The organism is Rhodococcus sp. 2H158 (genome assembly GCF_053764755.1).
On the sequence record NZ_JBSNCE010000018.1, the window covers coordinates 1 to 57,068 of the forward strand.

At 70.7% G+C, this 57,068-nt stretch carries 51 protein-coding genes, 3 tRNA genes and 1 pseudogene (1 of these 55 running past the window's edge); 20 read left to right on the forward strand and 35 right to left on the reverse strand.

What is annotated here, in order from left to right; genetic code table 11:
- Window positions 1-131: 131 nt before the first annotated feature.
- Together tig and ACWPOB_RS18175 are read right to left on the reverse strand one after the other, a co-directional pair.
- Entirely contained in the window at window positions 132-1,508 is a 1,377-nt protein-coding gene (gene tig, locus ACWPOB_RS18170) for a trigger factor (protein WP_455401685.1), read from the reverse strand.
- Window positions 1,509-1,587: 79 nt separating this feature from the next.
- Window positions 1,588-1,664 (reverse strand) — tRNA-Pro (locus tag ACWPOB_RS18175).
- A 138-nt stretch (window positions 1,665-1,802) separates the two neighbouring features.
- On the opposite strand from ACWPOB_RS18175, the gene ACWPOB_RS18180 reads away from it, so the two are divergent.
- Window positions 1,803-1,876 (forward strand) — tRNA-Gly (locus ACWPOB_RS18180).
- 8 nt (window positions 1,877-1,884) lie between these two features.
- Here ACWPOB_RS18180 and ACWPOB_RS18185 read toward each other — a convergent pair.
- From ACWPOB_RS18185 to ACWPOB_RS18205, 5 genes are all read right to left on the reverse strand, one after another.
- Window positions 1,885-2,253, reverse strand: a complete 369-nt coding sequence (locus ACWPOB_RS18185; RefSeq protein ID WP_455401686.1) for a carboxymuconolactone decarboxylase family protein — start codon at window positions 2,251-2,253, stop codon at window positions 1,885-1,887.
- A 60-nt stretch (window positions 2,254-2,313) separates the two neighbouring features.
- The gene (locus ACWPOB_RS18190; RefSeq protein ID WP_455401687.1) at window positions 2,314-3,705 is read right to left on the reverse strand and encodes a wax ester/triacylglycerol synthase family O-acyltransferase; all 1,392 of its coding nucleotides are present in this window, start codon (window positions 3,703-3,705) and stop codon (window positions 2,314-2,316) included.
- A gap of 169 nt (window positions 3,706-3,874) precedes the next feature.
- Window positions 3,875-4,042, reverse strand: coding sequence for a hypothetical protein (locus ACWPOB_RS18195; RefSeq protein WP_455401688.1), 168 nt, complete (start codon window positions 4,040-4,042; stop codon window positions 3,875-3,877).
- Window positions 4,043-4,080: 38 nt separating this feature from the next.
- On the reverse strand, window positions 4,081-4,455 hold the full coding sequence (gene trxA / locus ACWPOB_RS18200; protein WP_455401689.1) for a thioredoxin: 375 nt from the start codon (window positions 4,453-4,455) through the stop codon (window positions 4,081-4,083).
- Between the two features lie 32 nt (window positions 4,456-4,487).
- Window positions 4,488-5,867: an MBL fold metallo-hydrolase gene (locus ACWPOB_RS18205; protein ID WP_455401690.1), complete on the reverse strand. Its 1,380-nt coding sequence runs from the start codon at window positions 5,865-5,867 to the stop codon at window positions 4,488-4,490.
- Window positions 5,868-6,127: 260 nt separating this feature from the next.
- Here ACWPOB_RS18205 and ACWPOB_RS18210 point away from each other — a divergent pair, with 260 nt between their 5' ends.
- The 4 genes from ACWPOB_RS18210 (at window position 6,128) to ACWPOB_RS18225 (ending at window position 9,975) form a co-directional block, all read left to right on the forward strand.
- Complete coding sequence (locus ACWPOB_RS18210; protein ID WP_165042649.1) at window positions 6,128-6,727, forward strand: rhodanese-like domain-containing protein; 600 nt, start codon at window positions 6,128-6,130, stop codon at window positions 6,725-6,727.
- A 2-nt stretch (window positions 6,728-6,729) separates the two neighbouring features.
- Complete coding sequence (locus ACWPOB_RS18215; RefSeq protein WP_455401691.1) at window positions 6,730-7,608, forward strand: sulfite exporter TauE/SafE family protein; 879 nt, start codon at window positions 6,730-6,732, stop codon at window positions 7,606-7,608.
- A gap of 166 nt (window positions 7,609-7,774) precedes the next feature.
- Window positions 7,775-9,148 (forward strand): wax ester/triacylglycerol synthase domain-containing protein, encoded by a 1,374-nt coding sequence (locus ACWPOB_RS18220; RefSeq protein WP_455401692.1) that lies wholly within the window; start codon window positions 7,775-7,777, stop codon window positions 9,146-9,148.
- Window positions 9,149-9,198: 50 nt separating this feature from the next.
- A complete protein-coding gene (locus ACWPOB_RS18225) occupies window positions 9,199-9,975 on the forward strand; it encodes a hypothetical protein (protein ID WP_100056220.1) in 777 nt (258 codons plus the stop codon).
- Here the strand turns inward: ACWPOB_RS18225 and ACWPOB_RS18230 are convergent.
- The 3 genes from ACWPOB_RS18230 to ACWPOB_RS18240 form a co-directional block, all read right to left on the reverse strand.
- Window positions 9,972-10,769, reverse strand: coding sequence for an Fpg/Nei family DNA glycosylase (locus tag ACWPOB_RS18230; RefSeq protein ID WP_455401693.1), 798 nt, complete (start codon window positions 10,767-10,769; stop codon window positions 9,972-9,974). The two genes, ACWPOB_RS18225 and ACWPOB_RS18230, sit on opposite strands and share 4 nt — an antisense overlap.
- 20 nt (window positions 10,770-10,789) lie before the next feature.
- Window positions 10,790-11,269: a ribose-5-phosphate isomerase gene (locus ACWPOB_RS18235; RefSeq protein ID WP_455401694.1), complete on the reverse strand. Its 480-nt coding sequence runs from the start codon at window positions 11,267-11,269 to the stop codon at window positions 10,790-10,792.
- 84 nt (window positions 11,270-11,353) lie between these two features.
- Window positions 11,354-11,974, reverse strand: a complete 621-nt coding sequence (locus tag ACWPOB_RS18240) for a mycothiol-dependent nitroreductase Rv2466c family protein (RefSeq protein ID WP_455401695.1) — start codon at window positions 11,972-11,974, stop codon at window positions 11,354-11,356.
- 139 nt (window positions 11,975-12,113) lie between these two features.
- Here ACWPOB_RS18240 and ACWPOB_RS18245 point away from each other — a divergent pair, with 139 nt between their 5' ends.
- Both ACWPOB_RS18245 and pepN read left to right on the forward strand, forming a co-directional pair.
- Complete coding sequence (locus ACWPOB_RS18245) at window positions 12,114-13,358, forward strand: NAD(P)/FAD-dependent oxidoreductase (protein WP_455401696.1); 1,245 nt, start codon at window positions 12,114-12,116, stop codon at window positions 13,356-13,358.
- Between the two features lie 62 nt (window positions 13,359-13,420).
- Window positions 13,421-16,003 carry an aminopeptidase N gene (gene pepN, locus ACWPOB_RS18250; protein WP_455401697.1) on the forward strand — a complete coding sequence of 861 codons (2,583 nt, stop codon included), beginning with the start codon at window positions 13,421-13,423 and terminating at the stop codon, window positions 16,001-16,003.
- An 83-nt stretch (window positions 16,004-16,086) separates the two neighbouring features.
- Here pepN and ACWPOB_RS18255 read toward each other — a convergent pair whose 3' ends face one another.
- The 3 genes from ACWPOB_RS18255 to ACWPOB_RS18265 all read right to left on the reverse strand — a co-directional run bounded on the left by ACWPOB_RS18255 (window position 16,087) and on the right by ACWPOB_RS18265 (window position 17,501).
- Entirely contained in the window at window positions 16,087-16,563 is a 477-nt protein-coding gene (locus ACWPOB_RS18255; RefSeq protein WP_455401698.1) for a DUF5130 family protein, read from the reverse strand.
- Window positions 16,550-16,813 carry an aa3-type cytochrome oxidase subunit CtaJ gene (ctaJ, locus tag ACWPOB_RS18260; RefSeq protein WP_100057707.1) on the reverse strand — a complete coding sequence of 88 codons (264 nt, stop codon included), beginning with the start codon at window positions 16,811-16,813 and terminating at the stop codon, window positions 16,550-16,552. Before ctaJ ends, ACWPOB_RS18255 begins: the two co-directional genes overlap by 14 nt.
- Window positions 16,814-16,877: 64 nt before the next feature.
- The gene (locus tag ACWPOB_RS18265) at window positions 16,878-17,501 is read right to left on the reverse strand and encodes an HNH endonuclease (RefSeq protein ID WP_006930548.1); all 624 of its coding nucleotides are present in this window, start codon (window positions 17,499-17,501) and stop codon (window positions 16,878-16,880) included.
- Between the two features lie 174 nt (window positions 17,502-17,675).
- On the opposite strand from ACWPOB_RS18265, the gene ACWPOB_RS18270 reads away from it, so the two are divergent.
- From ACWPOB_RS18270 to ACWPOB_RS18280, 3 genes are read left to right on the forward strand one after another with little or no spacing between them, the layout of a single operon-like run.
- The gene (locus ACWPOB_RS18270; RefSeq protein WP_100057706.1) at window positions 17,676-18,068 is read left to right on the forward strand and encodes a globin; all 393 of its coding nucleotides are present in this window, start codon (window positions 17,676-17,678) and stop codon (window positions 18,066-18,068) included.
- A gap of 54 nt (window positions 18,069-18,122) precedes the next feature.
- Complete coding sequence (locus ACWPOB_RS18275; RefSeq protein ID WP_455401699.1) at window positions 18,123-19,712, forward strand: glycoside hydrolase family 13 protein; 1,590 nt, start codon at window positions 18,123-18,125, stop codon at window positions 19,710-19,712.
- On the forward strand, window positions 19,700-20,623 hold the full coding sequence (locus tag ACWPOB_RS18280) for a DMT family transporter (protein WP_455401700.1): 924 nt from the start codon (window positions 19,700-19,702) through the stop codon (window positions 20,621-20,623). Before ACWPOB_RS18275 ends, ACWPOB_RS18280 begins: the two co-directional genes overlap by 13 nt.
- Here ACWPOB_RS18280 and ACWPOB_RS18285 read toward each other — a convergent pair.
- The 9 genes from ACWPOB_RS18285 to ACWPOB_RS18325 all read right to left on the reverse strand — a co-directional run bounded on the left by ACWPOB_RS18285 (window position 20,610) and on the right by ACWPOB_RS18325 (window position 33,078).
- Entirely contained in the window at window positions 20,610-21,314 is a 705-nt protein-coding gene (locus ACWPOB_RS18285; protein WP_455401701.1) for a hypothetical protein, read from the reverse strand. The two genes, ACWPOB_RS18280 and ACWPOB_RS18285, sit on opposite strands and share 14 nt — an antisense overlap.
- A complete protein-coding gene (locus ACWPOB_RS18290) occupies window positions 21,307-21,741 on the reverse strand; it encodes an acyl-CoA thioesterase (protein ID WP_100057396.1) in 435 nt (144 codons plus the stop codon). The genes ACWPOB_RS18285 and ACWPOB_RS18290 overlap by 8 nt, the downstream gene beginning before the upstream one ends.
- A gap of 51 nt (window positions 21,742-21,792) precedes the next feature.
- Entirely contained in the window at window positions 21,793-26,616 is a 4,824-nt protein-coding gene (locus ACWPOB_RS18295) for an NAD-glutamate dehydrogenase (protein ID WP_455401702.1), read from the reverse strand.
- A gap of 109 nt (window positions 26,617-26,725) precedes the next feature.
- Complete coding sequence (locus tag ACWPOB_RS18300; protein WP_455401703.1) at window positions 26,726-27,142, reverse strand: acyl-CoA thioesterase; 417 nt, start codon at window positions 27,140-27,142, stop codon at window positions 26,726-26,728.
- Window positions 27,135-28,808 carry an energy-dependent translational throttle protein EttA gene (gene ettA / locus ACWPOB_RS18305; protein ID WP_455401704.1) on the reverse strand — a complete coding sequence of 558 codons (1,674 nt, stop codon included), beginning with the start codon at window positions 28,806-28,808 and terminating at the stop codon, window positions 27,135-27,137. Before ettA ends, ACWPOB_RS18300 begins: the two co-directional genes overlap by 8 nt.
- 81 nt (window positions 28,809-28,889) lie before the next feature.
- Window positions 28,890-30,017 carry an alpha/beta hydrolase gene (locus ACWPOB_RS18310; RefSeq protein WP_455401752.1) on the reverse strand — a complete coding sequence of 376 codons (1,128 nt, stop codon included), beginning with the start codon at window positions 30,015-30,017 and terminating at the stop codon, window positions 28,890-28,892.
- Window positions 30,018-30,095: 78 nt separating this feature from the next.
- A complete protein-coding gene (locus ACWPOB_RS18315; RefSeq protein WP_455401705.1) occupies window positions 30,096-31,217 on the reverse strand; it encodes a lipase family protein in 1,122 nt (373 codons plus the stop codon).
- Window positions 31,218-31,347: 130 nt separating this feature from the next.
- Window positions 31,348-32,238, reverse strand: a complete 891-nt coding sequence (locus tag ACWPOB_RS18320; protein ID WP_455401706.1) for an SRPBCC family protein — start codon at window positions 32,236-32,238, stop codon at window positions 31,348-31,350.
- A 201-nt stretch (window positions 32,239-32,439) separates the two neighbouring features.
- Window positions 32,440-33,078: a ScbR family autoregulator-binding transcription factor gene (locus tag ACWPOB_RS18325; protein ID WP_455401707.1), complete on the reverse strand. Its 639-nt coding sequence runs from the start codon at window positions 33,076-33,078 to the stop codon at window positions 32,440-32,442.
- A 220-nt stretch (window positions 33,079-33,298) separates the two neighbouring features.
- Between ACWPOB_RS18325 and ACWPOB_RS18330 the strand changes: the two genes are divergently transcribed.
- Window positions 33,299-33,511: a hypothetical protein gene (locus ACWPOB_RS18330; RefSeq protein ID WP_455401708.1), complete on the forward strand. Its 213-nt coding sequence runs from the start codon at window positions 33,299-33,301 to the stop codon at window positions 33,509-33,511.
- A 157-nt stretch (window positions 33,512-33,668) separates the two neighbouring features.
- Here the strand turns inward: ACWPOB_RS18330 and ACWPOB_RS18335 are convergent, their stop codons facing one another.
- Window positions 33,669-33,920, reverse strand: a complete 252-nt coding sequence (locus ACWPOB_RS18335; protein ID WP_455401709.1) for an LGFP repeat-containing protein — start codon at window positions 33,918-33,920, stop codon at window positions 33,669-33,671.
- 462 nt (window positions 33,921-34,382) lie between these two features.
- Here ACWPOB_RS18335 and ACWPOB_RS18340 point away from each other — a divergent pair, with 462 nt between their 5' ends.
- Window positions 34,383-34,565 (forward strand): hypothetical protein, encoded by a 183-nt coding sequence (locus tag ACWPOB_RS18340; protein WP_044475834.1) that lies wholly within the window; start codon window positions 34,383-34,385, stop codon window positions 34,563-34,565.
- A 1,338-nt stretch (window positions 34,566-35,903) separates the two neighbouring features.
- Window positions 35,904-36,065: pseudogene (locus ACWPOB_RS18345) on the forward strand (recombinase family protein); the annotation flags it as partial.
- Window positions 36,066-36,216: 151 nt separating this feature from the next.
- On the opposite strand, the gene ACWPOB_RS18350 reads toward ACWPOB_RS18345, so the two are convergent.
- Window positions 36,217-37,344, reverse strand: coding sequence for an alpha/beta hydrolase family protein (locus tag ACWPOB_RS18350; RefSeq protein ID WP_455401710.1), 1,128 nt, complete (start codon window positions 37,342-37,344; stop codon window positions 36,217-36,219).
- Window positions 37,345-37,442: 98 nt separating this feature from the next.
- Between ACWPOB_RS18350 and ACWPOB_RS18355 the strand changes: the two genes are divergently transcribed.
- Entirely contained in the window at window positions 37,443-38,276 is an 834-nt protein-coding gene (locus tag ACWPOB_RS18355; protein ID WP_455401711.1) for a tryptophan-rich sensory protein, read from the forward strand.
- Here ACWPOB_RS18355 and ACWPOB_RS18360 read toward each other — a convergent pair.
- From ACWPOB_RS18360 to ACWPOB_RS18390, 7 genes are read right to left on the reverse strand one after another with little or no spacing between them, the layout of a single operon-like run.
- Window positions 38,273-40,306, reverse strand: a complete 2,034-nt coding sequence (locus ACWPOB_RS18360; protein ID WP_455401712.1) for a cytochrome c oxidase assembly protein — start codon at window positions 40,304-40,306, stop codon at window positions 38,273-38,275. The two genes, ACWPOB_RS18355 and ACWPOB_RS18360, sit on opposite strands and share 4 nt — an antisense overlap.
- 31 nt (window positions 40,307-40,337) lie before the next feature.
- The gene (locus tag ACWPOB_RS18365; protein WP_455401713.1) at window positions 40,338-41,558 is read right to left on the reverse strand and encodes a vWA domain-containing protein; all 1,221 of its coding nucleotides are present in this window, start codon (window positions 41,556-41,558) and stop codon (window positions 40,338-40,340) included.
- Complete coding sequence (locus ACWPOB_RS18370; protein WP_006946617.1) at window positions 41,555-42,424, reverse strand: AAA family ATPase; 870 nt, start codon at window positions 42,422-42,424, stop codon at window positions 41,555-41,557. Before ACWPOB_RS18370 ends, ACWPOB_RS18365 begins: the two co-directional genes overlap by 4 nt.
- 25 nt (window positions 42,425-42,449) lie before the next feature.
- A complete protein-coding gene (locus ACWPOB_RS18375) occupies window positions 42,450-43,337 on the reverse strand; it encodes an XdhC family protein (protein WP_455401714.1) in 888 nt (295 codons plus the stop codon).
- A 28-nt stretch (window positions 43,338-43,365) separates the two neighbouring features.
- Window positions 43,366-45,762 (reverse strand): aerobic carbon-monoxide dehydrogenase large subunit, encoded by a 2,397-nt coding sequence (locus tag ACWPOB_RS18380; protein ID WP_043798973.1) that lies wholly within the window; start codon window positions 45,760-45,762, stop codon window positions 43,366-43,368.
- Complete coding sequence (locus ACWPOB_RS18385) at window positions 45,759-46,238, reverse strand: (2Fe-2S)-binding protein (RefSeq protein ID WP_455401715.1); 480 nt, start codon at window positions 46,236-46,238, stop codon at window positions 45,759-45,761. Before ACWPOB_RS18385 ends, ACWPOB_RS18380 begins: the two co-directional genes overlap by 4 nt.
- Before the next feature lie 4 nt (window positions 46,239-46,242).
- Window positions 46,243-47,124 (reverse strand): FAD binding domain-containing protein, encoded by an 882-nt coding sequence (locus ACWPOB_RS18390; RefSeq protein ID WP_455401716.1) that lies wholly within the window; start codon window positions 47,122-47,124, stop codon window positions 46,243-46,245.
- Window positions 47,125-47,294: 170 nt separating this feature from the next.
- On the opposite strand from ACWPOB_RS18390, the gene ACWPOB_RS18395 reads away from it, so the two are divergent.
- Window positions 47,295-47,368, forward strand: a tRNA-Arg gene (locus tag ACWPOB_RS18395).
- 151 nt (window positions 47,369-47,519) lie between these two features.
- Here the strand turns inward: ACWPOB_RS18395 and ACWPOB_RS18400 are convergent.
- A complete protein-coding gene (locus ACWPOB_RS18400; RefSeq protein WP_455401717.1) occupies window positions 47,520-48,389 on the reverse strand; it encodes an SDR family NAD(P)-dependent oxidoreductase in 870 nt (289 codons plus the stop codon).
- Window positions 48,386-48,916 carry an NUDIX domain-containing protein gene (locus ACWPOB_RS18405; protein WP_455401718.1) on the reverse strand — a complete coding sequence of 177 codons (531 nt, stop codon included), beginning with the start codon at window positions 48,914-48,916 and terminating at the stop codon, window positions 48,386-48,388. The genes ACWPOB_RS18400 and ACWPOB_RS18405 overlap by 4 nt, the downstream gene beginning before the upstream one ends.
- A 104-nt stretch (window positions 48,917-49,020) precedes the next feature.
- Between ACWPOB_RS18405 and ACWPOB_RS18410 the strand changes: the two genes are divergently transcribed.
- From ACWPOB_RS18410 to ACWPOB_RS18430, 5 genes are all read left to right on the forward strand, one after another.
- Entirely contained in the window at window positions 49,021-49,188 is a 168-nt protein-coding gene (locus ACWPOB_RS18410; RefSeq protein WP_165037137.1) for a hypothetical protein, read from the forward strand.
- A 152-nt stretch (window positions 49,189-49,340) separates the two neighbouring features.
- A complete protein-coding gene (locus ACWPOB_RS18415; RefSeq protein ID WP_100056907.1) occupies window positions 49,341-49,613 on the forward strand; it encodes a hypothetical protein in 273 nt (90 codons plus the stop codon).
- Between the two features lie 399 nt (window positions 49,614-50,012).
- The gene (otsB, locus tag ACWPOB_RS18420) at window positions 50,013-53,264 is read left to right on the forward strand and encodes a trehalose-phosphatase (protein WP_455401719.1); all 3,252 of its coding nucleotides are present in this window, start codon (window positions 50,013-50,015) and stop codon (window positions 53,262-53,264) included.
- Window positions 53,265-53,428: 164 nt separating this feature from the next.
- Window positions 53,429-53,947 (forward strand): hypothetical protein, encoded by a 519-nt coding sequence (locus tag ACWPOB_RS18425; RefSeq protein WP_455401720.1) that lies wholly within the window; start codon window positions 53,429-53,431, stop codon window positions 53,945-53,947.
- Window positions 53,934-54,518 (forward strand): hypothetical protein, encoded by a 585-nt coding sequence (locus tag ACWPOB_RS18430; RefSeq protein WP_100056905.1) that lies wholly within the window; start codon window positions 53,934-53,936, stop codon window positions 54,516-54,518. Before ACWPOB_RS18425 ends, ACWPOB_RS18430 begins: the two co-directional genes overlap by 14 nt.
- A 72-nt stretch (window positions 54,519-54,590) precedes the next feature.
- Here ACWPOB_RS18430 and ACWPOB_RS18435 read toward each other — a convergent pair whose 3' ends face one another.
- Both ACWPOB_RS18435 and ACWPOB_RS18440 read right to left on the reverse strand, forming a co-directional pair.
- Window positions 54,591-56,933 (reverse strand): heavy metal translocating P-type ATPase, encoded by a 2,343-nt coding sequence (locus ACWPOB_RS18435; protein ID WP_455401721.1) that lies wholly within the window; start codon window positions 56,931-56,933, stop codon window positions 54,591-54,593.
- Window positions 56,934-57,053: 120 nt separating this feature from the next.
- A protein-coding gene (locus ACWPOB_RS18440) for an FAD-binding oxidoreductase (protein ID WP_455401722.1) crosses the window boundary here: on the reverse strand, window positions 57,054-57,068 show its final stretch. 1,377 nt of this gene lie beyond the right edge of the window; 15 of the gene's 1,392 nt are visible here — the last part of the coding sequence; the start codon falls outside the window, past its right edge; it ends in the stop codon at window positions 57,054-57,056.

A 57,068-nucleotide genomic window follows, 5' to 3' on the forward strand; every position in this document is an offset into this window, starting at 1 on the left:
GGGGGGCAGCCGGGGGTCCCCGGCCCCCCCCCACTTCGCTCAAAGCGGAAATTTCCGCTCTGCGTTCCCTGCGGAGAACCGTTGCGACGTCGCACATGCAATCGCGCGGCGCGGCAACGGGTCTCGCCCTACTACTCGGATTCGCCCTCGCCGGCCGGAGCCTCGGCGTCCTCGGACTCGGCGTCGCTCTTCGTGCCGAACAGCTCGGAGGTGTCGATCGTGGCGCCACTGGTGTCGGTGACGGTGGCCCGGTCCACGACGTTGCCGAGGGCCTTGCCGCGACGGACGTCCGCGTAGACGGCGCCGAGCTGGTTCGCCTGGCCGATCTGCTGGATGAACTGCTCCGGCGGGATGCCGTAGCGCTGCGCCTGGAAGAAGATGCGCTCGGTGAGCTCCTCCTGCTCGACGGTGGTGCCCTCGGCCTCGGCGATCGCGTCGAGCAGCAGCTGCACCTTCACGGCGCGCTCGGCCGACTCGCGGGTGTCGTTGTCGAACTCCTCGCGGCTCGAGCCCTGCTCCTCGAGGAGCTGGTTGAGCTTGGTCTCGTCGTGGTCGAGCGCGTGGATGGCATCGTGCAGGGCGCCGTCGATCTCGGCCTGGACGACGGCCTCGGGCAGCGGCACCTCGACGGCCTCGAGCAGCGCGTCGAGAACCTTGTCGCGGATCTGACCGGCCTGCTCGACCTTCTTGACGCGGGAGACCCGCTCGCGCAGGTCGGCCGTGAGTTCCTCGAGCGTGTCGAACTCGCTCGCGAGCTGCGCGAATTCGTCGTCCTCGGCGGGCAGCTCGCGCTCCTTGACGCTGTTCACCGTAACGGTGACCACGGCCTCCTCGCCGGCGTGCTCACCGGCGACGAGCGTGGTGGTGAACTCCTTCGACTCCCCCGCGGACAGGCCCACGAGCGCCTCGTCGAGGCCGTCGATGAGCTGGCCCGAACCGACCTCGTGGGACAGACCGGTGGTGGAGGCCTCGGGGACCTCCTCGCCGCCGACGGTGGCGGACAGGTCGATGGACACGAAGTCGCCGTCCTGCACGGGCCGCTCGACACCGGTGAGGGTGCCGAAGCGCTGACGCAGCGACAGCAGCTGCTCCTCGACCGCCTCGTCGGTGACCTCGACGGGATCGACGGTGACCGCGATGGTGGAGAAGTCGGGGAGGGTGATCTCCGGCCGGACGTCGACCTCGGCGGTGAAGACGAGCTCGACGTTGTCCTCGAGCTTGGTGATGTCGACCTCGGGCTGGCCGATGACCTTGACCTCGTTGGCGGTCACGGCCTCGCTGTAGCGGGCCGGGATGGCGTCGTTGACGACCTGCTCGAGCACGGCGCCACGTCCGACGCGGGCCTCGAGCAGCTTGCGCGGGGCCTTGCCGGGCCGGAAGCCGGGAAGGCGGATCTGGCTGGCGAGGGCCTTGAACGCGCGGTCGAAATCAGGCTGGAGCTCCTCGAAGGGCACCTCAACGTTGATACGGACTCGCGTCGGGCTGAGCTGCTCGACGGTGCTCTTCACGGACATGCTCCTTCTGTCGTGCTCGTTGGTCGTTCGATCAAGCTGTCACCGGGTGCTCGGTCCTCCACCCGGTTCTTCCTGGTCGGGATGACAGGATTTGAACCTGCGACCCTCCGCTCCCAAAGCGGATGCGCTACCAAGCTGCGCCACATCCCGTCAACACCGGCACCCGGAACCTTCCGGGGACCCGAGGGAGAATCCTACGGCCCCCCGATTATGAAATCCAAAGCGAGGTTCGGTACAGTCTGTTCCTGCACGCGGCAGACCCGGCGATCCCGGGTCCATCGCATGCATGGGGATGTAGCTCAATGGTAGAGCCCCAGTCTTCCAAACTGGCTACGCGGGTTCGATTCCCGTCATCCCCTCCACCGGACCGTCACCGGTCCCGCTGTTCCTCGGCGTCGGCGAATTCGCAGAACGCGGTGTAGGCCCGCGACCCGTAGATCGTCGCCGGGCCGCCCTGCATCAGGAATGCGACCCCGATCGCCTCGGCGGCCTCCTGCCTGCTCGCCCCGGCCCGGACGGCGCTGCGCGCATGGGAGGCGATGCAGCCGTCGCATTCGTCGACGACGCCGATCGCGAGCGCGATCAGTTCCTTGGTCTTGGTATCCAGGGCCCCGGGGGCAAAGGCGGCCTTGCTGAGAGCATTGAAACCCTGATACACCTCGGGAATCGCCGCGCGCAGCGCCCGGTGCTGCGGATTCAATGCGTTCAGGACTTCCTGGTAGTGCCCGTGCTCGCTCATGAGCCGACGGTAGACATCCACACCCGGCACGGACACCGAATCGGCGGATTCACGTCGCCGTCACACAGCGTGCGAGAGGCGGAGCAGCCCGCCGATCTCCTCGGTGAAGGCGCGGACGAGATTCTCGGGATCGGGCACCCGCTCCGCGTCCGCCTTGAACCCCACCCGGACCTTGCCGCTGTAGCTGAAGATCGAGACGCCGAGGGTCTGCTCGCCGGCGCCCGGCACCCAGGCGAGCACACCGCGGATCTTCGTCCCCGCCATGTACCGGTCGCTCGTGGGACCGGGAACATTGGTGGTGACCCCGATCGCCTTGCCGGAGAAGAAGTCCACGAAGAACCGTTCCAGCTCCGGACCGGTCCGTCCGATCGCCTTGATCAGACCGAACGTGAGCGTCACCTCGGGAGAGTGCTTGATGACCTCCATCCGCCGGTGGGTCTCGACGATGCGTTCGAGCGGGGTCTCCAGTGCCGACGGGTACTTGAAGAGCACGAGAGCGAACTGATTCCCGAGTTCCTTCGGCAGGGGCTTGTCGAGGGGGCGAACGTTGACAGGCACCATCGTGGGCACGTCCTGCGGCTCGCCGCCGTGCTCGCGGATGTACGTCGCGAGCGCCCCGGCGACGGCTCCCATGAGCACGTCGTTGACGGTGGTGCCGGTCCGGTGACCGATGTGCTTGATGTCGTCGAGCGGAAAGGGCTCGCACCACACCGCCCGTTTGGCCGTTCCCGGTTCGCCACTGAGCGGAGTGTGCGGTTTGGGGCCGAGCACGAGCTTGTTCGCGATCTCGCCGGTGCGTTCGGCCTGGGTGAAGGCGTCGCCGAGGACATGCGGATCGAGCAGCTTGGGCAGGTCGAGCAGCATGTGGGCGGCGCCGGACGCCGCACTGGCGGTGTTCGACACCGCGGCCCCCGCGAATCTGGCTGCCCCCTCGAGAAGACCGGCATGGTGCTCGGGCACGGCGGTCCGGGCGTCGTCGAGGTCGCTGTCCGGGGTCTCCCCCGTCATCGAGAGCATCACCTGGTTGAGGGCGATGCCGTCACCAATGCAGTGGTGGAGCCGGGTGTAGACCACGGCTCCGTGCCGGTACCCGTCGATGAGGTGCATCTCCCACAACGGGCGGCGACGATCGAACGGCACCGGCATCCGCTGCTCGATGTACTGCTGCAGCGTCGCGTCGTCGCTGCGGGGCAGGGTCGTCCGGATCAGGTGGTCGTCGAGGTCGAACTCCGGGTCGTCCTCCCAATGCGGCGACCCGACGTACGTGCGCGGTTGCACCGGCCGCTGCCGGAACGACGGGTAGGTGTCGACGAACCGGCGCTGCACGAGGGACACCACGCGCGACCAGTCGACGGAGCCCTCGAAGAACATCAGCGAGTCGATGATCATGAGATTCTCGGGTCGGTCCATGTTGAGCCAGATGGTGTCCACCGGCCCCATCGCTCTGTTCACCGTGGCCGTCCCTTCTCGAGTGGGCGTTTACGAGTTTTTCACCGGTCGGCCGACCGCGGAAGGGTAATTGGCCCTCGGCCTGCTACGCGAACACCCCGCCCTGCTCGAGCAGGGCGGGGTGTTGCCGCGGTGGAGAGTGCGGTGGAGGCGCAGTCTCCTCGAGGTGCGGTCAGCGGCGGAAGAGCGCGCCGAGGGTGTGCGCCTGCGCACCCGCGGTGTCCTGGCCGCAGGTGCAGCGGTCGGGGGCGGGCACGGAGCGCATGACGGCGTCGACGTGCTGGCCGCAGCCGCCCCAGCCGGTCTTTCCGCAGTTCGGGCAGGTGACGGGGTAACACATAGGGGGTCCTCCTCGGGACGGGTAACGGGGATAGCGGGTCAGGCGCCGGCGGCGGCCTTGTGTTCGGCGACCTGGGCGTGGACCTCGGCCATGTTCAGGGCCTTGATCTGCCCGATGAGGTCTTCGAGGGCGGCCGCGGGCAGGGCGCCGGGCTGGGCGTAGACCAGCACGCCCTCGCGGAACGCCATGATCGTGGGGATCGAGCGGATGTCGGCCATGGCGGCGAGCTGCTGCTCGGCCTCGGTGTCGACCTTGGCGTGCACGACGTCCGGGTGCGCGGCCGAGGACTTGTCGAACACGGGGGCGAACGCCCGGCACGGACCGCACCACGAGGCCCAGAAGTCGACCAGGACGATGTCGTTGTCGGCGATCGTGGACTCGAAGTCCGCGAGGGTGAGATTCGTCGTTGTCATCGGGGGTTCCTTTCGTTCTTCTCGGGCGCCGGTCAGGCGGGGACGTGGGCCTCGGCCCAGGCGTTGTAGCCGCCGAGCAGGTCCGAGACGTTGTCGAAGCCCTGCGCCCGCAGCAGCGACGCGGCCACACTCGAGCGCCACCCGCCGGCGCAGTGCACCACGATCGGCTTGCCGGTCGGCACCTGCCCGAGCCGGGTCCGCAGCTGCGCCAACGGGATCGGCACCGCCCCCGGAATCACCCCGAACTCGCGTTCACCGGGATTGCGGATGTCGACCAGCGTCACCGCCTCGGCGGCCAGCAACTCGTCGAGCTGCGCGACGGTGGTACGCACCGCCGGCTGCACCAGATCGGCCAGCTCGGCCGGGAAGCGCCCGTCGTGGTCGACGGTGAGGTAACCGGCCGCGTTGTCCGACCCGATCCGGGCCAGCCGCACCGCCGCGTCCTGCTCCTCCCCCGGATAGGTGATCAACACGATCTGCTCCCCCACCTCGGCGACCATCCCGCCGGTCTCGGCGAACCGGCCGTCGAACCCGACGTTGACCGAGCCGCGCAGATGCCCGGCCGCGAAGTCGTCCACGCTGCGCGCATCGAGCACCCGGGTCCCGGCGGCCAGCTCGGCCCGCACCCGCGCCGGGCTCAGCTCCGGGATGGTGCGCCCCTGGTCGAGCAGCGGATGGATGCTCTTGTTCAACCCGGCATCGACCGAGAAGTAGGCCGGGGCGGCCGGCTGCCCCTCGGTGACCAACGCCACGAACGCCTCCTCGCTCATCGGCTGCACCGACGGGTTGCTCACCCGCTGCTCCCCGATCGTGGAGGTCAGCTCCGTCGACAGGTTCTTCCCGCACGAGGAGCCGGCGCCGTGCGCGGGCAGCACCGTGACCGCATCGGGCAGGGTCAGCAGCTTCTCGTGCACCGTGCGGTACATCGCCCGCGCCAGATCCTCGGTCGACGAATCGCCCAGGTTGACCAGGTCCGGGCGACCCACATCGCCGATGAACAACGAGTCCCCGGTCAGCACCGCGGCCGGGGTCGCCCCCGGATGCTCACGCACCAGCACCGAGATCGACTCCCAGGTGTGCCCCGGGGTGGCCAGGATCTCGAGGTCCACCTCGCCGAGCGAGAGATGCTCGCCGTCGCGCAACCGGCGGATCGGGTAGTCCGCCTCGGCGGCCTCCCCGAACCCGATCCACGCCCCGGTCGCCTCGAGCAGCTCGAGATGCCCGGAGACGAAGTCCGCGTGGAAATGGGTGTTGATCACACCCTCGATGCGCAGCCCGTGCCTGCGCGCGTCGTCGAGGTACTCGGTGACATCGCGGCGCGGATCGACCACCACCGCCCGGCCGGTGCTCTCGTCACCGATCAGGTACGACGCGTGCGACAGGCACTCGATGTAGTACTGCTCGAGAATCATTCGGTTCTCCCTCTCCTCGGTCGCGAAGACCGGTGGCGATCTGCGTTGACCCATCCTGACACATACCCCCCTGGGTATGTCAAGTACCCCCTGGGGTATGCAGGCGAAGCGCGCCGCGCCGTCGCCACGACCCCGCCGCCGCGCCTTGCACATACCCCCTCCCGTATGCTTATCATTGCTGCGGACATACCCCCCGGGGTTTATGCACGAAGACCGATCGCACACCCCCGCGATCACGACCACCGATCCGAAAGGCCCCCATGACCGAGCCGAGTCCCGCCACCCTCGATCCCACCGCCCTGCGCGAGCTCCTCGACTCCGGCAAGAACGTCCGCGTCGTGGACGTCCGCACGCCCGGCGAGTTCGAGTCCGTGCACATTCCCGGCGCCTACAACGTCCCCCTGGACCTGCTGCGCGAGCACCGCGACGAGTTCCTCGCCCACCTCGACGAGAACGTCGTCCTCGTGTGCCGGTCGGGCCAGCGCGCCACCCAGGCCGAGGAGACACTCCGCACCGCCGGGCTGTTCAATGTGCACATCCTCGAGGGCGGCATGATGGGCTGGGAAGCCAAGGGCTTCTCCGTCAACCGCGGCACCGAGCGCTGGGACCTCGAACGCCAGGTCCGCCTCGTCGCCGGCTCCATCGTGCTGACCTCCGTCCTCGGCAGCATCGCGGTACCCAAGCTCAAGTGGCTCGCCGCCGGCGTCGGCGGCGGTCTCAGCTTCGCCGCGCTCTCCAACACCTGCGCGATGGGCATGGTGCTCTCCAAGCTGCCCTACAACCGCGGCGCCTCGTGTGATCCGCAGACCATCGTCGCCCAGCTGGTCGATTCGAAGACCGCTACGGCCGAAAGGAACTGATCATGATCGCGCTGACCGTTGCGCTGGCGGTCCTCGTCGGCGTCACCCTCGGATTGCTCGGCGGCGGAGGTTCGATCCTCACCGTCCCGCTGCTGGCGTACGTCGCGGGCATGGATGCCAAGGAAGCCATCGCCACCTCGCTGCTCGTCGTCGGCGTCACCAGCGCGGTCGGCGCGATCTCCCACGCGCGGGCAGGCCGCGTCCAGTGGCGCACCGGCATCCTGTTCGGCCTGGCCGGCATGGCCGGTGCCTACGCCGGCGGCCTGCTCTCGCGCTTCATCCCCGGCAGCATCCTGCTGCTCGCCTTCGCCGCGATGATGATCGCCACCGCCATCGCCATGCTCCGCGGCCGCAAGAACAAGACCACGGGCCCGGACGGCACCCACTCCATGCCGGTCGGCAAGATCCTGCTCGACGGCGTGGTCGTCGGCCTGGTCACCGGCCTCGTCGGCGCCGGGGGCGGCTTCCTGGTCGTGCCGGCCCTGGCCCTGCTCGGCGGCCTGCCCATGCCCATCGCCGTCGGCACCTCGCTGATCGTGATCGCCATGAAGTCGTTCGCCGGCCTCGGCGGCTACCTGTCCACGGTGCAGATCGACTGGCGCCTGGCGGCAATGGTCACCGGCGCCGCCGTCGTCGGCAGCCTCATCGGCGGCCGCCTGACCTCCATGGTCGACCCGGACGCGCTGCGCAAGGGCTTCGGCTGGTTCGTCCTGATCATGTCCTCGGTCATCCTCGCCCAGGAGATCCACCCCCTCGTCGGCATCACCGCGGCGGCACTCACCCTCCTCGCCGCCGGCACCACCTACGCCTGCAGCCGCAGCGACCGCTGCCCCCTGCAGCGGCTCGGACGACGGACGGAAGCCGCCACCTCGGCCGCCTGACGGTCTCACAACCCGGACGAAAGTCACTATCGGTACCACGGCCCGGCGCCTAGAGTTCGGAGTATCCGCTCCGGATTCCCGCGCCGGGCCGTGATGCCGTCCCGGTTCGAGGTGCGGCCGGAGCGAAACCCGACTGTTCCGGCGGCCCGTGTGAGAAGTTACCGAGATGAGCAACGCATCCGACCGCCACATGCAGCAGACGGACTACCTCACCTGGAGCATGGAGAAGGATCCCGCGCTGCGCTCGACGATCGTGGCCGTCGTCCTGCTCGACGCCTCACCCGACTGGGACCGTCTGTGCGAGATGATGGACCGCGGCACCCGGGAGGTGCCCAGCTTCCGGCATCGCGTGGTCGAGGTGCCGTTCGGTCTCGCGCCGCCGCGATGGGTTGCGGATGCGAACTTCGACCTGTCCTGGCACATGCGCCGGGTCTCCCTTCCCGGACCGGCGAATTTCGACGACGTCCTCGAGTTCGCCCGGACCACGGCCATGGCCGCGTTCGACAAGGACCGGCCGCTGTGGGAGATGACGGTGGTCGACGGACTCGCCGGCGGTCAGGCCGCGCTGCTGATCAAAGTGCACCACGCCCTCACCGACGGAATCGGCGGTATGCAGATCACCGCGCGGCTGGTCGACTTCGACCGCGACGGCACGCCCCGCGAGCCGGCCCCGGAACCGCCCGCCCCGGAATCACCGGACAGCCTGGACCTGGCCGCCGAGGCGATCGGCTGGGACTGGTCCCAGCTCCGCGGACTCGCCGGACGCGGGCTGGCCTCGATCTGGCCGACCACCCGGGCGGTGGTCACCAACCCGATCGGCTCCGCCCGCAACGCCGCGGGGGTTGCGGCGTCCGTCGCCCGCTACCTGCGCCCGATCCTGCGGCTCGAATCCCCGGTCATGACGGAACGCACCCTCAGCCGCCGGCTCCACGTGATCGACGTCCCGCTCGACCAGCTGCGCGACGCCGCCCACCGCGGCGGCGCCACCCTCAACAGCGCCTTCCTGACCGCCGTCCTCGTCGGCCTGGCCGAATACCACCACCGCCACGGATCCGACGTCGACGAACTGCGGGTCACGATGCCGCTGAGCATCCGCACCGACCAGGACACCCTAGGCGGCAACCGGATCAACCTCGCGCGTTTCCCGCTTCCCGTGCGCTCCGACGACCCCCTCACGCTCATGCAGGAGGTGAACAGGATCGTCGAAGGCTGGCGCCACGAGCCGGCGGTGCCGATGGCGCAGACCCTCGCCACCCCCCTCAATCTGCTCCCCCCGGCCGTCGTCGGCGAGATGCTCAAGCACGTCGACTTCCTCGCCTCCAACGTGCCGGGTTCCCCGGTGGCGCTGTACGTGGCCGGCGCGAAGGTGGAACGGTACTACGCCTTCGGTCCCACCCTGGGCTCGGCGTTCAACGTCACTCTGATGTCGTATCTGCACACGTGCTGCGTCGGGTTCACCCTCGACACGGGGGCGGTCCCCGACCTCGAGGTGTTCGACGACTGCATGCGCGACGGATTCCACGCCGTCCTCGAAGCCTGACCCGCCGGTAGGCTGGACGGTGACCGTCCAGTCCGCCGGAAGGGACCGCCGTGGAACTCCTGCTGATCGTCGCCGTCCTCGTCGCCGTCGTGTTCCTGGTGTCCGCGGCGCAGCGGAAGAAGTCGGGGCGCGGCGCCCACGAACTCGACGACGCGAAGGCCGACGCCCGGCAGGTCATCGAGCGGCTCGGCGGGCAGATCTACAACCTCACCGGCAGCGACACCGCCTCCAAGCAGGCCCTCGCCGATGCGTCCGAGCGCTACAACGCCGCCGGGTCACAGATCGAGCAGGCCCGCACACCGGTGCAGGCACGGCTGGCCAAGCAGACCGCTCTCGAGGGCCTCTACTACATCCGGGCCGCCCGCCTCGCGATGGGCATGGACCCCGGTCCCGATATCCCCACGCTCGAGGGCCAGCAGACGGCCGGCCGCGTGACCGAGAACCGCGAGATCGACTTCGAGGGACGCACGGTGGCGGCCTCACCGGCCCCGTCGTCGCGCACCCCGAACTACTTCCCGGGCGGGCGCGTCGCGGGCCGGCCCGTGCCGGCGGGCTGGTACTCGGAGCCGTGGTGGAAGCCCGCCCTCGTCGCCGGGGCGTGGGGCGTCGGATCGATGCTGCTGTTCTCGGCGATGTTCTCCGGCATGGCCGGGGTGCCGTACGACGCGCAGGCCTTCGAGCAGGGCTTCGACTCCGGATACGACCAGGGTCTCGAGGCCGGCCAGGACGGCGGGGACTACGGCGACGCCGGCGGGGATTACGGTGGCGGCGATTACGGCGGGAGCGATTTCGGGGCCGGCGGGGACTTCGGCGGCTTCGACTTCTAGCCCACCTGGCAGGCGGGGCACCAGAACAGGTTGCGGCCCTGCATGATCGAGTGCAGCACCGGCGTGGTGCACAACCGGCACGGCTCACCCGCACGCCGGTAAACGTACGTCCGGGGACGGCCTTTGGCGTAGGCCGGTGCGCCGTGGTCGTGTTCGCGCCGCACGACGTGGATCGCGCCGCGTCGCACCCCCGTCCGCATCAGAACGACGAGATCGTCCCAGACGGCGTCGAACTCGGCTCTGGTGAGATCACGGCCGGGGCGCTGCGGATGGATGCCGTGCCGGAACAGGACCTCCGCGCGGTAGATGTTGCCCACCCCCGAGATCACGGACTGGTCCATGAGCAACGAGCCGATGGCGCTGCGGGACTTGCTGATTCGCGCCCACGCCCGTTCGGGCTCGGCGTCCCGTCGCAGCGGGTCGGGGCCGATCCGCGCGGCGATCGCCTCCACCTCGCCCGGGGTGAGGACCTCACATGCGGTCGGACCGCGCAGGTCGGTGCCGTACTCGGCGCCGACCATGCGCATCCGTACCTGACCGACCGGATCCGGCAGCGGAACCGGCGCCTCGGTGAACGAGCCGTACAGACCCAGGTGCACGTGCACCGTCAGGCCGTTGTCGTAGTGGTGCCACAGGTGCTTGCCCAGCGCCTCGGCGCGGAGCAGCACCCGGCCGTCGACGAGCGCCGCGTCGTCGGCGAAGCGGCCCTGCGGGCTCGACACCCGCACCGACGCACCCACGAAACGTCGCTGGTGCAGCCGGGCGAGCCGGTGCAGGGCTGGTCCCTCCGGCACGGTCGATCAGGCTCCGTTCGTCAGGACGGCGCGCCGGGAACTTCCGGGGCCACGCCGGACTTCTCGTACTCGCTCAGGATGTCGATGCGCCGCTGGTGCCGTTCCTCCCCCGACCACGGGGTGTCGACGAACGCGTCGACGATGGCGAGGGCCTCCTCGAGGCTGTGCATGCGCCCGCCGATGCCGATGAGCTGCGCGTTGTTGTGCTCACGGGCCAGCTTGGCGGTCTCCACGCTCCAGGCGAGGGCGCAGCGGGCGCCCGGCACCTTGTTCGCGGCGATCTGCTCGCCGTTGCCGCTGCCGCCGAGGACGATGCCGAGGCTACCCTGGTCGGCGACGACGCGGCGGGCGGCCTCGATGCAGAACGCCGGGTAGTCGTCGAGGGCGTCGTACTCGTACGCGCCGCAGTCGACGGCCTCGTGGCCGTTGGCGGTGAGATGTTCGAGGATCTGGTTCTTACGTTCGAAGCCGGCGTGGTCGGCACCCAGGTAAACGCGCATGCGTCAGATAGTAGGCAGCGCTGCTGCCGGTGCGTCCTTTGGGCGGCAGCAACCGCCCAAAGGACGCACCGGCGCCGCAGGCGCCTACTCGAAGCTCGGGTCCTCGGTGCGCGTGCGCTTGAGTTCGAAGAAGTGCGGATAGGACGCCATGGCCACCACCCCGTCCCAGATCCGGCCGGCGTCCTCGCCGCGCGGGATCCGTGAAAGCACCGGACCGAAGAACGCCACGCCGTTGACGTGGATGGTCGGCGTGCCGACGTCCGGGCCGACCGCGTCCATGCCGGCGGCGTGGCTGGCGCGCAGCGCCTCGTCGTAGGCGTCGCTGTCAGCGGCCTGCGCCAGGTGCGGATCCAGGCCCAGGTCCGCGAGGGACTTGGCGATCACCGCCGGGAAGTCCTTGTTGCCCTCGTTGTGGATCTGGGTGCCCATCGCCGTGTACAGCGGCTCGAGGATCTCGTCGCCGTACTTCTGCGCCGCGGCGATCGCCACCCGTACCGGACCCCACGCCCGCGTCATCAGTTCGCGGTAGACCTCGGGCAGGTCGTCCTTGCCCTCGTTGAGCACCGCCAGGCTCATGACGTGGAACTTCGCCTCGATGTCGCGGACCTGCGCCACCTCCAGAATCCAGCGCGAGGTGATCCAGCACCACGGGCACAACGGGTCGAACCAGAAGTCGGCGGTGTCCTTGGAAGTCGGGTCGCTCACGGGGTCTCCTCGCTGCAGGAATTCGGACTACGGTCCGATTCAACGTCGGCCATCGCCGAATTCTTCCCGAACCGCCGGTTCCCGCGCCGTCGCCGACGTACCGTCGAAAGACCGGTGCCGCACGGAACGGGGATGCGCGATGTCCAACGAGAAACTCTTCGTCATCGTCGGCGGCGGGCTCGCCGGGGCCAAGACGGCCGAGCAGTTGCGCGCCCGCGACTTCCCCGGCCGGATCCTCCTCCTGGGCGAGGAGGAACACCTCCCCTACGAGCGACCACCGCTGTCGAAGGACTACTTCGCCGGCAAGAAGCAGCTTTCGGAGTTCACCGTGCAGCACGGTGACTGGTACCGCGACCACCGCGTCGAGGTCGAACTCGGCGTCACCGTCACCGCGCTCGATCCGGCCGCCCACACGGTCACGCTGCCCGACGGTTCCACCGTGCGCTACGACAAGCTCGCCCTCGCGACCGGCTCGCGCTCGCGGCGCATCCCGCTGCCGGGCGTCGACGCCGCGGGCGTGCACATGTTGCGCACCGTCGAGCAGTCCGACGCGCTGCTTGCCGCCGTCCGCCGCGACGCGGGGCCGGCGGCGCACCTGGCGATCGTCGGTGCCGGCTGGATCGGTCTCGAGATCGCCGCCGGGGCGCGCGGGCACGGCGCGGACGTCACCGTCGTCGAGGCCGCCCCCCAGCCCCTGTCCGCCGCGCTCGGTGAGCAGATGGGAGCCGTCTTCGCGAAGCTGCACCGCGATCACGGCGTGGACCTGCGCACCTCGACGACGGTGTCGGAGATCCTCACCGCCGAGGACCGCGCGAGCGGGCTTCGGCTCGGCGACGGCACCGAGATCCGGGCCGACGCGGTCCTCCTCGCGGTGGGCGCACAGCCCAACGTCGAACTGGCCCGCGACGCGGGACTGGCGATGGAGGACGGCGGAGTGCTGGTCGATGCGTCCCTGGCCACCAGCGATCCGGACATCGTGGCGGTCGGTGACATCGCCGCCGCCGAGCATCCGCTGCTCCGGACCCGGATCCGGGTCGAGCACTGGGCCAACGCGCTCCACCAGCCCGACGTCGCGGCCGCCACTATGCTGGGCCGGCCCGCCTCCTACGACCGTCTGCCGTACTTCTTCACCGACCAGTACGACCTCGGCATGGAGTACGTCGGGCACGCACCCGGCGACGCGCGGGTGATCACGCGCGGCGACGTCGACTCCCGGCAGTTCCTCGCGTTCTGGCTCGACGCGGCCGGGCGGGTCTGCGCCGCGATGAACGTCAACATCTGGGACGCGGGCGACGACATCCGCGCGCTGATCTCCTCCGGCGAATCCGTCGACCCCCACCGGCTCTCCGATCCGGAGGTGCCGCTCGCGGAGGTCGCCGGGTGAACCGGTCCCTCACATGATGGGATGGCAGGCGAGTCGCATCCCGTCGTGAGAAGGAGTTTTCCGTGGCACCACCGAATCTGACCCGCGAGCAGGCGGCCGAGCGGTCCGCGGTCCTGACCGTCGACAACTACCGCATCGAACTCGACCTGACCGACGGCGCGGGCGCTCCGGGAACCACCACGTTCCGTTCGACCACCACCGTCACGTTCGACGCCACGGAGGGTGCGTCGACCTTCGTCGACCTGATCGCGCAGACCGTGCACTCGGCCACCCTCAACGGCAAGCCCGTCGACATCTCCGGATACACCGAGGAGAGCGGGATCGCGCTGAGCGGACTGGCCGCGCGCAACGAACTGACCGTCGAGGCGGACTGCCTCTACACCAACACCGGCGAGGGCCTGCACCGGTTCGTCGATCCCACCGACGGCGCGGTCTACCTGTACTCGCAGTTCGAGACGGCCGACGCCAAGCGGATGTTCGCGTGCTTCGACCAGCCGGACCTGAAAGCCACGTTCGACATCTCGGTGAGCGCGCCCGCCGACTGGAAGGTGATCTCCAATGCCGCGACGGTGAACACCGTCGCCGCCGACCCCGGACGGCACGTCTTCCGCACCACGCCCCGGATGAGCACCTACCTCGTGGCGCTGATCGCCGGACCGTACACCGAGTGGACCGACACCTACACCGACGCGCACGGCACCATCCCGCTCGGCATCTACTGCCGTGCCTCCCTGGCCGAGTTCATGGACGCCGAGCGGCTGTTCACCGAGACCAAGCAGGGCTTCGGGTTCTACCACGAGAACTTCGGCATGCCGTACGCGTTCGGGAAGTACGACCAGCTGTTCGTTCCCGAGTTCAACGCCGGCGCGATGGAGAACGCCGGCGCGGTGACATTCCTCGAGGACTACGTGTTCCGCTCGAAGGTCACCCGCTACTCGTACGAGCGTCGCGCCGAGACGGTGCTGCACGAGATGGCACACATGTGGTTCGGCGACCTGGTGACCATGCGCTGGTGGGACGACCTGTGGCTCAACGAGTCGTTCGCGACCTTCGCCTCGGTGCTGTGCCAGTCGCGTGCCACCGAGTACACCAACGCGTGGACCACGTTCGCGAACGTCGAGAAGTCGTGGGCCTACCGCCAGGATCAGCTCCCCTCGACCCATCCGATCGCCGCGGACATCCCCGACCTCGCGGCGGTAGAGGTCAACTTCGACGGCATCACCTACGCCAAGGGCGCGTCCGTGCTCAAGCAGCTCGTCGCCTACGTCGGCGAGGAACCGTTCCTCGCCGGCCTGCGGGACTACTTCCGTGAGCACGCGTTCGCCAATGCCACGTTCGACGATCTGCTGGCGGCCCTCGAGAAGTCGTCGGGCCGGGACCTGTCGGGGTGGGGCGCGCAGTGGCTCAAGACCACCGGCCTGAACATCCTGCGCCCCGATTTCGACGTCGACGACGACGGGCGGTTCACCCGCTTCGCGGTGATCCAGGAGGGCTCCGACCCCGGCGCCGGGGAACGCCGGGTGCACCGGCTCGCGATCGGGGTGTACGACGACGACGGTTCGGGCAAGCTGCTCCGCACGCACCGCGTCGAGATCGATCTCGACGCCACCGAGCGCACCGAGGTGCCGGAGCTCGTCGGCGTCGGCCGCGGCAAGCTGGTGCTCGTCAACGACGACGACCTTACGTACTGCTCCGTGCGGCTCGATCCCCAGTCGCTCGAGGTGCTGATGGACCGGATCGGCGACATCGCCGAGCCGCTGCCGCGCACCCTGGCATGGTCCGCCGCATGGGAGATGACCCGGCAGGCCGAGCTGAAGGCCCGCGACTTCGTGGCGCTGATCCAGCGCGGCGTCGCGACCGAGACGGAGGTCGGCGTGGTCCAGCGGCTGCTGATGCAGGCGCACACCGCCCTCGGCAGCTACGCCGATCCCGGCTGGGCGGCCGAGCGGGGCTGGAACGACTACGCGAACCGGCTGCTGGAACTGGCCCGCGAGGCGCAGCCGGGCTCGGACCATCAGCTCGCGTTCGTCAACGCGTTGACCACGGCCCGGCTCGCGCCGTGGCACACCGAGGTGCTCGGAGAACTGCTCGGCGCCGAGCCTTCCAGCGTCGGGCTGGCCGGACTGGTCGTCGACACGGATCTGCGGTGGCGGATCGTGCAGGCGCTGGCCGCGGCCGGGGAGATCGACGCGGAGGGCGTGGAGTCGCCGTTCATCGACGCCGAGGCCGAGCGGGATCCGACGGCCGCCGGTGCACGACAGGCGGCCACCGCGCGGGCGACGCGCCCGCAGGAGGCTGTCAAGCAGCAGGTGTGGGACACGGTGGTGGGCGACGACTCGATCCCGAACATCACCGCCCGCGCGATCATCGGCGGCTTCGCGCCGGCCGGGCAGTCGGAGCTGCTCGAGCCCTACGTCGCGCGGTATTTCGCCGACGTTCCGGGCGTGTGGGAGCGCCGCTCCAGCGAGGTCGCGCAGACCGTCGTCGTGGGCCTGTACCCGTCGTGGTCGATCAGCGAGGCCTCCGTCGCCGCGGCCGACGAGTTCCTCGCCGGTGAGCATCCGCCCGCGCTGCGCCGGCTGATCAGCGAGGGACGCGCGGGGATCGTCCGGTCGCTGAAGGCGCGGGCGTTCGACGCGTCCTAGCCGCAACACGCGTGTGGCCGAATGTCACATCGTGTCGATCTGATCGACGTGATGTGACATTCGGCCACAGAGGCGAGGGGGAACTACGGCGCGGTGATCGCGTTCGCCATGACGCGGATCGCGCTGACGATGCCGTCGATCAGGTCGTCCTGCCCGAACGACGAGATCGCGGCGGTCACGCCGAGCTGCGTGACCCGGTTGTCGACGCGGTCCGCGACGCCGCGTCCGCTGCGGATCTCGATGGAGCGCTGGTTCGGGTACACGGCGATGAGCACCGAGTTCGGCGCCTCCGGCGTGGTCGGGAACACCGCGTCGGTGGTTGCCGCCGGATCGGTGGCGTCCGCGACGTAGACGTTGAAGCGCACCTTCGTCGCCCGGGTGGCCTCGGTGAGCGCATCGTCGAGAGCGATCATGTCGCGGTCGCGGAACGGCGGGCCCTCGAACAGGCCGTCGAGGGGGCGGGTCCGGGAGATCCGGCCGCTCGCCGTCAGCGCCGCACCGTACGGCAGTTCCGCGGGAGCCACAGCCGTCCGGCCGTGCATCACGTCACCACTTGCCACTTGCCCTACCTCCGATCGGGTCGACCGGCGCGCCGGCGACGAGTTCATGATGCCCACCGTGGTGGCCGTGCGTGGTGACCTCGTCGACCGCGCTCCACAGCATCGGCTCGTGGTCCCACGTGTCCCCGAGCTTGTACTCGGCGGGCCGCGTGCCCGGAACCGGCTTCGTGAAGACGGAGAAGACCCCGAGTATCACGATGATCGCCACCGGGATGGCAACGAATATGAGGGTTGTCTCGAGAATGCTCACATCGCAAACGGTAGCCCAGCATGTGCGATCCCGGCGCGCTTGCCCCGACTTGCGGCGGCGCGGATCAGGCCGCACCCTCGCCCAGGTACGGCAACCAGGTCGGATGCAGCTCCGGCAGCGTCGCCAGCAGCCGCCAGTGCCGGCCCTTCGGGGGCACGAGCGCGGCGCGCAGCGTCCAGCCGAGTTCGCTGAGCAGCTTGTCGGCCTTGCGGTGATTGCACGACGCGCAGCACGCCACGCAGTTCTCCCACGAGTGTTCACCACCGCGGCTGCGCGGCACCACGTGGTCGATGGTCTCGGCCTTGGCGCCGCAGTAGGCGCACCGGTTCCGGTCGCGGTGCATGAGCGCGGCGCGGGTCATCGGCACCCGCGCGTGGTACGGCACGTGCACGAAGCTCCGGAGCCGGATCACCCACGGAATCTGCACCGCCCATTCCGCGGATCGCACCAGCGGGCCGAGCGGATCCTCGTGCACGGTGTCGGCCTTGCCGCCGGCCATGAGCACGACCGCACGACGGGCGGGCAGCGCGGTGAGCGGTTCGTAGGTGGCGTTGAGCAGTAGAACGCGGCGTTTGACCCAGTCCGGGACGGCGTCGTCGCGTACGACACACAGGGAGTTGGCCCCCGGCGCTCCGTTGTGGGCGTCGGCGGGCGGGAGTTGTCGATGTGCGATGCGTCGGTGCTTCATACGACCTCCGGAAGACTGCTCACAAGTGGACCACGGATCTACGCACGTCGCACGCCGATTCTGTCGACTTTCCGGGTCCCGGGGGTGAACATCCGGTGCCGGGGACGTCCGATTGGGGTGCGCACTCACGGAACCGGCACAATGGACGAGCGAGAGGGACGGTGAGCAGAACTGATGAGTGACGAGCAGACCTTCTACGACGCGGTCGGCGGCGCCGAGACTTTCCACAAGCTCACGGCGCGCTTCTACGAGGAAGTGGCCGAGGACGAGATCGTCCGCCCGCTGTACCCGGAGGAGGACCTCGGCCCGGCGGAACGGCGCATGCGGATGTTCCTCGAGCAGTACTGGGGCGGACCGCGCACCTACTCGGACGAGCGCGGGCACCCACGGCTGCGGATGCGGCACCACCCGTTCCGGATCGGCCCGCTCGAACGGGACGCCTGGCTGCGCTGCATGCACACGGCGATCGCGTCGATCGACTCGCAGACGCTCGACGACGAGCACCGCAGCCAGCTGATCGCGTACATGGAGATGGCGGCGGACTCGATGATGAACTCGCCGATCTGAGGGCGGCCACGTTCGAGTCGTGGCCCACCTGTCGGTTTGGCACTATGGGTGGCTGTGAGCACTCCCCCCGGCACCCCTGCACAACGCTGGTGGGCGGACGCCGTCTTCTACCAGGTGTACCCCCGCTCGTTCGCCGACTCGAACGGAGACGGCGTCGGCGACCTCGACGGGATCCGTGACAAACTCGGATACCTGGAACTGCTGGGGGTCGACGCGATCTGGCTGAACCCGGTGATGCGCTCACCGATGGCCGACCACGGCTACGACGTGTCCGACCCCCGCGACGTCGATCCCCTGTTCGGCGACCTCGCCGCCCTGGACGCCCTCGTCGAGGCCGCCCACGCCCGCCGGATCCGCGTCATGATGGACCTGGTCCCCAACCACACGAGTTCCGAACATCCCTGGTTCCGGGAGGCGCTGGCCGCCGCGCCCGACAGCCCCGAGCGGGCCCGGTACCACTTCCGCGACGGCCGCGGGCCGAACGGCGACCTGCCGCCCAACAACTGGCCGAGCGTGTTCGGCGGCCCCGCGTGGACCCGCGTGACCCAACCCGACGGCACCCCCGGACAGTGGTACCTGCACCTGTTCGCACCGGAGCAGCCGGACCTGAACTGGCGCAACGACGAGGTGTTCGAGGACCTGGAGAAGACCCTGCGGTTCTGGCTGGACCGCGGCGTCGACGGCTTCCGCATCGACGTCGCCCACGGCATGGCCAAGCCCGGCGGGCTACCCGACTTCGACCACTGGGAACAGAACCGGCTGCTGCGGCACTTCGACGACGACCCGCGGTTCAACAACGCCGAGGTCCACGACATCCACCGCCGGATCCGCTCGGTGCTCGACGAGTATCCGGACACCGTGGCCGTCGGTGAGATCTGGGTGCACGACCACGTGCTGTTCTCGGAGTACCTGCGCCCCGACGAACTGCACCTGGGGTTCAACTTCCACCTTGCGCTCGCGGGGTGGGATGCCGCCGAGATCCGGGAGGCGATCGACGTGTCGCTCGCCGCGGTCGCGCCGATCGGCGGGGTCGCGACGTGGACGCTGTCCAATCACGACATCGAGCGTGAGGTGACGCGCTACGGCGGCGGTCCGCTGGGGCGCGACCGCGCGCGGGCGATGATCCTCGTCGAGCTGGCGCTGCCCGGTGCGGCCTTCCTCTACAACGGTGCCGAACTCGGCCTGCCCAACGTCGACGACCTGCCCGAGGAGGTGCTGCAGGACCCGGTGTGGGCGCGGTCCGGGCACACCGACCGCGGCCGGGACGGGTGCCGGGTCCCGATGCCGTGGGAGGGCACCCAGCCGCCGTTCGGCTTCACCACCGCATCGCAGACGTGGCTGCCGCAGCCGGACACGTGGGCCGAGCTGACCGTCGAGGCGCAGCTCGAGGACGTCTCGTCCACCCTGTCGTTGTACCGGGCGGCGCTCGAGGCGCGACGGCGGCGGCCGGAGTTCGACGGCGCCGACGTGGACTGGTACGGCAGTCCGCCCGGGTGCCTGGCGTTCCGCCGCTCCGGTGGGCTGATCTGCGCCCTCAACACCACCGAGCACCCGGTGGAGATGCCGCCGGGCACGGTGATCCTGTCCAGCGCGCCGCTGGTGGACGGGCAGCTGCCCGGCAACGGCGCGGCGTGGCTGATCTGACGGCACGCCGCTCGCCGGCGAGCGCGGTCGCCCTGGTGCTGGCGGCGTCCGCGCTGTTCGGGACGACGGGCACCGCGCAGGCCCTCGGTTCGCGTGCGCTCGGTGTCCCGTTGGACGCCGTCGCGGTCGGGGCGGGCCGCATCGTGCTGGCCGGGACGGTGCTCGCGCTGTTCGCGCGGGTCCGTAGCCCGCTGTTCCCGGCGGGCCGCCGGTTGCCGACGCTGCTCGGCGCCGGCGGCGTGGTGATGTATCAACTGGGGTTCTTCACCGCGGTGCAGACCGCGGGCGTCGCGGCGGGCACGATGATCGCGCTCGGGTCCGGACCGGCGTTCACCGGGCTGCTGCAGTGGCTGGTGTCCCGGCGCCGCCCCGGCCGCGTGTGGGCAGTGTCGACGGCGATCGCGGTCGTCGGGCTCGTCCTCATCGTCGCCGGATCGGGCGACGGCACCTCCGCGGGCGCCGGTTCCGTCGCGGCCGGGGCCCTGCCCGCGCTTGCGGCCGGCCTGGGCTACGCGACGTACACCGTCGCGGGTGCCGCCCTGCTCGGCCGCGACGCCACCCCGGCCGCGTCGATGGGCGCGATGTTCGGGCTGGCGGCGGTGCCCATGGCGGCGATCCTGCTGGCACAGTGGCCGGGCGGTCTCGACAGCGCGGCCGGCGCGACCACCGTCGTCTATCTCGCCCTCGTCCCCACGGTGCTCGCCTACCTGCTGTTCGCGCTCGGCCTGCGCACACTGTCGCCCGCGGCGGTGACCACCCTCACGCTCGCGGAACCGGTGGTGGCGGCCGCGCTCGGTGTGCTGGTGCTCGGCGAGCGGCTCGGCCCGGTGGCCCTCGCGGGGACGGTGGTCGTGGTCGCGGCGCTGACGCTGCTGGGCCGGAATCTCGGCGGCGGTGTCAGCGCACGCTGAGGCCGAGACCACCGCCGCGGCGGAGGTACACGGATCCGTAGCGGGCGTCGAGCCGCAGCCATGTCGGCGACGCCCGCACGCGCACCACCTCGGCCGGGTCGATCCGGTCGAGGTCGATCTCCGCCGTCGCACGGGCACCGCCCGTGGGCACGAACCCCATGGCATTGAGCGCGAACACCAGCCGCATCGGCACCCCGGCCCGCTCTCCCCCACCGGCGACCTCGAGCACCTCCTGCGCCAGCAGCGACGACGGCGGTCCCTGTCCCTGCTCGCGACTGAGCGTGACGCCGCGCTGCGCGAGGTCCACGAGGACGCGGGCGGGGACGTCGTCGAGGTGGATGTACCCGGCATCCGGAGGCAGGGCCCCGCGCCACGCCGAGTCCATCGCCCACCCCGGGTCCATCCCGTCGCCGCCGGCGGCGACGAGGGTCGCGCGCAGCCCGTCCGCGGCGACGGTCGTGTCCGCCGGGGCGACCGTGCCGCGCAGCACCCGGGCGGCGAGGGCGTCGAACCCGGTGTTCACCCACGCCGAGAGCAGCCCGTCGGGGCGCTGCCGCAGCCGCACGACAGCGGCCTCGTCGAGCCGGACCGCGCGGGTCAGGAACGCGACGAGGTCGGAGCGGTCGGCGGGGTCCGGGACCTGCAGCCACCGTTCGGGTGACGCCCCGGCCGCACTGAGGGAATCAGCCACGACGCCACCGCTGCAGGTACTCGCGTTCGGGGTCGGTGAGCCGGCGCAGCCGCTGGGTACCGATGTCGAACGCCGCGATCTGGGTGGAGGCGACCACCGAGGGCGTGGCGTCGGCGGGCGCGCCGCCGGGCCGGACCTCGTAGCCGATGGTGAAGTCGACCGCCCGCACCTGCTCGACCCACATCAGCACGTCCAGCGGGCTGTCCTCGTGCCGCAACTGGCCGCGGTACCGCACGTGCAGGTCGGCGATGACGGCACCCTCCCGCAGGTTCACGGTGGGCCGGCCGTCGGCGAACAGCCATGGGATGCGGGCCTCCTCGAGGAGGGTGACCATGCGCGCGTGGTTGATGTGCTGGAACGCGTCCATGTCGGACCAGCGCACCTCCACCGCGGTGTGGAAGCCGAACTGCTCGGTCGCGTCCCTCACTGCGCGGGCCCCGCGGCTCCACGGTGCTCCACCCCGGCGTGCTTCAACTGCCTACCTCCTGTCGGGTGCGCCGGCGCGCACCATGCTCCTGACCTGACGCGCCGCCACGGAGAGCGTCGCAAGGTCCAGATTTCCAGACAGGAAGATCTCCTCGAGCGCCGACCTCGCCCGCCCGAGCCGCGAGCCGTTGGTCAGCTCCCAGTCCTCGATCATCTCGCGGGTGCTCTCGCCGGGTTCGGCGGTGCCGAGCACGTCGAGGGTGAGCGTGCGCAGCGAACCGTACAGTTCGTCGCGCAGGGCGAGCCGGGCCAGCGAGTGCCACCGGTCGCCGCGCTCGAGGGCCGTGACCGCAGACAGCAGCCAGTCGATCCCCATGTGCGCGTCCATCGCGTAGTACAGCTCGGCGACCTCGGCCTCGTCGCGTTCGGCGATGTCGGCGATGTCGATGACGTCCAGCAGCGGGAACTGGTCGAGGAGGCGGAACACGTCCCACGTCAGCTCCTCCGGGGCGCCGCGCGCGAGCAGCGGCTCGGCGCGTTCCTTCAGGTCCTGTACGTGGTGGCCCTGCATCCACTCCTCCACGCGCGGCGCGAGACGCGCGAACATCGCGCGGTACCGGCTGATCTCGGCACCGACGGCCAGGGGTTGCGGCCGGTTCGACAGCAGCCACCGCGACGCCCGGTCGAGGACGCGGTGCGATTCGAGCAGCAGGTCGTCGGCGACGGCCGCGGTCGTGTCGGCCGAGCGGATGCGCGCCCACAGGCCGGGCAGGCCGAAGATCTCGGTGACGGCAGCGTAGGCGCGGATGGCGTCGGTGCTCGAGGCGCCGGCCTCCTCCGAGAGCCGGTAGACGTAGGTGATCCCGCCGTTGTCGACGGTCTCGTTGGCGAGGATCGTCGCGACGATCTGCCGGCGCAGCGGGTGGGACTTGATGCCGGTGCGGAAGGGGTCGCGCAGTTGCCGCGGGAAGTAGCCGGGCAGCCGGCCGGCGAAGGTGTCGCTGTCGGGCAGGTCGGTGTCGAGCAGGTCGTCGGCGAGGGCGAGCTTGACGTGGGCGAGCAGGGTGGACAGCTCCGGGGAGGTGAGTCCCTCCCCTTCGAGGCGGCGCCGCTCGATCTCGGCGTCGCCGGGCAGCGCCTCGAGGGAACGGTCGAGCCCGCGTTCGGCGACGAGGTCGGCGATCAGCCGCTGGTGCACCCCGAGCATCGTGGGCGCGCCGGTGCGGGAGTAGCCGAGCAGGTTGTTCTGGGACATGTTGTCCTTCAGAACGATTCGCCCGACCTCCTCGGTCATGGATTCGAGCAGCGGGTTGCGGTCGGTGGACGCGAGGGCGCCGGCGGTGACCATCGAGTCGAGCAGGATCTTGATGTTGACCTCGTGGTCGGAACAGTCGACACCGGCGGAGTTGTCGATTGCGTCGGTGTTGATCTTGCCGCCGGCTCGGGCGTACTCGATGCGGCCGCGCTGGGTGACGCCGAGGTTGCCGCCCTCCCCGACCACCCGGGCGCGGACGGTGGCGCCGTCGACGCGGACCGCGTCGTTGCCCTTGTCGCCGACGTCTGCGTCGGTTTCGGTGGCGGCCTTGATGTAGGTGCCGATCCCCCCGTTCCACAGCAGGTCCACCGGCGCGCGCAGGATGGCGCGGATCAGTTCGGGTGGCGAGAGCTCGGTGACGTCGTCGTCGAGGCCGAGCACGCTACGGGCCTGGGGGCTGAGCGGGACGGACTTGAGCGAGCGCTCCCACACCCCGCCACCGGTGCTGATCAGGTCCGCGTCGTAGTCGGCCCACGACGAGCGGGGCAGGTCGTACAGGCGGCGCCGCTCGGCGTACGAGGCGGCGGGCTCCGGGTGGGGGTCGAGGAAGATATGCCGGTGGTCGAACGCGGCCACCAACCGGATGTGGGTGCTCAGCAGCATGCCGTTGCCGAACACGTCGCCGCTCATGTCGCCGATGCCGGCGACCGTGAAGTCCTCGTTCTGCGTGTCGACGCCCAGTTCGCGGAAGTGCCGCTTGACGCTCTCCCACGCGCCGCGCGCGGTGATGCCCATCGCCTTGTGGTCGTAGCCGGCCGATCCGCCGGAGGCGAAGGCGTCGCCGAGCCAGAACCCGTACTCGCGGGCGACCTCGTTGGCCAGGTCGGAGAAGGTGGCGGTGCCCTTGTCCGCGGCGACCACGAGGTACGTGTCGTCCCCGTCGCGGCGGACCACCCGCGGTGGCGGCACGGCCACGCCGCGGGCGCGGTCGAGGTTGTCGGTGACGTCGAGCAGGCCCGCGATGAACCGCCGGTAGCAGGCCTCCCCCTGCGCGCGCACCGCCTGCCGGTCGGCGGCCGCGTCCCCGGTCGGCGCGACGGGGCGCTTGACCACGAAGCCCCCCTTGGCACCGACGGGGACGATGACGGCGTTCTTCACGGCCTGCGCCTTGGCGAGCCCGAGGATCTCGGTGCGGAAGTCCTCGCGCCGGTCCGACCAGCGCAGGCCGCCGCGGGCAACGGAGCCGAAGCGCATGTGCACACCCTCGACGTCGGGTGCGTAGACGAAAACCTCGAACTTCGGTCGCGGCTGGGGCAGTTCGTTGATGCGGGTCGGGTCGAGCTTGAACGACAGGACCCGGGCGGGCGCGGCGTCGGCGCGCGAGAGCGGGACGGCCCCGCCGTCGCCGGACACGAAGTAGTTGGTGCGCAACGTCGCCCGGATGAGGCCGAAGAGACCGCGCAGGATCCGGTCGGCGTCGAGGCTGACGACGGCGTCGATCCGGCCGACCAGTTCGGCGGCGGCGTCCTGCTCGCGGTCGGCGGACGCCTCGTCGGGGTCGAACATTGCCTCGAACAGTTCGGCGAGCAGCGCGCTGGTGTCCGGGTCGGCGAGCAGCACGCCTTCGATGTGGTACTGACTGTAGGGGAAACCGGCCTGCCGCAGGTACTTCGCGTAGGCGCGCAGCATCATGGCCTGCCGCCAGCCCAGCCCGGCCCGCAGGACCAGTTCGTTGAACCGGTCCGGCTCCGACAGCCCGTGCCACACGGCGGCGAACGCCGCGGTGACGCGGGTGGTCACCTTCGGGTCGGGTTCGACGTCGACGGGCAGGACCAGGCCGAAATCGTAGATCCAGCAGCTCATCCGGTCGGCGCGGATGATCTGGTACGGGCGCTCGTCGAGCACCTCGACGCCGAGGCTCTGCAGCACCGGCAGCACCTGGCTGAGGGTGATGCCCTCGCTGCCGATGTAGAGCGTGAAGCGCCACCGGCGCGGGTCGGCGCCGGGGGGCCGGTACAGCAGCAGGTCGATGCTGCCGTCGCGCAGTGCCTCGAGGCGGGCGATGTCGGCCAGCGCCCGGACGGCGTCGAAGTCCTCCTTGTAACCGTCGGGGAGCGCCTCCGCGTAGCGCTGCACCAGCACGGGATCGACGGTGTGGTCGGTGGCGGCCAGGTCGGCGAGGTGGTCGTCCCAGCTGCGACTGGCCTCGGTGAGCAGAGCCTGGATGCGCAGCCGATTCTCCTCGGAGGTGTCGATCCGCGGCAGGGCCTGTCCCGGCGGGGTCCGGATGGTCACGTGCAGCAGCGCCAGGTCGCCCTCCGTGACCCGGGCGGTGTAGTGGATGGAACCCCCGCCGTACTCGTGCATCAGGATCTGCTGCATCGCGACCCGGACCCGCGTGTTGTAGCGGTCGCGGGGCAGGTAGATCAGGCACGAGACGAAGCGGCCGTAGGGGTCGACCCGCAGGAACAGCCGCAGTTGCCGGCGCATCGCGACCACCGCGGTGACGGTCTCGTAGAGGGTGTCGGTGTCGGCGGAGAACAGTTCCACCCGGGGCAGCGCCTGCAGCACCTCGAGCATCGCCTGTCCGGTGAAGGACGACAGTTCCACGCCGGCGCGGGCCACCACCTCCCGGACCCGGCGCGCCAGCACGGGAATGTCGAGCACGTTCTCGTGCAGCGCGGTCACGGCCAGCACACCGAGGAACCGGTGCTCGCCGACGACGCGACCGTCGGGGCCGAGGACGGCGACGCCCACGAAGTACGGGTACACCGAGCGGTGCACCGTGGCAGGCAGGGACGCCTGGGTGAGCACCAGCAGCGGCCGGTCGGCGGCCTCGACGGTCGCCGACATGTCGATCACGTCGTCGGCGGCGAGGTCGGAGCGCAGCACCCCGAGACCGCTGCCGGGCACTGCGCGGGCGTGCCGTGTCCCGGAGGCGTCGGCGACGATGTCGTAGCGCCGGTAACCGAGGACGGTGTAGTTGCCACGCGCGAGCCAGCGCAGCAGCGCCGACGTCTCCCGCAGATCCTCCGCGGCGTGCCGCGGCGGCGGGTTCTCGGCGAGCGCGTCGAGTTCGACGGCGAGATCGCGTTCGCGGGCGAGCATCGCCGCGGTGTCGGCCCCGACCTGCCGCACATCGGCGAGCACACCGCCGATCTCGGTGCCGACGGTGTCGAGGGTGGCCTCGGAGGTGGCCGGGTGCAGCTGAACGTGAATCCACGACTCCGCGACGAATCCGTGCGGGGGCGTGGTGTCGGCCATCATCTCGAGCAGGCGGCCGTCCTCGTCGCGCCGGACGGACACGACGGGATGGACGAGTTCGCGGAGGGCGACGCCGAGCCGGGTCAGCAGCGCGATGACGGATTCGACGAGCAGCGGCATGTCGTCGGTGACGATCTGCAGGGCGGCGCCGACGCCCCACCGATCGCCGGGCCGGTAGACGCGGGTCAGGACGGCGTCGGTACTCCGCTCGCGGCCGAGGTCCAGGTGGGCGGACAGGGCCCGATCGGGGGCGTCGAGGGTGTCCGCGTAGCGGCGGTAGACGTCCTCGAGCGCGGCCGCCGAAAGCTCACCGCGCCGGTTCGACGAAACCCCCTGGGGTGTGGCGGACTCGGCCATGGTGCTCACTCCCTCATTCGCCGCCGGAAACCGGCAGCGCCGCGGACAGGCTCTGGTTCGAGCCTATCCGCGGCGCTGGGTGTGAGGGGGGAATCCCGGGCCGGGGCGGTCAGCCGACTGTGGCGGCGACGTATTCCTCGAGGACCGCCCGCTCCTCGGCGGACAGCGGCCGGGAGGACTCCGTGCGCGGGTCGAACCCGACGAGGACCGCGTCCCCGGAACCGCACACATTACCCTGCACGTCCGTGATCACGTGCCGCAGGGTGTACGAGCTGTTGCCCACGTGCAGGACCGAGATGGCGACGGTGATCGGGCCGGAGTCGTCCTTGAGCGGGCGCAGGAACTCCACGTCCATCTTCCGCACCACCACGGCGCCGCGCGCGAACGGGCCGCTCTGCAGGAACTTGATCCGGGCTTCCTGCATGTACTCCACGAACTTCGTGTTGTTGACGTGCCCGAGACGGTCGGAGTCGGCCCAGCGGACCTCCAGCGTGCAGGTGAAGGTCTTCTGCCCCGGCTCAGTCACGGGTGAGCTTCCGGTGGGTGACGCGGTGCGGACGCGCCGCCTCCGCCCCGAGCCGCTCGACCTTGTTGGCCTCGTACGACTCGAAGTTGCCCTCGAACCAGAACCACTTGCCCTCCTCGACGTTGCCTTCCCACGCGAGGATGTGGGTGCAGGTGCGGTCGAGGAACCAGCGGTCGTGGGAGATCACGACGGCACAGCCGGGGAAGTTCTGCAGCGCGTTCTCGAGCGAGCTCAGGGTTTCGACGTCGAGGTCGTTGGTCGGCTCGTCGAGCAGGATCAGGTTGCCGCCCTCCTTGAGGGTCAGTGCCAGGTTCAGGCGGTTGCGCTCACCACCGGAGAGCACCTCGGCCTTCTTCTGCTGGTCCGGTCCCTTGAACCCGAAGGCGCTGACATACGCGCGCGAGGGCATCTCGTTCTGGCCGACCTCGATGTAGTCGAGTCCGTCCGAAACCACCTCCCACACCGTCTTGTTGGGGTCGATGTTCGCGCGGGACTGGTCGACGTAGCTCAGCTTGACGGTGTCGCCGACCTTCACGGTGCCCGAGTCGGGCTTCTCGAGGCCGACGATGGTCTTGAACAGGGTGGTCTTGCCGACGCCGTTGGGACCGATCACGCCGACGATGCCGTTGCGCGGCAGCGTGAACGACAGGTCCTTGATCAGCACGCGGCCTTCGAACCCCTTGTCGAGGTGGTCGACCTCGACCACGACGTCGCCCAGGCGCGGCGGTGTCGGGATCTGGATCTCCTCGAAGTCCAGCTTGCGGAACTTTTCGGCCTCGGCGGCCATCTCCTCGTAGCGGGCCAGACGGGCCTTGCTCTTGGTCTGGCGCGCCTTGGCGCCGGACCGGACCCACTCGAGCTCCTCCCGGAGGCGCTTCTGCAGCTTCTGGTCCTTCTTGCCCTGCACCTCGAGGCGCTCGGCCTTCTTCTCCAGGTAGGTGGAGTAGTTGCCCTCGTACGGGTGCAACTTGCCGCGGTCGACCTCGCAGATCCACTGCGCGACGTGGTCGAGGAAGTACCGGTCGTGGGTGACGGCGAGGACGGCGCCCGGGTAGCTCGCGAGGAACTGCTCGAGCCACAGCACCGACTCGGCGTCGAGGTGGTTGGTGGGCTCGTCGAGCAGCAACAGGTCGGGCTTGCTCAGCAGCAGCTTGCACAGGGCGACGCGGCGGCGCTCACCGCCGGAGAGGTGGGTGACCGGCTCGTCCGGCGGCGGGCAGCGCAGGGCATCCATGGCCTGCTCGAGCTGCGAGTCGATGTCCCAGGCGTTGGCGTGGTCGAGATCCTCCTGGAGCTTGCCCATCTCCTCCATCAGCTCGTCGGAGTAGTCGGTCGCCATCAGCTCGGCGATCTCGTTGAACCGGTCGAGCTTGACCTTGATCTCGCCGAGACCCTCCTCCACGTTGCCGCGGACGGTCTTCTCCTCGTTGAGCGGCGGTTCCTGCAGCAGGATGCCGACGGAGGCTTCCGGGTCGAGGAAGGCCTCGCCGTTGCTGGGCTGGTCCAACCCGGCCATGATCTTGAGGATGGACGACTTGCCCGCGCCGTTCGGTCCGACCACACCGATCTTGGCACCCGGGTAGAAGCTCATGGTGACGTCGTCGAGAATGACCTTGTCACCGTGCGCCTTGCGCACCTTCTTCATCGTGTAAATGAACTCCGCCATAGGTCCAGCGTATCGGGCGGACCCGCAGAACCCACATCCCGGACGACCGGGCCCGCCCGGCGGGACCCGGGAGCGGGCCGGCTACGACCCGAACAGCCGCGCCACAAATGGGGTGGTGTCGGGCAGGGACCGGGTCATGGTCGTGTTGTGCCCGGCCACGTACACCCGGTAGTCGGCGTCGGCGCCCCCCGCCCGCAGGTCGGCTGCGAGCTTGGCCGACAGCGGCGCCGGAACCATCGTGTCGTGGATGCCCTGGGCGAGGAACATCGGCCGGTCGTACCCGCTCGCCGGGACGCCGAGGTAGTCGGCGAACACGGCGGGGAACCGGCCCGCGGACAGCGGCAGCGCCGCCAGCTCGCCCACCCGGACCCCGTCGGCGAGCGCGTTCAGCTCGTTGTAGCAGAGCTGCTCGGCCGCGTCGACGAACTTCCGCCCGGTCGGGGTCAGGTAGCTGTTCACGTCCAGGTCGGGCTGGGCGGCGCGGAGTCCGGCGAAGATGTACGAGCTGAAGGCGACCAGACCTTCGAAGCCCGGATCCGGGAATCCGGGTCCGCCCATGGGAAACAGTTGCTCGAGGTTGGACGGCGCCCCGGTGGTGACCGTGCCGCGGAAGTCGAGTTCCGGGGCCCGCGACGAGGCCCGGTGCGCGGTGTGCAGCGCCGCGTGCCCGCCCTGGGACTGACCGACGACGACCCACCGCGGCGACAGCGACGGCTCGGCGGCACGGCCCGCGCGCACGATGTCGACGACGCTGTTGGCGGCGCTCTGGCCGTCGAGGTAGGTGTGGACGCCGTCGGTGCCCAGGCCCGGGAAGTCGGCCGCCACGACGGCGTAGCCCTGGGCGAGCCAGTGTTCGAGGTACGGGCGCTCGACGTCGGCGCGCGGATTCCGCGACGGCGCGCAGTCGTCGCCGATACCCACGGTGCCGTGGGCGTAGGAGATCACCGGCCGGCCGCCCTCCGGGGCCGGACCCGGAGGCAGGAACAGCACCCCGGTGCCCACGGTCGGCGCGCCGGAGCGCCACTCGGTGCGGTAGGTGAGCCTTTCGGCGACCGCGGCACCCGGCACCGACAGCTCGGCCGGCAGCGGCTCGACCGACACGATCGCGCCCGGCGCGGGGTCGGCGGCCGCGACGGACGGGGCGAGCACGCCCGCCAGCACCGCGCCGACCGCACCCAACGCCCGCCGCCACCGTCTGTTCCGGCCCATGAAGTACTCCGCTCGTCCGAGGGGCGTGCCGATCGTCGGCATGCGCCACCTCGCACGTCGGTCGCCGGCCGTCCCGCGTTACCGGACGAATCGGGCGGCCACGAACGGTGTCGTGTCCGGGAGCGCGTCGAAGAGGGTGGCGAAGTGGTCGTCCGGATAGGTGCGGTAGTCGACGTCGGCGCCACCGGCCCACAGGTCGGCGACGAGCTTGAACGACAGCGGCGCGGGAACCATCCGGTCCCGCAATCCCTGGCCGACGAACAGCGGCCGGTCGTAACCGCGGGTCGGGACACCGAGGTAGTCGGCGAGCGCGGCCCGCATCCGGTCGTCACCCAGCGTCCGTGACAGCAACTGCCCCACATCCACGTCGGCGGCGCGGTCCTCGAGATCCCCGTAGCAGAGGTGCTCGGCGGCGTCGACGAGATCGCGTCCGACGGGCGTGAGGTAGCTGTTCACGTCGAGATCGGGGCGTGCCGCCCGCAGCCCGGCCATGATGTAGGCGCTGAAGGAGGCGAGCCCGTCGAGGTCGAGGTCGGGGAAGCCGGGCACCCCGAATGGGAACAGCAGCTCGAGGTTGGACGGCGCACCGGTGGCGACCGCGCCGCGGAAGTCGAGCTCCGGCGCGCGCGCCGTGGCCCGGTGCGCGGCGTGCAGCGCCGCGTGCCCGCCCTGCGACTGGCCGACGACCACCCACCGCTGCGACAGCGAGGGTTCGACAGCCCGGGCGGCGCGGACGACGTCGACGATGCTGTTCGCGGCGGTGGGTCCGTCGAGATACGTGTGCAGGCCCTCGGTACCGAGGCCGGGATAGTCGGCGGCCACCACCGCGTAGCCCTGCGACAGCCAGTGCGCGAGATACCGCCGCTCCCGGTCGATGCGCCGGTTGCGCGACGGCGCACAGTCGTCGCCGATGCCGACGGTGCCGTGCGCCCACGACACGACCGGCCAGCCGCCGTCGGGTGCTTCGCCCGGCGGCAGGAACAGCACCCCGGTGTCGACGGCGGTGGCGCCGGACCGCCACTGGGTCCGGTAGGTGAGCCGCTCGGCGACCGCGGCACCGGGCACGGAGAGCTCGGCCGGCAACGGTTCCACCGACATCACCGCGCCGGGCGCGGGTTCGGCGACCGCGACGGCCGGGCACAGCCCGGCCGGGAACAACGCGGTCAACGAGGCGCAGGCCGCCCCCAGCGCCCGGCGCATCCCTGTCCCACGACGGACTCGCCTCGTCCACGGATCTCCTCGGGTCTTTCCGCGTCGAGGACGCGCGGTCGGGGACGGCGTGCCGGCCGCTGCGACGGTGCGATTCGGCACCTGGCGCGTCCGGCTCGGGTCAGCCCGCACGCTCGATCCGGGTCTTCAGATGGGCCAGCATCTGCTGCATGCTGCTCTCGGTCCATTTCGGGAGATGATCCCCGAGGGAGACGTCGGCGACGAGGACGGCGACGTGCGAGGTCCCTACCAGCTTCACCTCGGTGCCGCCGTCCGCGGGCGCGAACGTGAACGTCCACAGGAACTCGATGCCCGCCCCGGGCGTCGACCGGACGACGATGCGTTCGTCGGGGACGACCTCGACGTACTCGACGTGACCCTCGAAATGCAGGCCCCGGAGTCCTGCGAACCACTGGGCGCTCGACCCGACACCGTCCGGGGTCGACCGGACCTCCCGGACCGCCATGTTCGGATGAGCGGACCACAGCTTCCCGATGTCGCGCGCGAACCCGAACACCTTCTCGACGGGGGCATCGATCGTGATGCTCTGCGCCGCATGCGAGCTCGGCGGCGCCGCCTGCGCCCGGGCATCTTCCACCCGTGCCTTCACGGTGGCGAGCATCCGCTCGATGTCACCCCCGCTCAGCTTGAACATCAACTCCTCGACGGGCACCCCGACGACCGGCACGTCGAGCGTCCATTCACAGGTCAGGGTCAGGCTCGTCGCGCCGTCCTGCGGCGCGAACGTGAAGGTCCAGACCGGGCCCATGCTGGATCGGGCCACGATGCGCTCGCCGGGGACGACCTCGGTGTACTCCACGCGCCCTTTCAGGTGCAGGCCCAGCAGCTTCTCGAACCACTCGGCACTCGTCCCGACCCCCTCCGGGGTGAGTTCGACCTCCCTCACCGCGCAGTCGGGAAAGCAGACCCACAACTTCCCGACGTCCTTCGCGAACTCGAACACCTCCGCCACGGGCGCCTCGATCGTGGTGGTGCGGCTCATCTTCGCCATCGGTCCGATCCCTTCCGTCCTACTCTCGCCGATCTACCGCCGCTGGATCACACGTTTCGCACGCTACGCTCCGCCGGCCACCCGGAACGTGGGATCGGTCGGTCAAGGTTCTCGAGGTCACCGCTCCGCGGGCCCAGGCTGCCGACGGCGCGGCTGTGCTGGTTGACGATCGTCGACGTGGACTTCGGCCGATGGACCGGTTCAGGCGACGGGGATCGGGGGTGCCCAGCGAGCGCGGCGCACCGCGTCACGCCGGTCGGGGTCGGCAACGAGGGTCGGCACCAACAAGCCCCACAGCTCGTCGATCCGCCGAGGCAGGTCGGGGCGGTCGGTGAGCAGCCCGGACAGCTGTTGGATGCCGGTGAACGCCCCGATCACGAACCGGGCCACCGCATCCAGATCCAGGCCCGGGCGCAGATCGCCGTCGTCGGCGGCGCGGTCGACCAGCACCCGGCAGGCGGTGATCCAGTCCTGATACGGGTGGATGGGGGTGCGATCGGCGAGTTCGGTGGACAGGCGCAGCCCGGCCCGCACGAGCGCGCTCTCCTGTAGCAGGTCGGCCAGGGCATGGCTGAGCATGACGATCTGCTCGAGCGGCGGGGTGTCGGTGGCGGTGACGCGCTGGACGAGAACGATCGAGCGGCGGTGCTGTTCGTCGATGATCGCCGCGACCAGGTCGTCCTTGGAGCGGAAGTGGTAGTACAGCGCGCCCTTGTTCGAGCCGGCCGCGGCGACGATCTCGCCTGTGCTGACCCCGTGATACCCGGCGGCGGCGAACAACTCGGCCGCGACGGTGACGAAGTGGAACCGGGTGACCCGGCCTCGGCGCTGTGTGGCCACCCCATCCCTCCTTGCCCGTACTCGCCCGCGGGGCCGTTCCCTACCGGCCCCGGCATCGATATCCCCCGGGTTCGATCGCCGGACAGCCTACGGGCACCGGGACAGCGCCCCCTTTCCTGCCCCGAGAGCCGGCACCGGGATCCTAAATCGGGCGGGTCCGTCCGCCCCTCCGCGTGGACGGATGGGTGGGTGTCGGTGCCGTCGGGCATTCTCTGGGGTCGTGGACTCGCGTCGGTACCGGTTCCTCGGCCACTATCCCTTCGCCGAACTGGGCCTGCTGGGTTGGCGGCTGGCACAGTTGGGCCGGTCACGCGCTGCGGACTTCGTGCGGACCGCACTGGTCGTCGACGGGCACGAACGGGCACTGGGGGCGTCGATGTCGACCGCTGCGGGCGGATGCGCGATCACGCCACCGACACCGTCGGCGAGGTGAGCCCGGTCGCGGATACCGCCCGCGCCGCGGTGCTGCCGGCCGCCGGCGCCCCCAGCGTTGACCCGGCGCACCTGGCTCGTATCGACGACGTCACCCGGTTCGAACTGTCACCCCTGCCCGCCGGCCGGCCAGCGGGCAGGGGCTGTTCGACCGGGGGTTATTCGAGGTAGGCGCCGGTGGCCGGGGTCCACACGATCGCCCCGCCGGTGAAGGTCTGCCGCAGCCCGTCGGTCCCGTACGGCTGCTGCGCCGACGTCGGCAACCCCAGCGGCCCGGCCGGCCCACCCAGTGAGGTGTACAGGTCGTTGATGTCGTCGCCCACCGGGTACGGCGACGGCCAGTACGACTGGCAGCCCGCCACCACCGGCGCCGGCTGCGCCCCGGCCGCCGCGGGGCAGGGCAGAGCCAATGCAGTCTTCCGATCGCATCCAGAGTTGACGCATGAGCCTGCCAGCAGTCGCCCCGTGTTCCCTCTGCCGCACCCGACCCTCAGGCCCGTGCAACAGCAGTATCCGAGTACTGCGATCCGAGCTTCGGAGGCTGCTGGCGCCAATATGACGATTTCAGAGCGGACTACGAAGTCGATGTAATATTCGGCGCCGACGATCAGATTATCGGCCAGGGCACCGGATATGTCGAATGGCAACTTGCCGGACCGTATACGAGTATCCGCAACGCGTATCTTACGTCTCACGACGCCGTGCTTTCGCGCGTGGTCTTCAGCGGAGCGCTGCAAAATGGTGCAGTCGGTGTCGAAAATGGCGGATCCTTGATTCACAAGACGCAACCGCAGTTTGTCAACGGTCCGCACATAGTCGGCAATACGGTACACCCCATCGATCTGTCACAGTTCACTTTGGAAGACCGGAAAATGGACGACCACAACTACGCGTTCCAGATCTCCGCGGAGTTCTCGGAGTGGCCCGGGTACTGGTACTTCTGGGTGCGGAGCCCGGTCGCGCACTACGACGAAGACGACCCGGACGACATCTATCGTTTCCAAGGCGCCGAGCAGCTGCCTGGAAACCCCGTCGGTGCAGGCTGGAACTGGTGAACTGCGCCCGTCTCGCTACGTCCGGGTCCCGTGCCTTCTCATAAGGGGCCCGGACATAGCCCTGTCTTGACAGGATGTGCACATGAACGTTGAACGCTTGGTCTTGGAAAGATCGGGAGTGATCATCCAGGTTCGAGAGGATGGCCTTTCCTGCGTTGCCAGAGCAGAAGATCTCCCCGGTTTGGAGTCACGTCCCGCCGAAGTCGGCTCGATGTGGCGTCCTCCACTACCCCCTGAAACGACATCCGGTATTGAAGAACACACGCCAGGGGATGTCCCAGGACCATCGTGGTGGGTGATCTATGGAAACGCTGACCCCGAGGTGACGGTAGAAGTAACTCTCGAAGATGGTACATTACTGGGAGTTCACCGTATCGGAAACGTGTGGGCTTGTGAATGGGTGAGTCGTCCTCAGAAGGCCTTCGTCTACCGATCAGATCGGCCACGCAACCATCAACCGGACAAAATTGAATCTATTCGCCCTCGTTTCCTCCCTCCAGCTCCCCATCCTGAGAATGATCGATAGCTGTCGCCTGCGGGAGCAGGTTCTTCGGCGGCCTCCTCAATCCTGTAACTCAAACTTCACCATAATCACCCAGAAGGCGAAGTCAGTTTATCCCGTCCCTGACACCTCGGCTCCTTGCGGGTTCTCGGAAACGAGTTGCGGAAAGTTGGAACTAGGAATCTGAGCGCGGCGCCGGCGCTGTATCAATCTCTGAATTTCACAAGAAATAGATTTTCCGGTATAGGATTGCAAGGTCGGAACCAGGTGTCTTGAAGACGACGGTTCAACGATCTTCCTTGCGCTTCAACGCTTGCGGCGGCCCAATCCCCACCCGGACCACCCAGCGATAAGACCGGCGAGCACTCCAAGCACCGCGGGAACAACGACGAGGGCGACATACAGCCACGGCCCGGCCTCAGGTGTCTCAAGAGGCCACGAGGTGTACCTCGAAGACATCGGCACATCCGGCAAAGGCTCGTACGCACCGTCGTAGACGATGTCGATCTTGGGTTGGGAGGACCACCACCACAGGTGGATTCCGGCGGCGGCCAACCCGCACCCCAAGCCCACCACACCGAGAATCACAGTCGTTCGGATCGCTGACGCCGTTCCTTCGCTGTCGGTCACGCATTCCAGTCAATCAGCTCTTGGAGCAGTCCTGTTTGACGATCCGCATACAGCACACCGGCACCCCACTCAGCATCCGATCGCGTCCTGGACAGTCCGGTCGCGAACCGTCCTGGTTGGCCGTCCTGCACGTCAGTCTCGTACAGCTGACGTGAACAGCACTTTCGTCGCCTTCTGGACTGAGTCCTGATCGGCTACGCCCGACGCTGGACCTCAGGGCGCAGCGCACAGCCCTCGATCGTCTCGGCGCCGCCGACGACCGGATCTACACCGACAAGGGCTGCACCGGACACGATCGCCATCGGCCCGGACTGTGCGAAGCCCTCGCCGCCTGCCGAGAAGGCGACACCCTCATCCATCGTCGCCGGACTCGGCTGACTGGGCCGATCCGCCGTCGACCACAGTCTTCGCGCCGGCCTCGTGCAGGTCGAACATCGTGCGGCGCCGCGCCCGCGGGTTCCGACGCCTCGACCCGCACCAGCCTCGACAATCACCGGGCCTCGCACCGAGCAGCCGGCTCTACCCGCCGAACAGGGTCGCCGCGAACGGCGTGGTGGCCGGCAGTGCGTCGAACATGGTCTCGGAATGCCCGTCGGGGTAGGTGCGGTAGTCGACGTTCGTGCCCCCGGACCACAGGTCGGCGACGAGCTTGAACGACAGCGGCGCCGGCACGACCTGATCGCGCAAGCCCTGGCCGAGGAACAGCGGTCGGTCGTACCCACGGGTGGGGACTCCCATGTAGTCGGCGAGGGCCGCGCGCATGCGGTCGTCGCCGAGCGGGCGGGCCAGGATCTCGCCCACTCCGATGCCGTCGACGCGGTCGCTGAGTTCGGCGTAGCAGAGCCGCTCCGCGTCGTCGACGACGTCCCGCCCGACCGGGGTGAGGTAGCTGTTCACGTCCACGTCGGGCCGCGTGACTCGCAGACCGGCCAGGACGTAGGACAGGAACACGGTGGTGCCGTCGAGGCCCAGATCCGGGAATCCGGGACCGCCGAACGGGAACAGCGTCTCGAGGTTCGACGGCGCGCCGGTGGCGATCATGCCGCGGAAGTCGAGTTCGGGGGCCCGCGACGTCGCCAGGAGCGCGGTGTGCAGGGCCGCGTGGCCGCCCTGCGACTGGCCGATCACGATCCACCGGTTCGACAGCGACGGCTCGACGGCGCGGGCGGCCCGGACGACGTCGACGACGCTGTTCGCGGCACTCGGCCCGTCGAGGTAGGTGTGGAGCCCGTCGCTGCCCAGGCCGGGATAGTCGGAGGCGACCACGGCGTAGCCCCGGGACAGCCAGTGTCCGAGGTATGCCCGGTCGCGGTCGGTGCGCGGGTTACGCGAGGGGGCGCAGTCGTCGCCGACGCCCACGGTGCCGTGGGCCCACGACACGACCGGCCAGCCACCGTCGGGCGCCTGCCCCGGGGGCAGGTACAGGACACCCGAGGCAGTCGTCGCGGCACCCGACCGCCACTGGGTGCGGAAGGTCAGTCGCTCGGCCGTGGCCGCCCCCGACACCGACAGCCCGCCGGGCAGTGACTCGACCGCGACCACCGTGCCGGGCCCGGGTTGCGCGCCGGCCGTCGCGGGCACGACCAGCCCGGCCGCCACGGCTCCGATGCACGCGAGCGCCCGCAGCCGCCACCCCGTACCCCTCACGGCGTTCCTCCCGTCGTCGGTGACAGGCGCTCAAGTTAACAGCCGACCCCGAGCGGACGGGACGTTTCGGACACGGCGGCGCCGGGCATCTTCCGGGAATGACCACTTCCCCGGCGAGCTCGACGGCCCCACAGGCCACCTCCGCCGACCGGCTCCGCGTCGTGGGCGTCGCCGTGTCGGCGATCACCGCGGTCGCCGTCTCCTTCCTGGGATCCGGGGCCGTGGTGGGCACACCGATCTCCGAGGTGGCCGGTGGGGCGCTGTCCGCCGACGCGACGGCGGTGGCGCCGGGCGGTCCGGCGTTCTCGATCTGGTCGGTGATCTACCTGGGCCTGCTGGCGCTCGCGGTGTGGCAGGCCCTGCCCGCGCACCACGCCGACCCCCGCCAGCGGGCGCTCGGCCGGTGGATCGCCGCGTCGATGCTGCTCAACGCCGCGTGGATCCTCGTCGTGCAGCTCGAACTGCTCGCGGTCAGCGTCGCGGTCATCGTCGCGCTGCTGGCCGTGCTGGTCCGGATCTTCCTCGGCCTGACCCGCACCGCGCCGTCGTCCCGCGTCGAGGCCGTCGTCGTGGACGGCACCATGTTCGTGTACCTGGGCTGGGTGGCGGTGGCCATGGTCGCGAACACCGCGGCGGCTCTGCGCGCCGCGGACGTCGACCCGTTCGCGCTGGGCGCCGACACCTGGGCGGTGCTCGTCCTGGTCGTGGTCGCCGCGGTGTCGGTACTCCTCGCCGTCGCCGGGCACGGGCGGCTCGCCGTCGCCGCGGCCATGGCGTGGGGGCTGGGGTGGATCGCGGTGGCCCGCAGCGGCGACACCGGCTTCACCTCCACCCCGGCCGCCGTCGCGGCCGGCGGCGCGGCGGCCGTCGCGCTGCTCTCCGCGGTGGGCGTGCGACTGCGCACCGAGACCGCGCGGCGCCGGCGACCCTAGTGGCCCTCGCGGTCCCGCCGCGCCAGCTCGGCGAACATCGCGTTGTGGGCGGCGAGATCGGCGTCGTCGTCCCGCTCGGCGGCGCGGTCCACCCGTCGCGCGGTGCGCTCGTCGCTGCGCGACCACTGCACCAGCAGCGCCAGCATCACCAGCACCAGCGGGATCTCCCCGGCCGACCAGGCGATGCTGCCGCCCACCTTCTGGTCGGCGAACAGGTCGCTGTTCCAGGCCAGGCCGAGACCGCGGTAGTAGGACTCGGCCATCACCGAGCCCATGCTCATCAGGGTCACCCCGAAGAACGCGTGGAACGGCAGCGAGCCGAACACCATCGCCAGCTTCGTCACCGGCGTCACGTCGCGCGGCGACGGGTCCACGCCGATCACGACCCAGTAGAACAGGTAGCCGCTCATCAGGAAGTGCAGGTTCATCAGCACGTGCGCGGCGTGACTGTCGGCGTTGGCCTCGAAGATCCCGCCCAGGTACAGCGCGTAGAAGCCGCCGACGAACATCACCGACGCGACGACCGGATGGGTGAAGAACCGCGACGGCGGGCTGTGCAGGAACGCCAGGAGCCATTCACGCGGGCCGGGGTAGCCGTCGCGGCCCGCCGGTTTGAAGGCCCGCAGCGCCAGGGTCATCGCCCCGCCGAGGGCGAGCAGCACGGGCGCCAGCATCGACATCGCCATGTGGGCGCCCATGTGCACGCTGAACATCGCCGGCGAGTACATGCCCACGCCCGACGACGTGGCGACCAGCAGCACGAAGCAGCCGGAGAACCAGGCGATCGACCGGCCGACGGGCCAGCTGTCGCCGCGCCGGCGCAGCGTCCACAGTCCGATCGCGTAGCCGACCGCGAGAACCAGGGCGATCGTGCCGAAGATCAGGTCGAACCGCCACGCGCCGAAGAAGAGGGTGCCGACCGTCGGGGGGCCGTCCAGGTTGTAGCCCAGCTCCACCTCGAGCAGCGACGGCACCGTCGCCGGCGGGGGCGGCGGGGTACGGCCCAGCCCCACGGCCAGGCCGACGGTGGCGGCCAGGATGACGGCCTCGACGGCCGCGAACCGGACGAGCGCGCCCCGATCGTCGGCGTTCGCCTCGAGCGCGGGCAGCGCGCGGCGCCGCTGCATCCACCCGAGGACGCCCAGGACGATCAGCGCCAGCGCCTTGACCAGGACGAGCCGGCCATAGGTGCTGGTGAGCAACTCGTCGGCGGGCAGCCGCACCGCGGCGTTGACGATGCCGCTCAGGGCCATCACCGCGAAGGCCAGCCCGGCGACGAACGAGAACCGGCGGGCGGCGAGGTCGGTGTGCGCGCCGCGGCGCCACCCGTGGGCGAGCAGGGCGAACAGGCCACCCGCCCACACCGCCGCCGCGACCAGGTGCAGCACGAGGCTGTTGGTGGCCATGTCGTGCGATCCGCCCGACGACGAGTGCCCGGTCAGGGCCAGCGGCATCAGCGTCACCAGGGACAGCAGGAGCAGGTACGGCACCCACGACCAGCGCACCGCGGCGCGGATCAGCACCGCCAGGATCAGGGCGAGCGCCGCCGTCCACGCCCACGCGAGCGCAGTGTCGATCTGCCCGATCGCGCCCCACAGGTTCTCCGGCTTCAGCGCCTCGGCCAGCGGCTGCCCCGAGGTGTCGGACAGGGTCAGCGGCACCAGCACCGCCGAGCAGAACGCCCAGATCAGGGCGGCGGCGCCCGCGGTGCGCACGGCCCGGTAGCCGTCGACGTCGAGCACCCCGCTGCGCTGCGGCGGCACCAGGAACGCGGCGAAGAACAGCGAACCGACCGCGGCGACGGCCGCGACCTCCGCGATCGCCCGCACCGCGGGCAGCCCGTAGGTGGTGAGCGGACCGGGGTCGGGGATGCCCAGCAGGACCAGCGCCTGCGCGGCGGACAGGCCGACCACGATCGGCGCGACGACCGCGGCGACGAGCCCGAGGAAGACGTACAGTGCCGACGTGTTGCGCCGCCCGGCCGGCGGCGAGGAGGTCGGCGCGGCCGACGCGAGCTCGGGTGATGCCATACCTAACAGGGTAGGACCTCGGCGAGCACCGCTACGACGGGCCGTCGGAGACGTGCGCCACCCGTCCGGCGGCCGGATCGAGATCGAACACCGCGCGCAGGGCGTCGAGGGTGTCGGCCGCCAGCAGGGCGTCGCAATGCGGCAGCGCCGCCGCCATGGGTCCGGTCTCGGGACGGTAGCCGGGCCGGCCGGCCCGCGGGTTCAGCCAGATCAGCCGGTGCGCGCGGCGGCGCACCCGCGCGACGGCCCGGCCGAGGGCCTGCGGATCGTCACTGTCCCACCCGTCGGAGGCGACGAACACGACGGCGCCGCGCAGCAGGTTGCCGTGGTGGGAGGCGAGCAACGCCTCGAGGCTGCCGGCGATGTGGGTGCCGCCGTAGCGGTCGACGACCGTGTCGTTGGCGCGGGCGACCGCGTGCTCGGCGGAGCGGTGCGCGAGAGTCGCGGTGAGCCGGGTCAGGCTCGTGGAGAAGGCGAACACCTCGGCGTCGCCGGCGCGCACCGCGGCCCGCATCAGGTGCAGGTAGATGTCGGCGTAGCCGTGCATGGAGCGGCTCACGTCGCACAGCACCACGATCCGGCGCGGACGGCGGATCGGGCGGGCGCGGCGCAGGCGCACCAGTTCGAACCCGGTGTGCCGGGACGCGTCGAGGGTGGCGCGCACGTCGAGGCGGCCGTGGTGGTGCGGCGTGCGGCGGCGGCCGAGGCGCCGCGGCCAGCGCACCCGGGCCTGCTCGAGCCACTGCCCCAGGGTGCGCAGGTCGTCGGGCCGCAGGTCGGCGAACGGCTGGTCGGCGCGGATCTCGACGGGGCTCGGGGCCCACGGCCCGGGCCGGACCGTCTCGGGGGGTTCGCCGGACCGGCGCGGGCTGCGGGTGTGCCACGGCACGCCCGGCTGCGGCGCCGCCGGCGCCGGGCTCGGCGCCGCACCCTGCACGACGGCGTCGCCGGCGCCGACCGCCCCGTCGGGGCCGGTGCGGCGGGCGTGCGGGTCGACGGCGAGCACCTGGTGGTCGAAGACCTCGGCGAACACGGCGTCGAACGCCGCGAGCGCGTCCTGCCGATCGACGAGGGCCACCCGCGCGGTCCAGTACAGCCGGCTGCGGGTGCGCGGCGGGTGCAGCCGCAGCGCCCGCACCAAGGTCCCGGCGGCGGTCGCGGCGACGGGCACGCCGGCGCGGCGCAACCGGTCGGTGAGCGCCACGGTGAACGCGGCGAGGTCGACGCCGCGCAGCAGCAGCGCGTTGCTCACGCCCGGTACTCCTCGTACTCGGCACGGATCGTGGTCCGGTCGTCGGGGGTCTTGGCGAGCGCGGTCAGCGTCGCCACCGCGCCCGGGTGGACCAGATCCCCCACCCCGAGCGCGACGAGCGCGGACACCCAGTCGATGGTCTCGGCGATGCCCGGCGCCTTGTCCAGGTCCAGCCGGCGCACGGAGGCGACGAAGTCGGCGGCCGATTCGACGAGCGCGAGATTCGCGGCGGGGACGGTGCGGCGCAGGATCGCGACGGCGCGGTCCCGGTCCGGGTAGTCGATCCAGTGGTAGAGGCAGCGCCGGCGCAGCGCGTCGTGCAGGTCGCGGCTGCGGTTGGAGGTGAGCACGACGATCGGGGGCCGCGCGGCGGTGAGGGTGCCCAGTTCGGGGATCGTGACGGAGAACTCGCCGAGGAACTCGAGCAGCAGCGCCTCGAACTCGTCGTCGGCCCGGTCGATCTCGTCGATGAGCAGTACCGGCGCGGTGGGCCCGCGGTGCCGCACGCAGCGCAGCACCGGCCGCTCGAGCAGGAACTCCTCGGTGTAGAGGTCGGCCTCGCTCAGGCTCTCGCCCCGGGTCTCGGCGAGCCGGATCGCGAGCAGTTGCCGCTGGTAGTTCCAGTCGTAGAGGGCCTCGCTCGCGGCGAGGCCCTCGTAGCACTGCAGCCGGATCAGCTCGGTGCCCACGGCGGCGGCGAGGGCCTTGGCGGCGGTGGTCTTGCCGACGCCGGGCTCGCCCTCGAGCAGCAGCGGCCGGCCGAGCTCCACCGCGAGGTACAGGGCGGTGGCGGTGCCCTCGTCGAGCAGGTAGTCCTGGTCGTCGAACCGGCGGATGACGTCGTCGACGCCGCCGAACACGCTCATCGGCCGGCTCCCGGGGCCGGTCCCGTCACGAACACGCGGCGTGTTCCTTCTGGTAGGTGCGGCGGCAGCCCGGGCAGCAGAACCACACGTCCGTGCCGGCGTCGGTCAGGTGCGGGGTGTCGGCGGTGACGGTGACCGTCATCCCGCACACGGGGTCCACCGCGGTGTGCGGCGGCGCGGCCGGCGCGGCGGGCGCACCGAGGCTCTCGCGGCGGATCGCCTGCACCAGTTCGGCGACGATCGACAGCCCGATCTCCGCGGCGGTGCGCGCACCGATGTCGAGACCCGCGGGGGTGTGCACGCGGGCCCGTTCGTCGGGGCGCACCTCGGCCTGCGCGAGCACGTCGGCGCCGCGCCGCCGGCTGGCGACGAGGCCGACGTAGCCGATGCCGGCGTCGAGGGCGGCCCGGATCATCCCGGCCTCCTCGCCGCCGAGGCTCGCGACGACGACGGCGGTGGCGTCGGCGTCGGGGGCGGCGCCCGGGCCGGGGCGGGTGACGGCGAAGTCGAGCCGCGCGGCGATGTCCGCGACGGCCTCGGCCACCGGCGTCGACCCGGAGACGACGAGGATCGGGGTGGGCAGTTGCGGCTCGAGGAAGATCTCCGTCGCGCCGCCGGACAGGCACGGGTTGACCGCGACGGTCGCCCCCGGAGTGTCCGGGAAGGTCTGCGTCGCCCCGGGCAGGACCCGCAGCAGGATGCTCTCCCCCGTGTTCAGGGCCTGCCGCGCGGCGTCGCGCACCGAGGTCTCGGTGCACTGGCCGCCGACGAAGCCCTCGATCGTGCCGTCGTCGAGCACCAGCGCGCAGTCGCCGGCGCGGGCGGACGTCGGCCGCTGGGCGCGCACCACCGTGGCGCGGACGAACGCCCGTCGCCGGCGGGTCAGTTCCGCGGCGCGCACCGTCAGATCCATGTGGCTCTCCCTGGTTCGGGCCGGTCGGTCAGATCGGCGGGGTGGGCCGGCCCTGCATCGCCTCCCACACCCGCGACGGGGTCAGCGGCATGTCGGCGTGCCGCACCCCGAAGGGGCGCAGCGCGTCGACGACGGCGTTGACCACCGCGGGCGGCGAGCCGACGGTCGCGGACTCGCCGATGCCCTTCGCGCCGATCGGGTGGTGCGGCGACGGGGTGACGGTGAAGCCGGTTTCGAAGTGGGGCACCTCCATCGCCGTGGGGATCAGGTAGTCCATGAGCGAGCCGCCGAGGCAGTTGCCGTCCTCGTCGAACTCGATCATCTCCATCAGTGCCATGCCGATGCCGTCGACGATCCCGCCGTGCACCTGCCCCTCGATGATCATCGGGTTGATGCGGGTGCCGCAGTCGTCGACGGCGAGGAACCGGCGCACCGTCACCTCCGCCGTCCCGGGATCGATGTCGACGACGCAGAAGTACGCCCCGTACGGGTAGGTGAGATTCTCGGGGTTGTAGCAGATCTGGGCCTCGAGTCCGCCCTCGACGCCCTCGGGCAGATCGCCGGCGCCGTGCGCCCGCATCGCGATGTCCTGAATGGTCACCGACGCGGTCGGATCGCCCTTGACGTGGAAGGCGCCCTTGACCCAGTCGAGGTCGGCGACGGACACCTCGAGCATGCCGGAGGCGATGATCCGGGCCTTGTCGCGCACCTTGCGGGCGACGAGGGCGGCGGCCGCGCCGGAGACCGGGGTGGAGCGGCTGCCGTACGTGCCGAGACCGAACGGGGTGTTGTCGGTGTCACCGTGCACGACGTCGATGTCCTCGGGTGGGATGCCCAGTTCCTCGGCGACGATCTGCGCGAACGTGGTCTCGTGGCCCTGCCCCTGGGTCTGTACCGACAGCCGCACCACCGCCTTGCCGGTGGGGTGCACGCGCAGCTCGCAGCCGTCGGCCATGCCGAGGCCGAGGATGTCCATGTCCTTGCGGGGGCCGGCGCCGACGGCCTCGGTGAAGAACGCCACGCCGATGCCCATCAGCTCGCCACGCGCGCGGCGTTCGGCCTGCTCGCGGCGCAGTTCGTCGTAGCCGACCATCTCCACGGCCTTGCGCAGGGTGGTTTCGTAGTCGCCGGAGTCGTATTTCCATCCGGTCTTGCTCGTGTACGGGAACTGTTCGGGGCGAAGCAGATTCCGCAGCCGCAGCTGCACCGGATCCAGCTCGAGGTCGTAGGCGAGGCAGTCCACGAGCCGCTCGACGAGGTACACGGCCTCGGTGATGCGGAACGAGCACGCGTAGGCCACGCCGCCGGGCGCCTTGTTGGTGTAGACGGCGGTCATGTGGCAGTAGGCGGCCTCGATGTCGTAGCTGCCGGTGAACACCCCGAAAAACCCGGCCGGGTACTTCACCGGGGCGGCGGTGCCGTTGAACGCGCCGTGGTCGGCGAGGACCTGGGTGCGGATCGCGAGGATCTTCCCCTCCCGGGTCGCGGCGATCTCGCCGACCATCACGTAGTCGCGCGCGAAGCCGGTGCTCACCAGGTTCTCGCTGCGGTCCTCCATCCACTTGACCGGCTTGCCGGTCACGAGCGAGGCGACGATCGCGCAGACGTACCCGGGATAGATGGGCACCTTGTTGCCGAACCCGCCGCCGATGTCCGGGGCGATCACCCGGATCTTGTGTTCGGGCAGGCCGGCGACGAGGGCGTAGAGGGTGCGGTGGGCGTGCGGCGCCTGGCTGGTCGACCAGAGCGTGAGCTTGCCGCTGATGCGGTCGTAATCGGCCACGGCGCCACAGGTTTCCATGGGCGCCGGGTGCACGCGGGGATAGACCATCTCCTGCCGGGCGATCACGTCGGCCTTCGCGAACGCGGCCTCGGTGGCGGCGGCGTCCCCGGTTTCCCAGTCGAAGCAGTGATTGTCGGTCTTGCCCTCGAGGTCGGTGCGGATCACGGGCGCCTCGGGCGCGAGCGCACGACGGACGTCGACGACCGGGTCGAGGATGTCGTACTCGACGTCGATGAGCTCGAGGGCGTCGCGCGCCGAGTAGCGGTCGTCGGCGACGACGAAGGCGACCTCCTGGCCCTGGAAGCGGACCTTGTCGGTGGCGAGGACCGCCTGGACGTCGTTGGACAGTGTCGGCATCCATGCCAGGCCCTTGTCCGCGAGGTCGGCGCCGGTGACGACGGCCCTCACCTTCGGGTGGGCCTGCGCGGCGGTGGTGTCGATGCCGAGGATCTTCGCGTGGGCGACGGGTGAGCGCAGGATCGCCAGGTGCAGCATGCCCGGCAGTTGCACGTCGTCGACGAAGCGGCCGTGGCCGCGGATGAAGCGTGGGTCCTCCTTGCGCAGCATGCGGCCGTGACCGCACGGCTTCTTGTCGTTGTCGACGGTGTCGAGCAGCTCGGGGGTCGGGTCGACGGCGGTCATGACGGCGCCTTCTCGGTGACGGGGTGCTCGGCGGCCCAGCGGATGGACCGCACGATGGTGGTGTAGCCGGTGCAGCGGCAGATCTGCCCGGAGATCGCCTCGCGGATGGTCTGCTCGTCGGGGTCCGGGTTGCGGTCGAGCAGGGCCCGGGCGGTGATCATCATGCCGGGGGTGCAGAAGCCGCACTGCAGCCCGTGGCAGCGCATGAAGCCCTCCTGCACGGGGTCGAGCACGTCGTCGCGCTCGAGCCCCTCGACCGTGCGCACGTCGTGGCCGCTCGCCATGACGGCGAGCATGGTGCACGACTTGACGGGCTCGCCGTCGACCGCGACGACGCAGGTGCCGCAGTTGCTGGTGTCGCAGCCCCAGTGCGTGCCGGTCAGGCCGAGGTGATCGCGCAGGAAGTGGACGAGCAGCAGCCGCGGTTCCACCTCGGCACTGACCTCGTCACCGTTGACGGTCATCGAAACACGCATCGGGTCAACCCCTTTCGGAGGTGGTGAGCCGCTCGACGGCGCGCCGCAGGGTGCGCACCGTGAGCTCCGCGGCGAGGTGGCGTTTGTAGTCGACGGTGCCGCGCTGGTCCGCGACCGGGTCGCTGGCGGCGGCGGCGAGTTCGCCGGCCTCGCGGTAGAGGTCCTCGGACGGCGTCGCGCCGCGCAGCCGATCGGAGATGCCGGCCAGGGCCTGCGGATCCGCCCGTAGAGCGGTGAGACCGACGCGGGCGTCGTCGATGGCACCGTCGCTCATCCACACGGCGGCGCCGGCCGCGGCGATCGCCCAGTCCCCCGTTCGCCGCTCGACCTTGGCGTAGGCGCTCGACCCGCGGCCCCGTCGCGGCAGCCGGACCTCGACGAGCAGTTCGTTGCGGGCGGCGGTCGTCTCGTAGGGTCCGAGATGGAACTCGTCCATCGTCAGCGTCCGGCTGCCGTGCGGACCGCGCAGCACGACCGAGGCGTCGAGGACCTCGCACACGGTGGACAGGTCCTCGGCAGGGTCGGCCTGGCACAGCGACCCGCCGATCGTGCCGCGGTTGCGCACGACGGGATCGGCGATGACCCGTTCGGCGTCGCGGAAGATCGGGAAGATCTCGGCGAGCGCCTCGCTTTCGAGGAGTTCGCGGTGCCGCGCCAGCGCGCCGATCCGCACGACGTCGGGCTCGACGGCGATGTAGCCGAGCTCGCCGGCCAGGTCGTTGATGTCGATCAGGCATTCGGGGGCGGCGAGCCTGAGTTTCATCATCGGCAGGAGACTGTGCCCGCCCGCGACGACCCGGGCTTCCTCGCCGCGTTCGTCCAGGAGTGCGATGGCGTGATCGATGCCGGTGGCGCGCTCGTATTCGAAAGCCGAAGGTACTTGCATGTGGCATACCTCACATTTCAGCTACCTACGGAGTGTATGCCCGCGCTTGCGGCGCGACGGGCGGATTCGTCGCCCGATCGGGGCGACCGGCCCGAACGAGCGCACCCGGCCGAACGGCGGCGAGGGCCTCGGTCGGGCCCGATCCGGCGAGCGGTTAAGATTTTGGCCGCGCCTCCGTAGCTCAGCTGGATAGAGCAAGAGCCTTCTAATCTCTAGGTCGCAGGTTCGAGTCCTGCCGGGGGCACTGTGACACTGCCGGCCTCCGGCCGGGGTGCGCCTGCAGGGTGCGAACAAGATCCACGAAGGCGCACCACACTCCACTCAGCGCCCGAAAGCACTGCACGGAGATCTCGCGTCCTTGCGGGGCCGGCCGCGTCCCACCTTCGGCGGACAGGTCAGGCGAGACCGGTGAGGTGTTCGGCGATCGTCCAGAACCGTCGGGCCTGGGCAACGTCGTGGGACTGCGCGCTGGAGTCGATTTCGTGACACTCGCCGAAGAACTTTCCGCCCACCCCGTCGAGCGACGGGTCGACCGCCGTGAACACCAGCGAATCGGTGGCTGCATCGACGGACGTGGCGAAGGGCATGTGCGGCAACACGTGCGCCATGAACAGCCGCATCAGACCGCGAGTGCTTGCAGCCGCAGTGGTGGGCACGAAACCGGGACACACGGCGTTCGCGGTGATCGGCCGCCCGGCGAGGCGGCGCTGGAGCTCGTAGGTGAACCACATCACCGCCAGCTTGGAATTCTTGTATGCCCGATCGGGGTTGTAGCCGTGCTCGAGCTGGACGTCGGCGAAGTCGAAGTCCACCGGCGCTCCGCGGGATCCGGGCAGGTGCAGCCGCGAGCCGACGGTGACGACACGCGCCGACGGGCTGCGCTCGAGTGCGGGCAGGAGCAGGGCAGTGAGCAGGAACGGGGCCAGGACGTTGACGGCGAGGGTCTCCTCGTACCCGTCGACGGTGAGCCGGCGTTCCTTGCTCGTCTGCAGGATGCCGGCGACATGCAGCAGCACGTCGATCGGTTCGCCGCGCTCGGCTTCCGCGACGCCGAAGGACCGGACCTGCTCCAGAGAAGACAGATCGAGCCAGCGCGGCTCGAGCCGAGCGTCGGGATCCGTCCGCTGTATCGCTTCGGTTGCGTCCTCCGCGGCAGCGCGGGTACGCGCGGCGAGCAGGACGCGATGCCCCCGGGCGGCGAGCTTCTCGGCCGTGGCCCGGCCGAGCCCCCGCCCTCCTCCGGTGACGAGCACGGTCTTGCTCATGTGCCCGGTTCCTCCGTTCCAGCACCGGGCAGCGACGGACCGGACGCGAACGACCGGCCGGCAGCGTGCACGCGCTCGCCGAGCCGGGCGAGGATCGGGCGTTGCCCCTTTACGAGCTTGATGTCCGCGACGGCGGGCGGAAACCAGCGAGCGTCGTCCACCTCGGGAAAGCTCTGCACCTTTCCGGACCGCGGCGGCCACTCCAGGTCGAAAGTGTTGCTGCCGACGAAGGCTAGATCGTCGGCGGTCTCACCGGCGTAGACGGTGACGATCTTGCCGGAGGGCTGCTTGAACCGCCCGAGCATCTCGTAGTTCACCTGGGGCGCGGGCATCCCGCATTCTTCCTCGAACTCTCGCAAGGCCACGGCGAACGGGTCTTCGTCGTCGCCGTAGACCCCCTTGGGGATCGACCAGGCCGCCTCGTCCTTGCCGACCCAGTACGGCCCGCCCGGGTGCACGATCCACACCTCGAGCACGCCGTCGGCGTCGATCCGGTACAGCAGAAGGCCGGCGCTGGTGACTGCCATCGCTCCCCCTTCCCGTCGCCGTGCGCTCCCGCCCCACACGGTAGTTCTTCCGGGCACACTGGTACCGGTATCCGCGCCACCCGTCCGACCGGAAGGATCCGCCCGTGACCGATACGACCGGCGACCGCGCCGTCACCGCGCGCGCGAACGGACCCACCGTCGTGCTCGACCTCCCGGAGGGAATCGGCGTTGCGCTCGACGTCGCGCAGGCTCGGGCATTGCACGAGCAGCTCCGGGAGGCGATCGAGAAGGCCGAGCAGCTCGAGGACTGACACCCGAACCCTACGTACCGGTTCGTGCAAACGGCTGCGGCCGGCACCCGCCCGAGGTGATCATCGAAGCGGAGCGTCGGCGGGGGCAGAGCCCGCGCAGGGATCGAGGCATCGACGCCCCGGACCCTGTCCGGAGACCGCAAGGAGTCCTCATGCCGAAGAATCGCGCCCGCCGCGCCGCCGCGCTTGCCGGCCTCGTCGCCGCTCCGCTGGCCCTGGGAGCCACCGTCGGGACGGCAAGCGCCTCCGCCGCCCCGTGGCAATTCGGACCGATCTACCGGTCCGAATGGAACGACGAGGGATTTTGCGGAAAGGCCCAGTTGTACGCCGAAACCTCTCGGCAGATCATTCTCGTCCGCTGCACGTACGATTCGGCGGCCGACGTCTGGTACTTCATCGCCTTCGATCCGGCGACCGGATCCTGAGGGCCACCCGCGGTACGCAGTCCGGCGAATGTCGTACCGCCGCTCGAGCTGTCCGACGCCGCGGTTCCGGCCGTCCGCGATCGACACGGCACCGCCTGCGAGCACACTCATCGCCCTCCTCGCACCGACGGACCGTCCTCGCCGCCGACGGACCCTCCTCGCTCGAAGGCGGAGCGCCCGACGCGTCGTGTGCCGCAGTGAAGGAACCTCCGGCCCTGGAACCTATGCACCTGCGCATTCCACGAACTGTCTTCGATCGACCGGCAGCTGCCGGTATTCGAACACCGAATCGGACTGCACGCCGCCGGTCCCGTCATAGAATGGGGAACCCCTTGTGGGCCTGTCCTGCAACGGTGCGGAGGGACAGACTGCCATGCACTCATCATCCGAGCCGAGCCGATGACCACCCCCACGGTCGAACCGCGCCCCCGTGACCGCCGGCTGTCGGAAATCCCGGACGCCTTGGCATCCCGTCACCAGGCGACCGCCATCCTGCGCACCCGGCGCTACGCCGTGTTCCTGGACTTCGACGGCACCCTCGCCCACCTCGTGAACGATCCCACCGCTGCCACCCTGGTCGAGGGCGCGGCGAAAGAGCTTGCCCGGCTGGCCCGCTATTGCCCCGTCGGCGTGATCAGCGGCCGCGACGTGGCCGACGTGCAGGCACGGGTCGGCGTGCCCGGGCTCTGGTATGCGGGTAACCACGGTTTCGAACTCGTCGGGCCGGACGGCGAGTACCACCGGAACGATGCCGCCGTCCCCGCGGTGCCCGACCTCGAGCGAATCGCCGGCGCCCTGCGGGACCGCCTGGCCGGCGTGCCCGGCGTTCTGGTGGAGCACAAGCGTTTCGCCGTGGCGGTTCATCACCGCAACGTCGCCGAGGACCGGATCGAGGAGGTCGTCGCAGCGGTGCACGATGCGGCCGACCGGGACGGCCGGCTCCGCGTCACGAGCGGACGCAAGGTCACCGAGCTCCGCCCCGATGTGGACTGGGACAAGGGGCGGGCGGTGGCCTGGGTGCTCGAGCACCTCCGCGGCGCAGAGGACCCGATGCCGGTCTACATCGGCGACGACCTCACCGACGACGACGCGTTCGGCACCCTGACATCGACCGGGATCGGCATCGTCGTGCGCTACAGCGAGGAAGGCGATCGGCGGTCGACGGCACAATTCGCGGTCGACGGTCCGGACCGGGTTCGTGAGCTACTGGAGCGGCTGGCGGATCTGCTCGGCAGCGACCCCGGGATCGCGCCGCCCCCGGACGACGCCTGGACAATGTTCTTCGACGGCTACGACCCGCTCACCGAGAAGCTGCGCGAGGCCCTCTGCACCGTCGGGAACGGTTTCTTCGCCACCCGAGGCTGCGCGCCCGAATCCCGCGCGGACGGCGTGCACTACCCCGGCACCTATGTGGCCGGCATCTTCAACCGTCTCCAGGACGAGGTGGCGGGGAGTGCCATCGACCACGAGAGTCTGGTGAACCTGCCGAACTGGTTGCCGGTGACCTTCCGGGTCGACGGCGGGCAGTGGTTCGACCTCGACACCGCCGAGCTGCTCGACTACCGCCAATACCTCGACCTCCGCCGCGCCGTCCTCATCCGGCGGTTCCGATTCCGCGACGCTGCGGGGCGCACCACGTCGGTGCGGCAGCGGCGCCTGGTTGCCATGCATCTGCCGCACGCCTGCGCCCTCGAGACGACGATCGTGGCCGAAGACTGGTCGGGCCGGCTCGAGATCCGCTCGCTGCTGGACGGCGCGGTCCGGAACTCCCTCGTCGAGCGCTATCGCGACCTCGCCGACCAGCACCTCGAGCCGCTGCAGGCCACCGCGCTGTCCGCCGACTCGGTGCTGCTGGCGGTGCAGACCAACCAATCGCGGATACCGGTGGCGATGGCGGCCCGGAACACCGTGTGGTGCGACGAGGAGCCCGTTGCCGGCGAGTACCGGCTGGTCGACGGCGACGACCGGATCGGACACGACATCACCGTCGACGTCGAGGCGGACCGGCCCGTGACGCTGGAGAAGATGGTGGCGGTGTTCACCGGGCGCGATCAGGCGGTGTCCGAGCCGGCCGACGAAGCAGCCCGCTGGCTTCCCCGGCTCGGCCGGTTCGACGAGCTGCTCGACGGCCATGTGCTCGCCTGGGGATATCTGTGGGACCACCTGGGCATCGAGTACGAGGGTCCGGGTCACGGCCACGCCCTGCGCGTCCTCCGGTTCCATCTTCTGCACCTGCTGCAGACGGTCTCCGCGAACACCGCCGACCTCGACGTGGGCGTGCCGGCACGGGGGTTGCACGGAGAGGCGTACCGCGGCCACGTCTTCTGGGACGAGCTGTTCGTGTTCCCGGTGCTGAACCTGCGGCTGCCCTCGCTGACCCGGTCGTTGCTGCGCTACCGCTACCGTCGCCTGCGGGAGGCCCGCCGGATGGCGCGCGAAGCCGGTCACCGGGGTGCGATGTTCCCGTGGCAGTCGGGCAGCGACGGCCGCGAGGAGAGCCCGCAACTGCACCTCAATCCCAGATCCGGCCGCTGGAACCCGGACCCCAGCCGGCGCCAGCACCACACCGGCATCGCGATCGCCCACAACGTGTGGCAGTACTACCAGGTGACCGGCGATCTGGAGTTCCTGATCGAGTACGGCGCCGAGATGCTCGTGGAGATCGCCCGCTTCTACGCCGATCTCGCGTCCTACGACGAGGCGCGCGGACGGTACAGCATCCGCGGCGTCATCGGCCCCGACGAGTTCCATTCCGGCTATCCCGACGCACCGTACGACGGAATCGACAACAACGCGTACACCAACGTCATGTCGGTCTGGGTGATCCTGCGGGCCCTCGAGGCGCTCGAGCTGATCCCGCTGCAGATCCGCTCGTACCTGACCCAGGCCCTGGGGCTGCACGCGCAGGAGACGGCGCGCTGGGAGGACGTCACCCGCAGAATGTTCGTCCCGTTCCACGATCGTGTCCTCAGCCAGTTCGAGGGGTACGAGCGCCTCGCCGAACTGGACTGGGAGGGCTACCGGCGGCGCTACGGCGACATCCAGCGCCTCGACCGGATCCTCGAGGCCGAGGGCGACGACGTCAACCGCTACCAGGCGTCGAAGCAGGCCGACGTGCTGATGCTGTTCTATCTACTGTCCTCCGACGAACTGCGGGAACTGCTCGAACGGCTCGGCTACCGGTTCCCGAACGAGGACATCCCGCGGACCATCGACTACTACATGGCGCGAACCTCGCACGGCTCCACCCTGAGCGGGGTCGTCCATTCCTGGGTGCTGGCACGAGCCCACCGGGACGAGGCCGTGGACTTCTTCTACCAGGCGCTGAGAGCCGACATCGCCGATATCCAGGGCGGCACCACGATGGAGGGCATCCACCTGGCGGCCATGGCCGGCAGCGTCGATCTGTTGCAGCGGTGCGTCCCCGGACTCGAGACCCGGGGTGACCGGCTCGTGTTCGCCCCGCAGTGGCCCGAACCACTCGGCGCCCTCGAATTCCCCATCTTCTACCGGGGGCATCGCCTTCGCCTGCGCATCAGCGGCACAGAGGTGCAGGTGAGCGCAGGTCCCGGGATGCAGGCGCCGATCGAGATCGAATGCCGCGGCCGGGTCGCCCAATTGCACCCGGGAGGCACGGTTCGCCTGAGCTAGTGCGACGACGACGAACCCGCGACCGAGGGCAGGGCGTCGAGCCTTCGCCTCGCCGGCATCGCCCGTGGAGTCGTTGGGGACCTACGGCCCTGGAACGAGCACGGTTCCGCGGTTCACGATGAGAAGGGGCCCGCTTCCGCGGGCCGTGGTCAGGAGGACGGGCCGTGGATTCTGCTGCCTCGTACGTCCGGAAGCAGGCCGTCGTCACCGGCCTGGTGAACGTCGTCGTGAATCCGCTGCTGGCGTGGGCGGGCAAGCGCGGCACGTCGTTCGTGCCGCTGTGGTCGGCCGACGGGATCGTCGTCGACATCGCGCTGACCGCGATCATCCTCTCCGTGCTCGTCTCCTGGTTCTCCGCCGCCGGGATGCGACGCGCGTTGCGCGCAGGGCTCGACGCGACCACCGCCGACGCCCCGCAGGCCGGTCGGTGGCTGTCGCGATTGCCGTCCGGCACCTGGTCTCTGGGTCTGTCGCTCGGGGTGGCGGCCGCGGCCGTCTCCGTGCTCGCGATCTGGGTGCTGCACCTCCTCGGTGTGTCCGGACTGTCGACGGGATGGTTCCTGGTACTGAAGGCCGTCTACGGCGGTGTCCTCGGCTACCTCGTCGCGCGCTGGGTGATGGTCCGGCAACTGTCGGCGACTCGAACCGCGCGGCTCCCGAGGAGCAACAATGCCGGAGGGTGACTCCACCGCGACCGAACGGCAGCTGCCGGTCTTCGAGCAGCGGGTCGTACGCGCGCGGGTGGTCGACGCCCCGGCCGGGGACACGTTCGCCGCGATCCACCGCATCGACTTCATGCGGTCCCCGGTGATCGCCGCCCCCAATCTGGCCCGGATGGCCTTCGACGCCGTGCGCGCGCCGCGGCATCGGGAGGTGCGGGCGCACCGCTCGGTCCGCCTCGGGGACCTGATCGGTCCGCAGGGCGGCTTCGAGGTGGTCGCCGAGGAACCGGGGCGGGAACTCGTGCTCGGCTTCGTCGGCCGGTGGTGGGAGCCGGGTTACGGCCGCGTCGACTGGGATCCCGGCGCGCCCCTGTCGAGCATCGCGGTTCCCGAATGCGGGGTCGGCACATGGAGTTTCACCGTCCTGCCGTACGACGCGCAGACCTGCGTCCTGCTCACCGAGATCCGGGTGCACGGCACCGACGAGAAGGCCCGCAGACTCTTCCGCCGCTACTGGACGGCGGTCGGGCCGTTCGTGCGGGCCATGGCACGGCCGACTCTGTCGATGATCGCGGCCGAAGCCCGGCGCTGACCGGCGGTCCCACCGCGAACGTCGCACCGGCAGAACCGGATACGTACAGCCGCAGCCGTCCGCCCGGACCGGTCATGCCGAGCCGTCCGCCCGTTCGGCCTCGGGCGCGAGGGTGAAGTAGTTCTCCTCCTCCTGCACGAAGTGCAGCCGCAGCAGCGCGTACAGCCCGTACAGGCAGGCGAGCAGGTCGTCGCACTGGTCCGGTCGCAGGCCGCCGGCGGCGTCGGCCTGCGCCAGGTGCGTGCGCAGGCGGCGGCTGAGCCGGTCGATCTCGGCATGCATCCGACTCATCGTCGCGGTCGCCTCCCCGCTGCCGAGCGGCACCGCGAGCGCCGGGTACAGCTCGCTGTCCTCGGCCTGCTCGTGCGGCAGCAGCGTGTCGAACAGGAACGCGTCGACGCGGCGCAGCGCCGCGTGGGCGGTGGGCAGATCGCCGGACGCGAGCAGCTGGGCGGTGTCGCGCAGGATCGACAGCTCGTCACGCAGGACGTCGTGTTCGGCCGAGAACCGGTGCAGCATCGCCTCGGTGTGGTCGGGCAGGACCAGCTCCTGGTCCCGGTCGCCGCGCAGGGCGCGCAGGGCGTTGAGGATCACCGCGACGTCGATGCCCTCCTGCAGCAGCGCACCCACCGCGGGAGGCAGGTATCCGAACGCGGCGAAGCCCATGGCGACCAGCGACAGGCCCATGCCGACGGTGGCGCTCTGCACGGCGATGCGCCGGGAGCGGCGCGCGATCTCCATGGCATCGGCGAGCCGGTCGAGGCGGTCGGTGGTGAGCACGATGTCCGCCGCCTCCGAACTCGCCGTGGATCCGCGGGCGCCCATCGCGACGCCGACGGTCGCGGCGGCGAGGGCGGGGGCGTCGTTGACGCCGTCGCCGACCATCACCGTCACCGCCGACTCCCGCTCGGCACGCACACCGTTCACCTTGTCCGCCGGGGTCTGCTCGGCATAGACCCCGTCGAGGCCGAGGACGGAGCCGATCTCCTCGGCCGGTTCGCGCCGGTCGCCGGTGAGCATGACCAGCCTGTCCAGCCCGGCCGAGCGCAGCCGCCGCAGGGTGCGGGCGGCGTCGCGGCGCAGCGGGTCCACGAGCAGCAGGGCGCCGGCCAGGTCGCCGTCGACGGTGACCCAGGCGACGACGGCGCCGTCGAGTGCGGCACGGCTGAGCACCGCCCGGGCCCAGCCGGGCGCGTCGGCGGGCAGCGGCAGGCTGCCGACGGTGACGCGCCGGCCGTCGACGGTCGCGGCCACGCCGGTGCCGGCCTGCTCGGCGACGTCGGTGGGCAGCGACAGGGTCAGCCCGCGCATCTTCGCCTCCTGCACGATGGCCTCGGCGAGCACGTGCGGGGAGAGCTGGTCGGCGGAGGCCGCCAGGCGCAGCAGCTCGGCGCCGTCGCCCCCGGGTGCGGTGACGATGTCGGCGCCGGCGGGCCGGCCGCTGGTGAGCGTGCCCGTCTTGTCCATCACCAGCGTCGTCGCGTGACCGAGGTTCTCGAGTGCGCCGCCGCTGCGGATCACCACCCCCAGGCGCGAAGCGCGGGAGAGACCGGAGACGATCGCGACGGGCGCGGCGAGCAGCAGGGGGCACGGGGTGGCCACCACCAGCACGGCGACGGCACGGGTCGCCGACCCGCTGAGCAGCCACGCGAGCCCCGCCACCGTCAGCGACAGCGGCAGGAACCACCCGGCCACCCGGTCCGCGATCCGCACCACCGGGGCGCTCTCGGCGGCGGCCTCGCGGGCCAGGCGCACGATGCCGGCGTAGGTGCTGTCCTCGGCGGTGGCGCGGGCGTGGATCTCGAAGGCGCCGCCGGCGGCGACGACGCCGCTGCGCACCGCCTCCCCGGTGCGGCGCTGCACGTGCATCGGCTCGCCGGTGAGGACGGACTCGTCGAGCACCGCGAGTTCGGAGGTGATCCAGCCGTCGACCGGCACCACCTCGCCCGGCCCGACGACCAGGGTGTCCCCGGGTACGACGTCGCCGAGCGGCACCACCTGCACCTCGTCGCCGACGCGGCGGCGCGCGGTGTGCGGGGCGTGCTCGAGCAGGGCCCGCAGGTCCTTGGTGGCGCGGCGTTCCGCGGCGGCGTCGAGGGCCTGCCCGGAGGCGAGCATCACGCCGATGAGCGCCCCGGCGACGTACTCGCCGACCAGCAGGGTGCCGACCAGGGAGAGCACCGCGATCAGATCCACCCCGACGCGGCCGCGGCGCAGCGCGTCGATCACCCACCAGGTCGCGGGCACGATCGCGACGACGGTGCCGGCGATCCAGCAGGCGTCGGCGACGGCGTGGGCGCCGAGAAGCCAGGCGATGCCCCCGGCCGTCAGGGCGGTGAGGGTGACGGCGAGCAGCGCGGGTTCGAAGGCGCGGCGCAGCCGCTCCCACCGCGTGGATTCCGGTTGTGTCGCCACTGCCGCACTCCTCCGTTCCGCACCGGTGCCGATGTCACCTCCCACCGTGCCACCACCAGCCGTCGGCCGGGTAGGGACGGAGGTCCGTCGACGGGTCCGTCCCCGGGGGTCTCCGTCCGGTCAGATCCCGCGCCC

Bases quoted from the DNA above. Each gene is read 5' to 3' on its own strand.
- ACWPOB_RS18315 (WP_455401705.1), bottom strand. From the start codon at position 31,217: ATGCGCCGGGCGCTGGGGGCGGCCTGCGCCTCGTTGACCGCGTTGTTC.
- ACWPOB_RS18195 (WP_455401688.1), bottom strand. From the start codon at position 4,042: ATGTGTTACCCCGTCACCTGCCCGAACTGCGGAAAGACCGGCTGGGGC.
- ACWPOB_RS18295 (WP_455401702.1), bottom strand. From the start codon at position 26,616: ATGGCCGAGTCCGCCACACCCCAGGGGGTTTCGTCGAACCGGCGCGGT.
- ACWPOB_RS18270 (WP_100057706.1), top strand. From the start codon at position 17,676: ATGAGTGACGAGCAGACCTTCTACGACGCGGTCGGCGGCGCCGAGACT.
- ACWPOB_RS18220 (WP_455401692.1), top strand. From the start codon at position 7,775: ATGAGCAACGCATCCGACCGCCACATGCAGCAGACGGACTACCTCACC.
- ettA (WP_455401704.1), bottom strand. From the start codon at position 28,808: ATGGCGGAGTTCATTTACACGATGAAGAAGGTGCGCAAGGCGCACGGT.
- ACWPOB_RS18245 (WP_455401696.1), top strand. From the start codon at position 12,114: ATGTCCAACGAGAAACTCTTCGTCATCGTCGGCGGCGGGCTCGCCGGG.
- ACWPOB_RS18215 (WP_455401691.1), top strand. From the start codon at position 6,730: ATGATCGCGCTGACCGTTGCGCTGGCGGTCCTCGTCGGCGTCACCCTC.
- ACWPOB_RS18430 (WP_100056905.1), top strand. From the start codon at position 53,934: ATGCCGGAGGGTGACTCCACCGCGACCGAACGGCAGCTGCCGGTCTTC.
- ACWPOB_RS18375 (WP_455401714.1), bottom strand. From the start codon at position 43,337: ATGGATCTGACGGTGCGCGCCGCGGAACTGACCCGCCGGCGACGGGCG.
- ACWPOB_RS18405 (WP_455401718.1), bottom strand. From the start codon at position 48,916: ATGGCAGTCACCAGCGCCGGCCTTCTGCTGTACCGGATCGACGCCGAC.
- ACWPOB_RS18385 (WP_455401715.1), bottom strand. From the start codon at position 46,238: ATGCGTGTTTCGATGACCGTCAACGGTGACGAGGTCAGTGCCGAGGTG.
- ACWPOB_RS18265 (WP_006930548.1), bottom strand. From the start codon at position 17,501: ATGAAGCACCGACGCATCGCACATCGACAACTCCCGCCCGCCGACGCC.
- ACWPOB_RS18360 (WP_455401712.1), bottom strand. From the start codon at position 40,306: ATGGCATCACCCGAGCTCGCGTCGGCCGCGCCGACCTCCTCGCCGCCG.
- ACWPOB_RS18380 (WP_043798973.1), bottom strand. From the start codon at position 45,762: ATGACCGCCGTCGACCCGACCCCCGAGCTGCTCGACACCGTCGACAAC.
- trxA (WP_455401689.1), bottom strand. From the start codon at position 4,455: ATGACAACGACGAATCTCACCCTCGCGGACTTCGAGTCCACGATCGCC.
- otsB (WP_455401719.1), top strand. From the start codon at position 50,013: ATGACCACCCCCACGGTCGAACCGCGCCCCCGTGACCGCCGGCTGTCG.
- ACWPOB_RS18310 (WP_455401752.1), bottom strand. From the start codon at position 30,017: ATGGGCCGGAACAGACGGTGGCGGCGGGCGTTGGGTGCGGTCGGCGCG.
- ACWPOB_RS18340 (WP_044475834.1), top strand. From the start codon at position 34,383: ATGGACGACCACAACTACGCGTTCCAGATCTCCGCGGAGTTCTCGGAG.
- ACWPOB_RS18355 (WP_455401711.1), top strand. From the start codon at position 37,443: ATGACCACTTCCCCGGCGAGCTCGACGGCCCCACAGGCCACCTCCGCC.
- ACWPOB_RS18185 (WP_455401686.1), bottom strand. From the start codon at position 2,253: ATGAGCGAGCACGGGCACTACCAGGAAGTCCTGAACGCATTGAATCCG.
- ACWPOB_RS18370 (WP_006946617.1), bottom strand. From the start codon at position 42,424: ATGAGCGTGTTCGGCGGCGTCGACGACGTCATCCGCCGGTTCGACGAC.
- ACWPOB_RS18415 (WP_100056907.1), top strand. From the start codon at position 49,341: ATGCCGAAGAATCGCGCCCGCCGCGCCGCCGCGCTTGCCGGCCTCGTC.
- ACWPOB_RS18205 (WP_455401690.1), bottom strand. From the start codon at position 5,867: ATGATTCTCGAGCAGTACTACATCGAGTGCCTGTCGCACGCGTCGTAC.
- ACWPOB_RS18400 (WP_455401717.1), bottom strand. From the start codon at position 48,389: ATGAGCAAGACCGTGCTCGTCACCGGAGGAGGGCGGGGGCTCGGCCGG.
- ACWPOB_RS18390 (WP_455401716.1), bottom strand. From the start codon at position 47,124: ATGCAAGTACCTTCGGCTTTCGAATACGAGCGCGCCACCGGCATCGAT.
- ACWPOB_RS18235 (WP_455401694.1), bottom strand. From the start codon at position 11,269: ATGCGCGTTTACCTGGGTGCCGACCACGCCGGCTTCGAACGTAAGAAC.
- ACWPOB_RS18320 (WP_455401706.1), bottom strand. From the start codon at position 32,238: ATGGCGAAGATGAGCCGCACCACCACGATCGAGGCGCCCGTGGCGGAG.
- ACWPOB_RS18210 (WP_165042649.1), top strand. From the start codon at position 6,128: ATGACCGAGCCGAGTCCCGCCACCCTCGATCCCACCGCCCTGCGCGAG.